This window comes from Flagellimonas flava, assembly GCF_050617915.1.
Lineage (GTDB): Bacteria > Bacteroidota > Bacteroidia > Flavobacteriales > Flavobacteriaceae > Flagellimonas > Flagellimonas flava_A.
In genome coordinates, this window is the sequence record NZ_JBODQE010000004.1 from 172,654 (window position 1) to 230,324 (window position 57,671).

Annotated in this window: 54 protein-coding genes and 1 tRNA gene (2 of these 55 only partly in view); 12 read left to right on the forward strand and 43 right to left on the reverse strand. The window is 42.7% G+C overall.

Annotated features, from left to right (window positions below; genetic code table 11):
* The 3 genes in view from ACRHOZ_RS12080 to nirB are tightly spaced (at most 45 nt apart) and all read right to left on the reverse strand, a layout consistent with a single transcriptional unit that may run on beyond the window.
* Positions 1-90: the 5' end (the start) of a DUF4202 domain-containing protein gene (locus tag ACRHOZ_RS12080; protein WP_431125955.1), read on the reverse strand. 501 nt of this gene lie to the left of the window's left edge; only the first 90 of its 591 coding nucleotides appear in the window; the start codon lies at positions 88-90; the stop codon falls past the left edge of the window.
* 16 nt (positions 91-106) lie between these two features.
* On the reverse strand, positions 107-484 hold the full coding sequence (gene nirD / locus ACRHOZ_RS12085) for a nitrite reductase small subunit NirD (RefSeq protein ID WP_431125957.1): 378 nt from the start codon (positions 482-484) through the stop codon (positions 107-109).
* A 45-nt stretch (positions 485-529) separates the two neighbouring features.
* Positions 530-3,031: a nitrite reductase large subunit NirB gene (gene nirB / locus ACRHOZ_RS12090; protein WP_431125959.1), complete on the reverse strand. Its 2,502-nt coding sequence runs from the start codon at positions 3,029-3,031 to the stop codon at positions 530-532.
* Positions 3,032-3,157: 126 nt separating this feature from the next.
* Between nirB and cobA the strand changes: the two genes are divergently transcribed.
* From cobA to ACRHOZ_RS12135, 9 genes are all read left to right on the forward strand, one after another.
* Positions 3,158-3,934: a uroporphyrinogen-III C-methyltransferase gene (gene cobA, locus ACRHOZ_RS12095; RefSeq protein WP_431125960.1), complete on the forward strand. Its 777-nt coding sequence runs from the start codon at positions 3,158-3,160 to the stop codon at positions 3,932-3,934.
* A 251-nt stretch (positions 3,935-4,185) separates the two neighbouring features.
* Complete coding sequence (locus tag ACRHOZ_RS12100; protein WP_431125962.1) at positions 4,186-5,571, forward strand: CmpA/NrtA family ABC transporter substrate-binding protein; 1,386 nt, start codon at positions 4,186-4,188, stop codon at positions 5,569-5,571.
* A gap of 21 nt (positions 5,572-5,592) precedes the next feature.
* Positions 5,593-6,699, forward strand: a complete 1,107-nt coding sequence (locus tag ACRHOZ_RS12105) for an ABC transporter permease (protein ID WP_431125964.1) — start codon at positions 5,593-5,595, stop codon at positions 6,697-6,699.
* An 11-nt stretch (positions 6,700-6,710) separates the two neighbouring features.
* Positions 6,711-7,550, forward strand: coding sequence for an ABC transporter ATP-binding protein (locus ACRHOZ_RS12110; protein ID WP_431125966.1), 840 nt, complete (start codon positions 6,711-6,713; stop codon positions 7,548-7,550).
* An 11-nt stretch (positions 7,551-7,561) separates the two neighbouring features.
* Positions 7,562-8,389, forward strand: a complete 828-nt coding sequence (locus tag ACRHOZ_RS12115) for an ABC transporter ATP-binding protein (RefSeq protein ID WP_431125968.1) — start codon at positions 7,562-7,564, stop codon at positions 8,387-8,389.
* Between the two features lie 28 nt (positions 8,390-8,417).
* A complete protein-coding gene (locus tag ACRHOZ_RS12120; RefSeq protein ID WP_431125970.1) occupies positions 8,418-9,719 on the forward strand; it encodes an alginate export family protein in 1,302 nt (433 codons plus the stop codon).
* Positions 9,720-9,827: 108 nt separating this feature from the next.
* Positions 9,828-10,526: a response regulator transcription factor gene (locus ACRHOZ_RS12125; protein WP_431125972.1), complete on the forward strand. Its 699-nt coding sequence runs from the start codon at positions 9,828-9,830 to the stop codon at positions 10,524-10,526.
* A gap of 143 nt (positions 10,527-10,669) precedes the next feature.
* Positions 10,670-14,200, forward strand: coding sequence for a molybdopterin-dependent oxidoreductase (locus tag ACRHOZ_RS12130; RefSeq protein ID WP_431125974.1), 3,531 nt, complete (start codon positions 10,670-10,672; stop codon positions 14,198-14,200).
* A 4-nt stretch (positions 14,201-14,204) separates the two neighbouring features.
* Entirely contained in the window at positions 14,205-15,644 is a 1,440-nt protein-coding gene (locus ACRHOZ_RS12135; RefSeq protein WP_431125976.1) for a rubredoxin, read from the forward strand.
* 272 nt (positions 15,645-15,916) lie between these two features.
* On the opposite strand, the gene ACRHOZ_RS12140 is transcribed toward ACRHOZ_RS12135, so the two are convergent.
* Positions 15,917-15,998: transfer RNA gene (locus ACRHOZ_RS12140), tRNA-Leu, on the reverse strand.
* 217 nt (positions 15,999-16,215) lie between these two features.
* On the opposite strand from ACRHOZ_RS12140, the gene ACRHOZ_RS12145 reads away from it, so the two are divergent.
* A complete protein-coding gene (locus ACRHOZ_RS12145; RefSeq protein WP_431125978.1) occupies positions 16,216-17,607 on the forward strand; it encodes a dipeptidase in 1,392 nt (463 codons plus the stop codon).
* A 71-nt stretch (positions 17,608-17,678) separates the two neighbouring features.
* Here the strand turns inward: ACRHOZ_RS12145 and ACRHOZ_RS12150 are convergent, their stop codons facing one another.
* A complete protein-coding gene (locus tag ACRHOZ_RS12150) occupies positions 17,679-18,881 on the reverse strand; it encodes an NAD(P)/FAD-dependent oxidoreductase (protein ID WP_431125980.1) in 1,203 nt (400 codons plus the stop codon).
* Between the two features lie 334 nt (positions 18,882-19,215).
* On the opposite strand from ACRHOZ_RS12150, the gene ACRHOZ_RS12155 reads away from it, so the two are divergent.
* On the forward strand, positions 19,216-20,316 hold the full coding sequence (locus ACRHOZ_RS12155) for a DUF4407 domain-containing protein (protein WP_431125982.1): 1,101 nt from the start codon (positions 19,216-19,218) through the stop codon (positions 20,314-20,316).
* 214 nt (positions 20,317-20,530) lie between these two features.
* Here the strand turns inward: ACRHOZ_RS12155 and rfbD are convergent, their stop codons facing one another.
* From rfbD to rfbB, 4 genes are all read right to left on the reverse strand, one after another.
* Positions 20,531-21,400 carry a dTDP-4-dehydrorhamnose reductase gene (gene rfbD / locus ACRHOZ_RS12160; RefSeq protein WP_431125984.1) on the reverse strand — a complete coding sequence of 290 codons (870 nt, stop codon included), beginning with the start codon at positions 21,398-21,400 and terminating at the stop codon, positions 20,531-20,533.
* Positions 21,401-21,523: 123 nt separating this feature from the next.
* Complete coding sequence (gene rfbC, locus ACRHOZ_RS12165; protein WP_431125986.1) at positions 21,524-22,072, reverse strand: dTDP-4-dehydrorhamnose 3,5-epimerase; 549 nt, start codon at positions 22,070-22,072, stop codon at positions 21,524-21,526.
* 3 nt (positions 22,073-22,075) lie between these two features.
* Positions 22,076-22,936, reverse strand: a complete 861-nt coding sequence (gene rfbA, locus ACRHOZ_RS12170) for a glucose-1-phosphate thymidylyltransferase RfbA (RefSeq protein WP_422350073.1) — start codon at positions 22,934-22,936, stop codon at positions 22,076-22,078.
* A gap of 19 nt (positions 22,937-22,955) precedes the next feature.
* Positions 22,956-23,993, reverse strand: coding sequence for a dTDP-glucose 4,6-dehydratase (rfbB, locus tag ACRHOZ_RS12175; RefSeq protein WP_431125988.1), 1,038 nt, complete (start codon positions 23,991-23,993; stop codon positions 22,956-22,958).
* 216 nt (positions 23,994-24,209) lie between these two features.
* Between rfbB and ACRHOZ_RS12180 the strand changes: the two genes are divergently transcribed.
* Positions 24,210-25,343 (forward strand): hybrid sensor histidine kinase/response regulator, encoded by a 1,134-nt coding sequence (locus ACRHOZ_RS12180; RefSeq protein ID WP_431125990.1) that lies wholly within the window; start codon positions 24,210-24,212, stop codon positions 25,341-25,343.
* On the opposite strand, the gene ACRHOZ_RS12185 is transcribed toward ACRHOZ_RS12180, so the two are convergent.
* The 34 genes from ACRHOZ_RS12185 to ACRHOZ_RS12350 form a co-directional block, all read right to left on the reverse strand.
* Positions 25,340-26,548: a glycosyltransferase family 2 protein gene (locus ACRHOZ_RS12185; protein ID WP_431125992.1), complete on the reverse strand. Its 1,209-nt coding sequence runs from the start codon at positions 26,546-26,548 to the stop codon at positions 25,340-25,342. The genes ACRHOZ_RS12180 and ACRHOZ_RS12185 overlap by 4 nt on opposite strands.
* A 244-nt stretch (positions 26,549-26,792) precedes the next feature.
* Positions 26,793-27,431, reverse strand: coding sequence for an acyltransferase (locus ACRHOZ_RS12190; RefSeq protein WP_431125994.1), 639 nt, complete (start codon positions 27,429-27,431; stop codon positions 26,793-26,795).
* Between the two features lie 10 nt (positions 27,432-27,441).
* Positions 27,442-28,635 carry a glycosyltransferase gene (locus ACRHOZ_RS12195; RefSeq protein ID WP_431125996.1) on the reverse strand — a complete coding sequence of 398 codons (1,194 nt, stop codon included), beginning with the start codon at positions 28,633-28,635 and terminating at the stop codon, positions 27,442-27,444.
* 2 nt (positions 28,636-28,637) lie between these two features.
* The gene (locus tag ACRHOZ_RS12200) at positions 28,638-29,795 is read right to left on the reverse strand and encodes a glycosyltransferase family 4 protein (RefSeq protein WP_431125998.1); all 1,158 of its coding nucleotides are present in this window, start codon (positions 29,793-29,795) and stop codon (positions 28,638-28,640) included.
* 6 nt (positions 29,796-29,801) lie between these two features.
* Complete coding sequence (locus ACRHOZ_RS12205; RefSeq protein WP_431126000.1) at positions 29,802-31,010, reverse strand: glycosyltransferase; 1,209 nt, start codon at positions 31,008-31,010, stop codon at positions 29,802-29,804.
* Positions 31,011-31,019: 9 nt separating this feature from the next.
* Positions 31,020-31,988, reverse strand: a complete 969-nt coding sequence (locus ACRHOZ_RS12210; protein WP_431126002.1) for a UDP-glucuronic acid decarboxylase family protein — start codon at positions 31,986-31,988, stop codon at positions 31,020-31,022.
* 11 nt (positions 31,989-31,999) lie between these two features.
* Positions 32,000-33,352 (reverse strand): UDP-glucose dehydrogenase family protein, encoded by a 1,353-nt coding sequence (locus tag ACRHOZ_RS12215; protein WP_420402010.1) that lies wholly within the window; start codon positions 33,350-33,352, stop codon positions 32,000-32,002.
* A 39-nt stretch (positions 33,353-33,391) separates the two neighbouring features.
* Positions 33,392-35,353 (reverse strand): LruC domain-containing protein, encoded by a 1,962-nt coding sequence (locus ACRHOZ_RS12220; protein WP_431126005.1) that lies wholly within the window; start codon positions 35,351-35,353, stop codon positions 33,392-33,394.
* A gap of 125 nt (positions 35,354-35,478) precedes the next feature.
* A complete protein-coding gene (locus tag ACRHOZ_RS12225) occupies positions 35,479-36,375 on the reverse strand; it encodes a glycosyltransferase family 2 protein (protein ID WP_431126007.1) in 897 nt (298 codons plus the stop codon).
* Positions 36,376-36,385: 10 nt separating this feature from the next.
* Positions 36,386-37,858 (reverse strand): hypothetical protein, encoded by a 1,473-nt coding sequence (locus ACRHOZ_RS12230; protein ID WP_431126009.1) that lies wholly within the window; start codon positions 37,856-37,858, stop codon positions 36,386-36,388.
* Positions 37,858-39,201 carry an oligosaccharide flippase family protein gene (locus tag ACRHOZ_RS12235; protein WP_431126011.1) on the reverse strand — a complete coding sequence of 448 codons (1,344 nt, stop codon included), beginning with the start codon at positions 39,199-39,201 and terminating at the stop codon, positions 37,858-37,860. Before ACRHOZ_RS12235 ends, ACRHOZ_RS12230 begins: the two co-directional genes overlap by 1 nt.
* On the reverse strand, positions 39,202-41,433 hold the full coding sequence (locus tag ACRHOZ_RS12240) for a GumC family protein (protein ID WP_431126013.1): 2,232 nt from the start codon (positions 41,431-41,433) through the stop codon (positions 39,202-39,204).
* 2 nt (positions 41,434-41,435) lie between these two features.
* Positions 41,436-42,176: a TolC family protein gene (locus tag ACRHOZ_RS12245; protein ID WP_431126015.1), complete on the reverse strand. Its 741-nt coding sequence runs from the start codon at positions 42,174-42,176 to the stop codon at positions 41,436-41,438.
* On the reverse strand, positions 42,176-43,369 hold the full coding sequence (locus tag ACRHOZ_RS12250; RefSeq protein WP_431126017.1) for a sugar transferase: 1,194 nt from the start codon (positions 43,367-43,369) through the stop codon (positions 42,176-42,178). Before ACRHOZ_RS12250 ends, ACRHOZ_RS12245 begins: the two co-directional genes overlap by 1 nt.
* Before the next feature lie 2 nt (positions 43,370-43,371).
* Positions 43,372-43,737, reverse strand: coding sequence for a response regulator transcription factor (locus ACRHOZ_RS12255; protein ID WP_422350057.1), 366 nt, complete (start codon positions 43,735-43,737; stop codon positions 43,372-43,374).
* Between the two features lie 243 nt (positions 43,738-43,980).
* Positions 43,981-44,826 (reverse strand): glycosyltransferase family 2 protein, encoded by an 846-nt coding sequence (locus tag ACRHOZ_RS12260; RefSeq protein ID WP_431126019.1) that lies wholly within the window; start codon positions 44,824-44,826, stop codon positions 43,981-43,983.
* A 27-nt stretch (positions 44,827-44,853) separates the two neighbouring features.
* The gene (locus ACRHOZ_RS12265; RefSeq protein ID WP_431126021.1) at positions 44,854-45,156 is read right to left on the reverse strand and encodes an STAS domain-containing protein; all 303 of its coding nucleotides are present in this window, start codon (positions 45,154-45,156) and stop codon (positions 44,854-44,856) included.
* A gap of 107 nt (positions 45,157-45,263) precedes the next feature.
* Positions 45,264-45,971, reverse strand: a complete 708-nt coding sequence (locus tag ACRHOZ_RS12270; protein WP_431126023.1) for a LytR/AlgR family response regulator transcription factor — start codon at positions 45,969-45,971, stop codon at positions 45,264-45,266.
* Position 45,972: 1 nt separating this feature from the next.
* Entirely contained in the window at positions 45,973-46,296 is a 324-nt protein-coding gene (locus ACRHOZ_RS12275; RefSeq protein WP_431126025.1) for an Hpt domain-containing protein, read from the reverse strand.
* Positions 46,289-47,347 (reverse strand): sensor histidine kinase, encoded by a 1,059-nt coding sequence (locus ACRHOZ_RS12280; RefSeq protein WP_431126027.1) that lies wholly within the window; start codon positions 47,345-47,347, stop codon positions 46,289-46,291. The genes ACRHOZ_RS12275 and ACRHOZ_RS12280 overlap by 8 nt, the downstream gene beginning before the upstream one ends.
* Positions 47,348-48,475 (reverse strand): FIST signal transduction protein, encoded by a 1,128-nt coding sequence (locus tag ACRHOZ_RS12285; protein WP_431126029.1) that lies wholly within the window; start codon positions 48,473-48,475, stop codon positions 47,348-47,350.
* Positions 48,476-48,477: 2 nt separating this feature from the next.
* Entirely contained in the window at positions 48,478-50,853 is a 2,376-nt protein-coding gene (locus ACRHOZ_RS12290; RefSeq protein ID WP_431126031.1) for a PAS domain S-box protein, read from the reverse strand.
* The gene (locus ACRHOZ_RS12295; RefSeq protein ID WP_431126033.1) at positions 50,846-51,388 is read right to left on the reverse strand and encodes a heme NO-binding domain-containing protein; all 543 of its coding nucleotides are present in this window, start codon (positions 51,386-51,388) and stop codon (positions 50,846-50,848) included. Before ACRHOZ_RS12295 ends, ACRHOZ_RS12290 begins: the two co-directional genes overlap by 8 nt.
* 78 nt (positions 51,389-51,466) lie before the next feature.
* Positions 51,467-51,865 carry a response regulator gene (locus tag ACRHOZ_RS12300; protein ID WP_431126035.1) on the reverse strand — a complete coding sequence of 133 codons (399 nt, stop codon included), beginning with the start codon at positions 51,863-51,865 and terminating at the stop codon, positions 51,467-51,469.
* A gap of 130 nt (positions 51,866-51,995) precedes the next feature.
* On the reverse strand, positions 51,996-52,355 hold the full coding sequence (locus ACRHOZ_RS12305; protein WP_431126037.1) for an MmcQ/YjbR family DNA-binding protein: 360 nt from the start codon (positions 52,353-52,355) through the stop codon (positions 51,996-51,998).
* A gap of 2 nt (positions 52,356-52,357) precedes the next feature.
* The gene (locus ACRHOZ_RS12310; RefSeq protein ID WP_431126039.1) at positions 52,358-52,681 is read right to left on the reverse strand and encodes a Dabb family protein; all 324 of its coding nucleotides are present in this window, start codon (positions 52,679-52,681) and stop codon (positions 52,358-52,360) included.
* Between the two features lie 78 nt (positions 52,682-52,759).
* Complete coding sequence (locus ACRHOZ_RS12315; protein WP_431126041.1) at positions 52,760-53,383, reverse strand: DUF4230 domain-containing protein; 624 nt, start codon at positions 53,381-53,383, stop codon at positions 52,760-52,762.
* Positions 53,376-53,738, reverse strand: coding sequence for a DUF4260 domain-containing protein (locus ACRHOZ_RS12320; RefSeq protein WP_431126043.1), 363 nt, complete (start codon positions 53,736-53,738; stop codon positions 53,376-53,378). The genes ACRHOZ_RS12315 and ACRHOZ_RS12320 overlap by 8 nt, the downstream gene beginning before the upstream one ends.
* The gene (locus ACRHOZ_RS12325; protein WP_431126045.1) at positions 53,735-54,487 is read right to left on the reverse strand and encodes a cyclase family protein; all 753 of its coding nucleotides are present in this window, start codon (positions 54,485-54,487) and stop codon (positions 53,735-53,737) included. The genes ACRHOZ_RS12320 and ACRHOZ_RS12325 overlap by 4 nt, the downstream gene beginning before the upstream one ends.
* A gap of 23 nt (positions 54,488-54,510) precedes the next feature.
* Entirely contained in the window at positions 54,511-54,804 is a 294-nt protein-coding gene (locus ACRHOZ_RS12330; protein ID WP_431126047.1) for a GIY-YIG nuclease family protein, read from the reverse strand.
* A gap of 21 nt (positions 54,805-54,825) precedes the next feature.
* Positions 54,826-55,953, reverse strand: coding sequence for a radical SAM family heme chaperone HemW (gene hemW / locus ACRHOZ_RS12335; protein ID WP_431126049.1), 1,128 nt, complete (start codon positions 55,951-55,953; stop codon positions 54,826-54,828).
* Positions 55,954-55,997: 44 nt separating this feature from the next.
* Complete coding sequence (ruvC, locus tag ACRHOZ_RS12340; protein WP_422350041.1) at positions 55,998-56,552, reverse strand: crossover junction endodeoxyribonuclease RuvC; 555 nt, start codon at positions 56,550-56,552, stop codon at positions 55,998-56,000.
* A gap of 1 nt (position 56,553) precedes the next feature.
* Positions 56,554-57,030 (reverse strand): hypothetical protein, encoded by a 477-nt coding sequence (locus ACRHOZ_RS12345; RefSeq protein WP_431126052.1) that lies wholly within the window; start codon positions 57,028-57,030, stop codon positions 56,554-56,556.
* A gap of 99 nt (positions 57,031-57,129) precedes the next feature.
* Positions 57,130-57,671: the end of a TonB family protein gene (locus tag ACRHOZ_RS12350; RefSeq protein ID WP_431126054.1), read on the reverse strand. The gene runs 973 nt beyond the window's last position; the window shows 542 of its 1,515 coding nt (coding positions 974-1,515); the start codon falls outside the window, past its right edge; it ends in the stop codon at positions 57,130-57,132.

A 57,671-nucleotide genomic window follows, 5' to 3' on the forward strand; every position in this document is an offset into this window, starting at 1 on the left:
TTCTCCCCCAGCTATTTCAGTGTTGGGATCCTGGCTGTTCGCCTCATCAAAAAGTCGAAAGGCCTCCGCCAATTTCTCTGTATTTCCCATGTATGCCCTTTACAAATCATTCGGAGAAACCAATATACACAAAGTTCTCCTCAATTTTGATGGGATAGGTGGCAATGGCATTCAGATTGCCATTGAGATGCTCTCCGGTTTTCAACGAAAAAGTGTTTTTGTGCAATGGACAGGCTACTTTAGGATGTTCCCCTTCCACGCCCACCATTCCACGGGACAATACCATCTCCATTTTATGGGGACAAAGGTTTTGGCAGGCATACCATTCCCCTTTCCGGGTAAAGTTGAACACCGCTATCTGCTTGTCCTTATATTTTACGCAGGCGCCCCCATTTTTTGGGAATTTCGATGTTTCGGCTGCTTTGAACCAAACGGTTACTTCCTCAAGTTTGGTTGCCTCGTATGTACTCAATTCTGATATCATAATTCAATAATTTGCAGTTGTCCAAAAGGAAATATGCTCCTAAAACTAGGTCCAGGCTTTGGGCATTTTCTGTCCTCGCATGGGTACATATTCAATATTGCTGTCCTCTTCTTCCGAATTCACAAAATGGGTATACCTGGCTCGGATTTCTGGGGTCTCTACCGCTTCTTTCCACTCACATTTGTAGGTGTCGGCATAGTGTTGCATTTCCATATCCAACTCTTCCGCAATACCCAAAGCGTCGTTAATGACCACGTTTTTCAGATAGGTAATTCCACCTTCCAACTTTTCCAACCAGGCAGCGGTTCGAGTCAAAGGTGGAGCAGTTTTGATATAGAACATTAAAAAACGGTCCACATATTTAACGGCAGTTTCCTTGTCCACTTTTTCCGCCAACAATTCAGCATGTTTTGGATTTGCACCTCCATTCCCGCAGACGTAAACATTCCATCCGCCTTCAACTGCGATAAACCCAAAATCCTTACATCTGGCCTCGGCACATTCCCGGATACAACCTGAGACCCCTCCCTTCATTTTATGAGGAGAGCGGATGCCTTTATATCGGTTTTCAATTTCTATGGCGAAGCTGACACTTTCATCCATGCCATATCTGCACCAGGTGGAGCCTACACAACTTTTTACAGTTCGAAGGGCTTTCCCGTAGGCGTGTCCACTTTCAAAACCTTCCTTGATCAGTTCCTCCCATATCAAAGGAAGTTCATGCAACTGGGCACCGAACATATCGATACGTTGTCCCCCTGTAATTTTGGTGTACAGATCATATTTCATTCCGATACGCCCGAGGGCCATAAGCTGTTGTGGGGTAATTTCCCCGCCTGCTACCCGCGGAACAACCGAGTATGTACCATTACGTTGGATATTGGCCAAATACCGATCATTGGAATCTTGAATGGTTTCTTGCCGATTGGCGGTCTCATTATACACACTGGCAAAAATGGCAGCAACAGCAGGTTTGCACACTTCGCAACCATCTCCGTGGCCCACCATATCAAGAAGCTCATCATAATCTTGAATGTTCCGAAGCTTTACGATATCATAGAGCTCTTGTCTGGAATAATCAAAGTGCTCACAAATACGGACTTTTACGGTTTTGCCCAGGGCTTTTAAGCTCTCTGTCACCAAATCCGCCACCATAGGTTTGCAACCTCCACAACCTGTGGTGGCCTTTGTAGCTTTGGCCACACTTTTTACACTTTCGTGTCCTCCTTCGGTAATGGCACAACAAATGCCTCCCTTGGTAACGGACTCACAGGAACAAACCACGGCTTCATCGGGTAAATCCATGACGTTGCCCATCGCGGCTCCTTCTCCGCCCCGGACTCCCAAAATCAAATCCTCTGGGTTTTCGGGTAAGGGCATTTCATTTTGTTGGAGTTGGAGAAGCATATTGTAATCTGCAGCATCGCCTACCAAAATACCCCCCAACAGTTTTTTCCCATCTTTGGAAACATTGATTCGCTTATAAAGTCCTTGAAGTTTGTTTTCAAAGACAATGGCATGTGCCTCCTCTTCGGTTGTAAAAGGATTCCCGAAACTGGCCACATCAACTCCAATCAGTTTCAATTTGGTGGACATATCAATGTGCTCCGCCATAAAGGTTTCACCTCCCACAATCTGGTCCGCAGCCACCTGAGCCATTTCATAACCAGGAGCTACCAACCCATAAATCATCTCTTTATACAACGCCACTTCCCCAATCGCAAAAATATTGGGGTCCGAAGTACGCATGGTATTATCCACCACAATTCCACCACGTACACCAGTTTCCAAATCGCAGGTTTTGGCAAGTTCATCCCGTGGTCTAATTCCAGCGGAAATAATAAGCATGTCGACATTCAACAAGTCTCCTTCGGAGAATTCCATACCCTGGATACTGCCATTACCCAAAATTTGCTGTGTTGCCTTGTTCAAATGCACTTGGATGCCTAATTCGTTCATTTTGGATTCCAGGGCTTTGCTTCCCTCATCATCCAATTGTCTCGGCATTAATCTTGGCGCAAACTCAACCACATGGGGCTCAAGACCCATATCCTTAACCGCTTTTGCCGCCTCCAGCCCTAAAAGACCTCCGCCCAAAACAGCTGCCTTACTTCCTTTGATCCCTGCGGCATAGCTCATAGTCTCTTCCAAATCCTCAATGGTTCGGTATACAAAAACCCCTTTTTTATCCACCCCTTTAATAGGCGGCACAAATGGAACCGACCCAGTGGCCAATACCAGATAGTCATAAGTGAACACATTGTCGCTAAAGGTAGTTACGGTTTTGGTATCTCTATCAATATCCACAACACATTCATTGGTGTAGAGTTCTATGTCATGCTCCTCATACCAAGATCTCGGGGCCAAGGTCAATTGTTCGGCATCCCCATTTTCAAAAAACTCGCTGAGATGGACACGATCATAGGCCACTCTGGGCTCCTCTCCGAAAACAATGAGTTTAAAATCCTTGCTATCCTCATGAGCTACAAACTTCTCACAAAACTTGTATCCCACCATTCCGTTTCCAATGACCAATATGCTTTTCATGTTTGTTTGCTTCAATTAAAATGGAATACAATATTACGTATTATTACGTATTTATTTGATGGGTATTTGAGAATAATTACGTATTCTTGTTGTCAAATTGATAAAAGTACCCACTTCATAATCACAATGACACAATACACAAATACCCCAATAGTTTCCTTAGTCGGCGCAGGACCAGGAGCCAAAGACCTCATAACCATTAGGGGTTTGAGAGCCATACGCAAAGCCGATGCAATTTTGTATGATGCCCTTATCGATAAGAGCTTGTTGGATGAGGCTCCAGCCAACATTCCGAAAATATACGTAGGCAAACGTTGTGGAAAACACTATGCAAAACAGGAAGAAATAAATCGACTGCTGGTCGATTATGCGCTTAATTATGGTCATGTGGTTCGCTTAAAGGGGGGCGACCCCTTTGTTTTCGGAAGGGCTTCTGAAGAAATCGCCCATGTGGAATCCTTTGGCATTCCAGTAACCGTGATTCCAGGAGTTTCCAGTGCCATTGCAGTTCCTGCCAGCCAGGGCATTCCATTAACCCAGAGAGGAACGGCCAGTAGTTTTTGGGTGATGACCGCCACCAAAAGGGATGGTTCTTTTTCCGAGGATTTGGTTTTGGCCGCCAAATCTTCCACCACCATGGTCATCCTTATGGGAGTTCGGAAATTCCTTGCTATTGCCAATGAAATCGGTAAATACAGAGGGGGTCTGACTCCAGTAGCCCTTATTCAAAATGGGACATTGCAACATGAAAGTTGCTCCGTTGGTACCCTTGGCAATGCAGAATCCCTTTTTAAATCCGTAGACATTTCGCAACCTGGCATTATAGTGGTCGGGCATGTGGTTTCTGAGCATCCTTCGTTTTTTGAGGACGAAATTCAGCGCGTCTTGCACTCCGCCATCTAGTATCTATATATTAAGGAATATATATTCACCTTTCCCATCCTTCCATGGATTTGAATACACCTTAAAATTTCAAATTCAATAATTACAGGTCGCTTTTTTTGACAACTTCCAATTTTTGGAATCCAGGAATTTCCATCCACATAAAAATACCTCATCTACGTAATATTTATATTGTAACTACGTATTTATACTTAAATAATACAGTATGTTTGTTTCAAGAATTAAGTAACACAATTTAAAACATATGTATTATGAAGTCAATCACAGTAAAAGCGCTTAGCACATTTTTCTTGCTAGCTGTTCTGGCCTGCGGAGGAAAAGCTGAGAAGAAATCAAAGGAATCAGCCCAAGCCGACATTCCGGCCAGCTCATTGGAGATAGAAAAGCCCCAATTGACTTTTGGGTTTATCAAATTGACGGATATGGCCCCCTTGGCCATTGCCAAAGAAAAAGGATTTTTTGAGGATGAAGGCCTGTTTGTCTCAGTAGAGGCCCAATCAAACTGGAAAAATGTATTGGACCGAGTCATCGATGGCCAATTGGACGGGTCGCATATGTTATCAGGTCAACCTATAGCCGCAGGTGCTGGATTTGGCAGGCAAGCTGAGTTGGTCACTCCCTTTTCCATGGATTTAAATGGAAATGGCATCACGGTTTCCAATGATGTTTGGTCCAAAATGAAACCAAACGTTCCCAAGGGCGCTGATGGAAAACCCGAGCACCCGATTAAGGCAGATGCGCTAAAACCCGTTATTTCCGAATATAAAAACAGTGGGAAGCCCTTCAAAATGGGAATGGTATTTCCCGTTTCCACACACAATTACGAAATCCGTTATTGGTTGGCCGCAGCTGGCATCCACCCAGGCATGTATACCGCCGATAATGTACAAGGACAAATTGATGCGGAAGTTCTACTTTCTGTTACCCCTCCCCCACAAATGCCAGCCACTTTGGAAGCTGGAACCATTTATGGCTATTGCGTTGGGGAACCATGGAACCAACAAGCGGTTTTTAAAGGCATAGGCGTTCCAGTAACCACCAACTACGACATCTGGAAAAACAATCCGGAGAAAGTATTTGTGATGACAAAGAAATTTGTTGAAGAGAACCCAAATACGGCTGTCGCTGTGACAAAAGCTCTAATTCGTGCTGGAAAATGGTTAGATGTGCCAGAAAATCGTGCCGAAGCCGTAAAAATTCTTTCCATGCCGCAATATGTTGGTGCTGACGAAGTGGTTTTGGCCAATTCCATGACTGGGACCTTTGAATTTGAAAAAGGTGACAAACGTTCCATGCCAGACTTCAACGTATTCTATAAGTACAATGCCACCTATCCCTTCTATTCTGACGGTATCTGGTTTTTGACCCAAATGCGAAGATGGGGCCAGATTCCGGAAGCGAAGCCAGCAGCTTGGTATGAGGAAACCATTAAGGACATCTACAGACCCGACATCTGGAAACAAGCGGCCGAGCTCTTGGTTACCGAAGGCCATATTCCAGCTTCTGACATACCAGTCACTGATGGATACAAACCTGCCACTGCCGATTTCATTGATGGCAATACCTATGACGCAAAAGACCCGATAGGTTACATCAACAGTTTTGAGATTGGAAACAAGGACGATTCCTCGCTATAAAAAACGGCAAAATTTACAATTATGAAGCAAAGTGTGACCGTAAGCAAAACCCAGGAAATGAAATTGGCCAACGCTGCAAAAGTGGTGCTGTCCAAATTCAAGATCAAGACCCCCAAGTTTGAGGTAAAGACCATCTTGAAGAAGGTAATCGTGCCCCTTGCCTCCATCCTGCTATTTATAGGGCTGTGGCATATGGGCGCCAAGGCCTTGTTCAATGTGGAGGCCAATTTCAAGATTCAAAAAGCATTGACCGATCAAGGCCAAGAAGCCGCCGATGCTATGGCAGCATGCATCGCCTCTGGGGATATCAGCTGCCAACCCAACACCCTACCATCTCCGGCACAGGTATGGGAATCGTTTAATACGCTAATTGCCGATCACAAAGTGATCAGTGCCGATAAATTGGCATTCAAGGAAAAGACCGCAGCTTTAAATGAAAAGCGTATTGCTGAAGGAAAAGAACCGATTACCTACACCGGCAGACCTTCCTTTGTAGATCAAATCTTTACGAGTCTGAAAACCGTTTTTGCCGGATTTGTGTTGGCCTTCCTGATTGCCGTTCCCATAGGCATCGTAATCGGCTTAAGTGAGACGCTACGCAACTCCTTTAACTGGTTGATTCAGGTATTCAAACCTGTATCCCCCGTGGTGTGGCTGCTTTTGGTATTTATGATCGTAAAAACCATGACGAAGGATTCAAATTCGGACAGTGCCTTTATCATCTCCTTTATTAGTGTTGGACTCTGCGCCATGTGGGCGACTTTGGTAAATACGGCGATGGGAGTTTCATCCGTGGACAAGGATTACATCAACGTAGCCAAGGTGCTAAAATTGGGGCCCTTACAAAAGGTGTTCAAAGTGATTTTGCCTTCTTCCCTGCCGCTGATTTTTACCGGATTGCGCATAACCCTTTCCGTGGCATGGATGGTATTGATAGCCATTGAGCTGTTGGCACAAAGTCCAGGCCTGGGATCCTTTGTTTGGGAAGAATTCCAGAACGGTGCCAACGATTCCAATTCCAAGATCATTGTGGCCATGTTCATCATCGGTATCATTGGCTTCTTATTGGATCGTATCATGTTGACCATTCAGAATATGGTATCCTTCAATAAAAATGCAACCGCTTAACCTTTGAAGTTATGGCCTATTTGGAACTAAAAAATGTGAACAAAACCTACGGGGAAGGAAAAAATGCCACGGAGGTGTTGACCGATATCAACCTAACCATCGAAGAAGGAGAGTTTGTGGCTATCGTAGGGTTTACAGGAAGTGGAAAGACAACTTTGGTGAATCTCATCAACGGCTTGTTGGAGCCCACCAGCGGACAAGTACTTTTTAAAGGGGCTCCTGTGATGGACACCAGCCATGAGCGTGGGGTGATTTTTCAGAACTACTCGCTTCTACCCTGGTTGAGTGTGGGGCAAAATGTGGCCATGGCCGTGAAAGAAGCGTTTCCCAATGAGAAAAAGGAATTCATAAAGGAGCGGGTGGCACAGTATGTGGAAATGGTAAACCTGTCCCCCGCAATCAATAAAAGACCCAAGGAGTTGTCAGGAGGTATGCGGCAACGGGTGGCCGTAGCGCGGGCCTTGGCCATGAATCCGGAGATGATCATTATGGATGAACCACTAGGAGCTCTGGATGCGTTAACCCGTGGCAACCTTCAAGATGAAATCCTAAAAATTTGGAGTAAGGACAAACGTACCGCCTTGCTCATCACCAACGATGTGGATGAGGGCATTTATATGGCGGACCGAATCATTCCCTTGCGCCCCGGACCAAAAGCAACCTTGGGACCCGAATTCAAAATTGACATTGATCGCCCAAGGGACAAAACCGAATTGAACGACAATCCGGTCTACAAAAAAACCCGTAACGCCATTATTGAATATTTAATGGGGATTGGTGAAGAACGAAAAGCAACAGCGAAAGAAATCTATGAATTGCCCGAGCTGGCCCCCAAAAGCTTTGTGGCATAAAAACAATTAGTATGGTAGTTGAAGAAATCAAGGCAAAAGAATCGCACGAGAACGGCATTGCATTTCCCTCGGATAAAATCATGTTGGACTTAAAGGACCTGAAAAAAGTGTATCCCACGCCAAAAGGAGACTATGTGGTATTGGAGCATCTCAATCTCCAGATTCTCAAAGAAGAGTTTGTGACCATTATAGGCCATTCCGGGTGTGGAAAAACCACAATGCTCTCGATGATTGCGGGGCTCAATCCAATATCAGGCGGTAATATTGCGGTTTTGGGAAATCCCATAAAAGGACCAGGTCCTGATAGGGGCGTCATCTTTCAGGCACCTAGTTTGATGCCTTGGATGACCGCATTGCAAAATGTACTGCTCGGAGTTAATCGCGTTTTTCCCCATGCTACCAAAGCGCAGCGCAAGGAAATTGCAAAATTCTATCTGCATAAGGTAGGACTCGATGGAGCTTTTTACAAGAAGGCCAATGAACTTTCCCAGGGAATGCAGCAACGCGTTGGTATCGCACGCGCCTTTGCCATAAAACCCAAAGTGCTGTTGTTGGATGAACCCTTTGGCATGTTGGATTCACTGACCAGGGGTGAGCTCCAGGATATTCTCATCGAAATCTGGAACAAGGAAAAAATTACTGCTGTTATGATTACGCACGATGTTGACGAAGCCATTTTCTTGGCGGATCGCGTGGTAATGATGACCAGTGGCCCTAGAGCCAAAATTGGGGATGTTCTCAACATAGATTTTGAGCGCCCCAGAACTCGAAAAGCGGTATTGGAGCATGAAGATTACTACAAATACCGCAAACACTTAATTGATTTTTTAGAACACTAAATCGAATAACCCGCTAAAACTTAAAACTATGAAAAGAGGTTACATTGCATTTATCCTAGTTATCCTATCGGTTCAATTTGTTACAGCTCAATTCACGCTGGACGGACAATTCAGACCCCGGGCCGAATACAGAAACGGATTCCAGACTTTAATCCCCGATGCCGCTGATGCAGGTTTCGCCATAAACACCCGTTCCCGGTTGAACGCAGGTTATGCCACGGAAACCTTCAAAGTTTTTCTAAGCCTGCAAGATGTGTCTGTATGGGGTGAAAATGCACAGATCATTCCGGTAGATTCCAACGATTCATTTTCCATTTTTGAAGCCTGGGCCTCATTGAAATTGGGTGGCGATTGGTCCACAAAACTGGGTCGGCAGGTTATATCCTATGATGACCAGCGTTTCTTTGGAGGTCTGGATTGGGCGCAGCAAGGTCGTAATCACGATTTGGCCAAATTGAGCTACAAAGGTGAAAAGTTTGTATTTGACCTGGGCTTAGCGTTCAATCAAGATTTGGACGGAAACGGAGGGCCATTGTTCGGTTTCCAAAATCAGGGCACAGCCTATCCCGCCAACAACCCTTTCCAGTACAAAACCATGCAATTCGTTTACCTAAGACAACAGTGGGAGCATTTCTCAGGAAGTTTCTTGGCCGTTAATACGGGCTTCCAAAATTTTGATGATGCGGATGTGGCTGATGGAGTGAACAGCACGTTCACTTTGGGAACCCACCTCAACTATAAAAAAGGAAACTTTGGTGCGGCTGCAAACGCCTTTATACAAGGAGGGAAATTTTTCACAGGACTGGATATCAGTGGTGCATACCTTCTAGGACTTGACCTAAGCTACAAGGCCAGCAGCACCGTTGGTCTGGGATTGGGTGTTGAGCTCATAAGCGGGGACGACACCTCCACCGTGGGCGAAACAGAGGCATTTTTGCCCACTTTCGGAACCAATCACAAGTTCAATGGATTCATGGATTACTTCTACGTTGGAAACCATGTGAATTCTGTAGGACTATTTGATATCCACGCCAGTGCCAACTTCAAGCTGGGCGAAAAATCGAGTTTGTTGGCCAAGATTCTGAATTTTTCTGGGGAACAGGACCTTCCCAGCGGGGAGACTGCCCTCGGTACGGAAATCGACTTGGTATTTTCCCAACAGTTTAAAGGCTACGCACTAAAAATTGGGTATTCCCATTTGTTTCCTGCTGATGGAATGTATGAACTTAAAGGGGTGACTGAAGCGGACGCAGCTGATTCTCAAAATTGGGCATGGGCCATGCTGATCATCAAACCAAAATTCTTTAGCACGGAAAAAAAGGAAAAATAATATAAGTACATTCACTTTGCTTCGAAGGGGTTGTTCCAATGGAATTGGGGCAGCCCTTCGTTTGGTTTAAGAGGTTGACTTTTACAGGTACTTCCTTATGCGGAAATCATGTATTTTTGTGACATGGGGGATACCGTACTTCAAAACATCATTAGCATTGTTTTAGCCGATGACCATTTACTGGTTCGTGATGGGATAAGAGCATTGTTGGAGGAGGAATCCAATCTGGAGGTCATCGGGGAAGTGTCCAATGGATTTGAAGCCCTTGAAATGGTAAAAAGTCATACCCCAGATGTGCTTATTATTGATATCCGTATGCCTCAAATGGGCGGAATCGAAGCGGTGGAGCAGTTAAATGCGACCCTCGGAACAAAAACCAAATGCATTATTTTATCCATGCACGATTCTGAGGAGTACATCCTAAAATCAGTTCAGGCCGGGGCTGCAGGTTACTTGCTAAAGGATACGGATAAAAATGAATTTATCAAGGCCATACATACCGTACATGAAGGGGGCAAGTACTTTAGTGGGGATATCTCAAATGTCCTTGTAAACAACCTACTTCATCCCAATTCCTCAGAAAAAAGTCAACCCAAAAAAAGTAAAGAGACTCCCTTTGATTTAACCAACAAAGAGTTAAAAGTACTGCAGTTGGTCCTCCAAGGATTTACCAATAAAGAGATTTCCGAGAAACTTCAGAACAGCAAACGCACCATTGAGACACATCGGTTTAACCTCATGAAAAAAATGGAGGTCAAGAACTTGATAGACCTGTCCAAAAAGGCCGCAAAATACAACTTGGTTTAGATTCCAATTCCTCAGTTTTCCGCTCCAATTATTATTGAATTCTGGATTAACCAGCCTCACTTTTATCGTTTTGTTACTACGTATTTATACGTAAATATCTAATTTGCTATGGTCAAAAAACAACACAAGATTTTTGGTTTTCCATGCAAACGAAAGAGTCCCATAACACGATATGTTCCTACTGCGGAGTGGGTTGTGGCATTACGGTAACCAAAGATGCAAAGGGGACGTTATCGGTTGAAGGCAATGAGGCCTATCCCGTTAACAAAGGGATGCTTTGTTCCAAAGGAAAGAACCTTAACTACGTTGCACAGGATACCAGCGATCGTATCCTGCATCCTCAAATGCGATGGAGCAGAAACCATCCACTGCAGCAAATTACCTGGGAGACCGCTTTCAAAAGAGCCGTCGCGGTGTTCAAGAGCATCATTGCCAAACATGGCCCCGATAGCGTTGGGTTTTACGTGTCCGGACAGTGCCTTACCGAGGAATACTACTTGGCCAACAAACTGACCAAAGGTTTTATAGGGACCAACAACATAGATACCAATTCACGCCTTTGCATGAGTTCCGCCGTGGTAGGCTACAAAAAAACGGTTGGTGAAGATGCGGTTCCTATTGCTTATGCCGACATAGAGCTTGCAGACTGTTTTTTGATTGCAGGGGCGAACCCTGCATGGTGCCACCCCATATTGTTCAGAAGGTTGGAAAAACACAAGGAGGAAAATCCCAACGTAAAAGTCATTGTGGTAGACCCCCGAAAAACACAGACTTGTGCATTGGCGGACCTCCATCTACAAATCCTTCCAGGCACTGATGTCATTCTTTTTAATGCCATGGCGCGATGGTTGATTGAAAAAAGGAAGATCAATACGGCCTTTATCAAAAAGTACACATCCAATTTTGAGGCCTGCAAGCAAAAGGCTTTTGAACTGAGCCTGAATGAAGCAGCTAAAAAATGTGACATCCCTGTTGATGATATCAAAAAGGCAGCTAAACTTATAGCCAATGCCAAAGGTTTTATCACCATGTGGACGATGGGGCTCAACCAGAGCGTCATAGGAGTGGATAAAAATGTGTCCTTGCTCAACCTTTCATTATTGACCGGACATATTGGAAAACCAGGTTCCGGGCCTTTTTCGCTCACCGGGCAGCCCAATGCCATGGGTGGTCGAGAAGTGGGTGGCATGGCCAGTCTATTGGCAGCGCATCGGGATTTGGGCAATGAAAAGCACCGACAGGAGGTGCAAGAATTTTGGGGTGGGAAGCCCATCAAAAAAGAACCTGGCCTTACGGCCACTGAAATGTTCAATGCGCTTGAAAATGGCTCCTTAAAGGCAATTTGGGTCATCTGCACAAACCCTGTGGTGAGCATGCCCAATGCCCATAAAGTGGAGAAAGCGCTCAAAAAAGCCAACTTCGTTGTGGTTCAGGATATTTCCCATAATTCCGAAACCACAAAATATGCTGATTTGTTATTGCCTGCGGCAGGATGGCTGGAAAAGGAGGGCACCATGACCAATTCGGAACGCCGCATCAGTTATCTACCCCAAGTTATAGACCCCCCAGGTGAAGCGCTACCGGATGCTGAAATTCTATGGCGGTTTGGTCAGGAAATGGGATATCCAGGTTTTGATTACGCTAATACAAGCGAAGTGTATGACGAATACTGCCTAATGACCAAGGGAACCAATATTGATATTTCCGGGCTTTCTTATGAAAGGCTCAAAACAGAAGGTAGTTTTCAATGGCCCGTGCCGCATAAGACCCATAAAGGCACCCCGCGGTTGTTTCGCGATCATGAATACTTCACAGCAAATCAAAAGGCCCATTTTAACGCCCCAAGAAACCTTTTCAATCAGTCCGAACAAACCAACTTTGAATATCCTCTGATCCTGAATACTGGCAGGGTCCGCGACCAATGGCATACCAGAACCAAAACGGGCAAGGTAAAGCGCCTGCTCACCCATATCCCAACACCCTATCTTGAAATGAACAAGGTTGATGCCTATCTCCTTGGATTAAAAGAGGATGATATTGCGGTGGTGAAAAGTCGAAGGGGGAGCGTGCAGGTCAAGGTGAAAATCAATTTCGACATTCGCGAAAAGGTGGTCTTTTTGCCCATGCATTGGGGCAAAATCCTCAACAGCGATTTCAGCAGGGCCAACAACCTCACCAACGACCTTGTTGATCCCATTTCAAAGGAACCTGATTTCAAGTACTGCGCTGTTCGGGTGGAGAAGTATGAAAAACCAAAGCAAAAGATTGTCGTTATCGGGGCGGGAGCGGCAGCCTATCGATTCATACAGTCTTACCGGGAAAAGAACACCGTGGACGAGGTCCATGTTTTCTCCAAGGAAGCCTACCCCTTTTACAATCGGGTTTTGCTGCCTGAGTACGTTAATGAGGAATTGGAATGGGAGGCCTTACAAAAATTAAAACAGGGGGAATTGGATAAACTCCGCGTCCAACTTTATCCCAGCAACGGCATATCCAAGGTTGACACGGAACAAAAACTGGTATGGGATGAACTAGGAAACCAGCACGAATATGATCTGATGGTGATGGCAACGGGCAGTAGGGCCTTTGTACCCAGCGAAGTGCGGATGGACTTGCCGGGTAGATTTACCATGCGGGAACGCAATGATGCGGACAAGCTCAAACGCTATTTAAAGGAAACAGGATTACCTGCTGCCGAACAGCATGTGGTCATTGTTGGCGGTGGACTCCTGGGATTGGAGTTGGCGGCATCCCTAAAAAAAATTGACATCAATATCAGTATCATCCAACGCGCCCCTAGGCTGATGGAGCGTCAATTGGATCCTGTGGCCAGTCGATTATTGGCTGAAGATGTCAACGAACGTGGAATCAATCTCTATTTTGACAATGAGGTCAGTACGGTTTTTGAAGATGCCTCTGGCAAACATGCTTTATTGGTCAATCTCAAAACGGGTCGAACCATTAACTGCAATGCCATCGTATACGCCATAGGAACACGCCCAAACATAGAACTGGCAAAGCAAGCCCAGTTGGAAACCCGTAGGGGTGTTTTGGTGGATCCGTATCTGAAGACAAGCCATCCCGATGTTTTTGCCTTAGGGGAAATTGCCGAATTTGAGAACTCTCTTTTTGGAATTACCTCGGCTGCAGAGCAACAGGCAGATATAGCCGCCAATTATATTTTAGGGGATTTGGGAAGCATCTATACGGGATCTGTGCTGATGAATATCCTAAAGTTTGAAAACCTTGACCTATGTAGTATTGGTATGGTCAACACACCTACCAACGATGACACGTTTGAAGAAATCATCCTAATGGATGTGCGCAAACGCTTCTACAAGAAGTGCATCGTTAAAGATGACACCCTTAAAGGAGCCATTCTAATGGGGGATAAAAATGAATTTGCCGAATTCAAGAGATTGATTGAAGAGGAAATTGAGCTTTCGGAAAAACGGGACGAACTGTTGCGAGGGGCACCGAACACCAAACCTTTAAAGGGAAAACTGGTCTGCTCCTGCAGTCAAGTAGGTGAAGGAAATATTCAAGAAGCGATTCGTAATGGTTGTACCGAATTCACTAAACTCTGCACCGAAACTGGAGCAGGTCTTGGTTGCGGTAGCTGTAAACCGGAAGTAAAAGCTTTAATGGAGGTTGAATTACAAACTGTAAGCTGAGCTTATGAATGATGATTTACACCGCATATTAATCAAAGGTGGCGTTACTTCTCCAGGAGAACTGAAGGATAGCATTGCCATGTTGGAGGCTGCCGGGCTAAGTGAGGTGCATTTTGGTTCACGCCAAGACCTCCTATTTCCATTGGATGCCAGGGATGAGACCACCATAGAAAGTGTCTCCAAGTACAATACAGATGTTATAGGCCATCGAAGCTATCAGAACATTGTTTCCTCCTACGTTTCTGCAGATATTTTTGAAATGACCTATTGGCTCAAGGGTTCCACTTATCTCTATATTTTGGAGGCCTTTGATTATTTGCCCAAGCTCAAAGTCAATATTACCGACCCAAAGCAACGTTTGGTGCCCCTGTTTAGTGGAAATCTCAATTTCATTGCTTCCGAACAGGAAGATTATTGGTATTTGCACCTTAATCTCCCTGGTTGGACCGATGTTGATTTCTATCCCGTTTTGATTTACAGTTGGGATATCGTGACCGTTTCAAAAGCTATAGAAAAGATGTATGTCCAAGCGGAAGATGTCACCTCACTTTTTGACTTGTTGAGCAACAGCCTGGAGACCAACAACAAAACCGTTCAGAAAAAACTGGATGCGCCCTACCTCACCTTTCCCTATTATGAGGGGATGAACCGCATGGGACTGGACCAATATTGGTTAGGCCTGTACTGGCGAAACAACAGATACGATTTGAAGTTTTTAAAGGATTTCTGCGGATTTTGTCTTGATAATAGCATTGGTAAAATCTGTATCACGCCCTGGAAATCCTTTATTGTAAAGGGTATCAAACAAAAACATCGACCAGAACTGGAGCGCTTTATTGGCCAACGGGGAATCAATGTGCGCCATTCCCAATTGGAAATGAACTGGCATTTACCCGTAGATGACCAGGAGGCTTTTGAGCTTAAAAAGTTCTTGGTTCGCAATTTTGACGAGAACGACATCAGCACCTATGGTCTTACCTTCGGTATAAGCAATGATGTGGGTAAGCGATCACACTTTGCCTCAGTTATCATTGAAAAAAACCAATCCCCCTCCATTGTTAAAGATTTCAATGTGAGGCCCACGTACAACGTATTGCATTTCAAAAATTTTGATCCCAATACGTTGACCTATGTCTCTTATGCTCAAGATGTGGACAAGTTGGAACTGCCTGGCCTTTTGATGGAACTCAGCAAAAAATACTTCGGGCAGCTGGGAAGTTCCCGAGAATCTTCACAAGATACTGAAAGACCAACCATTAATGAACTAACCGTTTATCAATGCTCTTCCTGTTTAACTATTTATGATGAAGTTATGGGAGACGAAAAAAATGGAATTGCCGCGGGCACTTCTTTTGAAAAACTTCCAGACTCCTTTGTATGCCCGGTTTGCGAGTCTAGCAAAGTCAACTTTGTACCATCCATTATGAAGGTGGAACAAACTTAAAGGGATAACTATAACCAAAAAAAGTCGATATCAAAACCTTGGCTTAGGCATTGCTGTGCGGGTGAAGGGAGTCCCTTCGACACAGCTCAGTTTAAACTTCTCCTCCACCAAATCTCGCGGTAAGGCATAAAAAAACCCCACTATAAAATAGAGAGGTTGTTTTGTGCGGGTGAAGGGAGTCCCTTCGACACTGCTCAGGGTAAACTTCTCCTCCACAATATCTCGGAATAAGGCATAAAAAAACCCCGCTATAAAATAGAGAGGTTGTTTTGTGCGGGTGAAGGGAGTCGAACCCCCACGCCTCGCGGCACTAGATCCTAAGTCTAGCGTGTCTACCAATTCCACCACACCCGCTAGTATTTCAAAACATCTTTTGCGAATCACGATTTTGAACAGTGCCCTATCGCTAGACTTTCTAGCTTGCCCGCCCGGATGAACTCCGTTCGGACGGGTCTACCAATTCCACCACACCCGCAAAAGGAGTGCAAATATAAATCAATTTTCCGATTAGTAAATGCTCTCTTTTTAAAAACTTGTTTTTTGTACATTTAGTACCCTTATAAAATGCTAAATGGAACAAATAAACAACTACATTGAAGCCCATAAAGATCGCTTCATAAATGAATTGGTCGAACTACTTAAAATTCCCTCCATAAGCGCTGATACCGCTTTTTCCCAAGATGTTTTGGAGACCGCCAGAGCTGTGGAAAAATCGCTATCGGAAGCTGGCTGTGATAACACCGAAATTTGCGAGACCAAAGGATATCCGGTTGTCTATGGTGAGAAAATAATAGACCCAAGTCTGCCAACTGTGTTGGTCTATGGGCATTACGATGTGCAGCCTCCAGATCCACTGGAACTTTGGACCTCTCCCCCGTTTGAACCCGTTATAAAGGAAACCGAATTACACCCTGAGGGGGCAATTTTTGCAAGGGGAGCTTGCGATGATAAAGGTCAGATGTACATGCACGTAAAGGCCGTGGAATTTATGATCAAAAATGACCAATTGCCCTGCAATGTCAAGTTTATGATTGAGGGTGAAGAAGAGGTAGGAAGCGATAGCTTGGCTGACTTTTTGGAATCCAACAGGGAAAAACTGTCCAATGATATCATTCTTATTTCAGATACCGGTATGATGGCCAATGATGTTCCCTCCATCACCACGGGACTACGCGGATTGAGTTATGTAGAGGTAGAGGTCACTGGCCCAAATCGGGATTTGCATTCCGGTATTTATGGAGGTGCGGTGCCCAACCCTATTAATGTGCTGAACAAAATGATAGCATCCCTGCACGATGAAAACAATCATATAACCATTCCTGGATTTTATGACAAAGTGGAAGAAGTATCGGCCGAAGAACGTGCGGAAATGGCCAAAGCTCCTTTTAGTCTGGATGCCTACAAGAAAGCCCTGGACATTGCCGATGTCCATGGAGAGAAGGGCTATACCACTTCAGAACGTTATTCCATCCGTCCCACCTTGGATGTCAACGGTATTTGGGGTGGATATACCGGAGAAGGTGCCAAAACTGTTATTGCCAGTAAGGCCTACGCCAAAATATCCATGCGCTTGGTCCCAGATCAAGATCCAGAGGAAATTACGGAACTGTTCACCAAACACTTTGAGTCTATTGCTCCCAAAAGTGTAAAAGTTAAGGTTACCCCACATCATGGTGGCCTTGCCTATGTGACAAAAACCGATAGTATTGGATATAAGGCCGCGGCCAAAGCATACGAAACCACTTTTGGCAAGACTCCAATACCCGAACGCACGGGTGGAAGCATTCCCATTGTGGCCCTTTTTGAACAGGTTTTGGAGAGTAAGACCATTTTAATGGGCTTTGGATTGGACAGTGATGCCATCCATTCGCCCAACGAGCATTTTGGAGTTTGGAATTACTTAAAAGGGATTGAGACCATCCCCTATTTTTATAAATACTATACAGAACTTATGTCAACCTAAGATTGGGTAACATACTTCATAAGAAGCAAGGGGCAACTTTTTAAGTTGCCCCTTGTTGAACTACAACCAACCTAGGGTAATTGAGAATACCCATTTCGTGTTTTCCAAAGGAAATATTTCTCAAAAAGTACTTTGGAAAAATCATACAGTACATTGGGGATCATTATGGCAAAATTTCTGGGTTTAAAAAGATGATCGCTGATAATAATCACTTCCTTTTTCCCTGCATCCATCACGCAGATTCCTGGAATTTTTCCCCAAGCTTTTTTCTTTAGTTTGGTTTTACCTTGGGTTACCCTTATTATATTTTCAGCCACAATCTTTCCCGTTTCATCTGATGGATACCCTGTTTTAGGTCCAGAGAAAGGAACCTTGCCCGGTTTAAACGGAAGTTTTACATCCACGGCAATCCCAGCGGCCCAGATATTGGAAAATTTAGGGTGACGGTAATCCTCACCAACAGGTAAATACCCTGTTTGGGTAGGTTCAAGCTCTGGTGAGTTTTGGACAAAATCAACCCCTATAAAAGGTGGCATGAGCATGGTAAACCTACTATTGATCGTTTCCCCAGATGTTAAGGTGACCGAATCCTTCGATACCTCCTTAATCCCTACCTCTGTCCTGTAATGAATATTGAACATTTTCATAAAGGTTTTCAGCATGGTTTCTCCCCCCGTCATTCCATCTATTCCAAAATGTCCCAAAAAGGTTTCTGGAGTAACCCAATATAAGTCCACTTTTTTCCTGATTTTCTGCTCTCGTAACCACTTTTCAATATTAAAGAGGAATTCATACGCCGCTCCCATACATCCTGCATTCTGCGTTGCCCCAATAACTACCGGCCCTGGGTTCTTTTTGAATTCCTCAAGTGCCTTTCGGGTTTTCATTGCTCCATTTGGAGTTCCTATATAATGAGCATACTCGCCAACTCCCGGAGCCACATCATACTTGACTTTTGGCCCAGTGGCAATCACCAAATGATCATAGGTAAAATCACCCTTGGTCGTTATCACCGTTTGCAGTTGTGGATCAACTTTCAATGCCTCAGCTTGGATAAACTCTACCCCTTTTTTCCTAAGAATGGTATCCTTCCTAAAGGATATATCCTTTATCTCCCTTCTACCAAAAGGTACCCAAATCAGTGATGGTATAAACAAAAACAGTGGGGATTTGTCAATTACCATTACCCTGTGGTCCTTTTTTCCCTTTCTTTTGATTTCCAAAGCGGCGGTCATACCTGCGAAGTTTCCGCCAATTACTACCGTTGTTTTCATGACCTCTGTTTTAGTACCTTAAAATTACTTTGTTCCCTAATCAAATACAGTAACACAAGTCACATAGCATCAAATTTTAGAGGTAACGGCTAACAGCAAGTCATTCAGGTTCAATAAACAATGAATGGCAAGTGTATTTACCCTTTATTTTCACTTCCAAAAAAGTTTTGAATCCGCTTTCTGTGTGATTTGTGTAACAAATTGTTCAAAACTGCGTTCTAACTACATCGCTTTCAATTTTCTAGAGGCCAAATTCCTTCCAAACCAACCTTCCGTGGGAGTATTTGACTCAAAAGCGGTATGCAGTCAAGTACAAACCTAAACGAGCACTATCATGTTACAACGCTTTTTTATTTTCTGTTCAGGAGCGGACACCCAAATTTTAGAAACTTGTTCCAATGGGGAACGCAATAAGTATGCTGGCATTGGAGCCACAGTATTCTTTACCGCTGTGATGGCCTTTATTGCCAGTGGCTATGCACTTTATACTGTTTTCGACAACATTTACACAGCCATTTTCTTTGGATTTATATGGGGTCTGCTGATTTTCAATTTGGACCGATACATTGTGTCCACCATCAAAAAAAGGGACAGCTTTAGAAGTGAATTGTTCCAAGCCACACCAAGAATCATTTTGGCCATGATCATTGCGGTGGTGATTTCCAAACCACTTGAAATGAAAATTTTTGAAAAGGAAATCAATCAGGTTTTATTGGAGGAGAAAAACGCGATGACTTTGGCCAATCAAGAACAAATTGCTTTGCAATACACCCCAAAAGTGGAGGCGCTCAATCAAGAAATTGGAACCCTAAAAGCGGAGATAACGGCCAAGGAGGCGGAAACCAATGTCCTGTACGACATCTATATTTCCGAAGCCGAAGGTACAGCGGGAACCAAATTGCTGGGCAAAGGTCCAGTATACAAGGAAAAACGGGAAAAACATGATGCCTATTTGGCGGAATTGGCCCAACTTAAAGAAACCAATGGACAAAAAATTCAGGCTTTGGAAAGCCAAATTGCAAGCTTGGGTGTGGACTACAACACTGCAGTAACCGACTCACAACCCATTATTGATGGTTTTGACGGGCTCATGGCGCGAATCAATGCCCTGGGAAAACTTCCATGGTTTCCATCCTTCTTCATCTTTTTATTGTTCCTGGCCATAGAAACCGCACCCATTATTGCCAAACTTTTGGCTCCCAAGGGCGAATATGACTATAAGTTTGAAGAACAGGAAAGTGTAGTGGCCACCTGGGTGACCCAAAAAGTGGCACAGCGTAAGTTGCTCTTTTCCACAGATGGTGAACTTAACCAAAAAATCTATGAGGACATCAAGGGAGAGGAAGAGTTGTATCGTTACAAAAAGGAAAAGGCGGAAGAGTTACTGCGACTCCAAGCAGATTCCTTTCACAAGGTACAGGTAAAAGGACTCTAGCCTTATTTTTCACCTAGCAATGTGCAACCCCTTGTTTCCATTACGACACGAATTCCACCAATTAACACCCATTATAAGCATGTGTATTCGTGCAGATTAGTACGATTCGTGTCAAACTAAATTTTGCACTCATCGGAAAGGGGAAATAAAAAGTCAAAGACCACTTGACTACCCCTTCGAACAGGCTCAGGGAGATAGCTTAGGGTATGACAAACTATATATTAATCTTGGAATATGCCTTTAAGGCCACTGAAAGGCTATCTCTCCAGTGCGGAATTTGCAGGCCAAAGGTTGTTTTGATCTTGGATTTATCCAATACACTGAATTTGGGTCTTTCTGCGGGGGTAGGGTATTCTTCAGAACGAATGGGCTTTAAATCCACATCAATCTTGTACCCGTCAAAAATGGCCTTGGCAAAGTCGTACCAACTGGCCACCCCTTCGTTACTATAATTGTACACGCCATACTCTATACTATGGGCGTTGATGATATGAAGTACAACTTCTGCCAAATCCAAGGCATAGGTGGGTGTGCCCACTTGATCATATACCACAGAAAGTTCGTCCCGTTCTGTTCCCAACTGAATCATGGTCTTCATAAAATTATGACCAAATTCAGAATACAGCCAAGAAGTCCTGAGAATAAAATGCTCATCCAGGTTATTGATAATGGCCCGTTCCCCTTTGTACTTGGTATCGCCATAAAACCCAATTGGGCGGGCAATATCTTCTTCTAGGTACGGGGTTGTCATAAATCCGTCAAACACAAAATCTGTGGAAATATGGATGAGTACTGTATTACTTTCATTGCAATTGAGGGCCAGATTTCTAGCTCCACTGACGTTTACCCGATAGGCCAATTCGTTTTCTGCTTCGGCTTTATCCACATTGGTAAATGCTGCACAGTTGATGCAATACGCATAGTCTGAAGAAATCAGCTCTTCGTTTACCGCATCAAAATCAGTGATGTCCAGCTCGGATGAGGACTTGAACACAAAGTCCAAACCTTGTACTTTGCCTTCATCTACCAATGCCTTAAAAGTGCTTCCTAATTGTCCGGATGCGCCTGTGACCAATATGTTCATATTATGCTTTTTTATCAAATAATCCCTTCCTTCGTCATACTGAACTTGTTTCAGTATCCCATTATTTGCCCTTTGAGACCCTGAAATGAATTCAGGGTGACGTTCGCTGCAACTATTTCTGTTTTAATGTGGAACCGCTTCCTTAAAAACAGGTAAAATCTTGTCTTTATCCGATATGATCAAATCCTCTTTGTTCAAAATCCAGTCAATATTAAAGGTTGGATCGTTATAGATGATACCCCCTTCCGACTCGGCATTATAGAAATTATCGCATTTATAGGAGAATTTGGCCGTATCACTTAAAGTTACAAAACCATGCGCACATCCTCTGGGAATAAACATTTGTTTTTTGTTTTGGGAGGAAAGCAAAGTGGAGACCACCTTGCCAAAAGTTTTGGAGTTGGGTCTTATATCAACCGCTATATCCAGCACCTCACCTTCAAGTACACGGACCAGTTTGGCCTGTGCATGCTCCCCTTTCTGAAAGTGAAGTCCACGCAGCACGCCTTTCACCGAAAAGGACTCATTGTCCTGCACAAAATAGGGTTTGGCGCCTGTCAATAATTCAAACTTCTCCTGATTATAACTTTCCAAAAAGTAGCCTCTCTTGTCTTCAAAGACCTTGGGCTCTATGATAAAACAACCTTCTATTTGGGTTTGCTGTACTTCCATGGGCTAGGCTAAAACTTCCAATAATTTGGCACTGTAACCGCTCTTTAAAAAAGGCTCGGTTAATTTCTTAAACTGACTTTTGGTAATGAAGCCCATTTTATAGGCTGAGGATTCTATGGCACCAATTTTTAGCCCCTGTCTCTCCTCGATGACTTGAACAAACTGCGAGGCCTGCATCAAGGACTTGAAGGTACCCGTGTCCAACCAGGCCGTTCCGCGGTCCATTATGCTTACTTTAAGTTTACCTCTTCTTAGATATTCTTGGTTTATGTCGGTTATTTCCAATTCACCTCGAGCACTGGGTTCAATGTTCTTGGCTATTTCTACCACATCGTTATCGTAAAAATAAATACCGGGCACCGCATAATTGGATTTGGGCTTTTTTGGCTTTTCCTCTATGGAAATCACATTGCCTTCCTCATCAAACTCCACTACCCCATACCTTTCCGGATCGTTCACGTGGTACGCATAAATAATACCTCCATCTGGGTCGTTATTGGATTGCAACAGGGTTTCCAATCCGGTTCCATAGAAGATGTTGTCGCCCAAAATCAGGGCCACTTTGTCGTCCCCTATAAACTTTTCCCCAATGATAAAGGCTTCAGCCAAACCGTTGGGTTCATCCTGAACGGCATACTCAAATTTGCAGCCGTACTTTCTTCCATCGCCCAACAAACGCTGGAACATGGGTAAATCATGTGGTGTGGAAATAATCAATATTTCCCAAATTCCCGACTCGATCAGCGTGGAAAGCGGATAGTAGATCATGGGTTTGTCATAGATGGGCATCAGTTGTTTGCTCACCGCCAAGGTAATGGGGTGCAAACGAGTTCCTGAGCCACCTGCTAATATTATTCCTTTCATGTCTTCGGGGTTAATTGTCCTAAGCCAAACTTTTAGTTTTGTTTTGGATAAACTTGTTTAAATACCAATCTATGGTTTTGTCTATACCACTTTCAAAGTTTTCATCTGCCTTCCATTTTAGGTTGTTTTCTATTTTGGAAGCGTCAATTGCATATCTAAAATCATGACCTGCCCTATCTTTAACATAGGTAATCAATTCCTTGTAAGAAGTTCCATCGGCCTTGGGATGTTTTTGATCCAACAGTTCACAAACGGTCTGGGCAATGTATAAATTGTTCCGCTCATTCCGTCCACCTATGTTGTAAGTTTCCCCAGAAACACCATTTTCATAAGCCAGGGCAATTCCTTTACAATGATCCAGCACGTACAACCAGTCCCGGATGTTGGAGCCATCGCCATAAATGGGAATGGCCTCCCCGGACAATGCTTTTCTTATGATGGTAGGAATTAATTTCTCATCGTGCTGTTTGGGCCCATAATTGTTGGAACAATTGGTGGTCACCACGTTCATACCGTAGGTATGATGGTAGCTTCTGACAATGAAATCGGAAGAAGCCTTTGACGCACTGTATGGACTGTTGGGTGCATACGGAGTAGTCTCCATAAACAAACCTTCCTTGCCCAAAGTACCATATACCTCATCAGTGGATACATGGTGAAATCTTGAATTCTTATAGGCTTCCTTATAAACCCCTGGACTTACCATCCAACTATTTTTGGCTACATCAATCAGATTAAATGTCCCCAAAATATTGGTCTGCATAAAGGCATCCGGATTGGAAATGGAATTGTCCACATGGGATTCCGCAGCAAAATGGATAACCCCTGTTATGTCGTATTTTTCAAAAATCTCCTCAATGAGTTTTCGGTCACAGATGTCCCCTTTAACAAAGGTATATCGGTCATGGCCTTCCACTTCCTTCAGATTGTCCAAGTTTCCCGCATACGTAAGGAGGTCTATATTGACCAAATGGACATCGGCATTCGCTTCTAAAAAATAAGGGACAAAGTTGGAACCGATAAATCCTGCCCCTCCGGTTACCAAAATATGAGTCATGAAGATTTGTTTTTTACTTGTTTTGTAAATATAATCCTACTTTTATTTCACATTCAATTTATGTTGTGAATGGCCGGTTTTTGTTGGTGGAACACTTTAATATAGGTTTAAACGCAATTTGAACCTATTTATGGGTCTTATTCTATGGGCTTTGAAAGGTATTCCTATCAATCCTAAAATCTTTTTCCTACTTTCGTATAGGTCTTTATATCTTAAATGGAAAACCAAGTTACGGAAAAACCCTATATCCTTGCCGTTGACGACGAACAGCTTAATCTGGAACTGCTTCGGTTTATCCTGGAGCGATACAACTTTGAGTTTGAAGGCACCAGTGACGATGACTATTTCTTTGAACTTTTAGCGACCCGAAAACCAGATCTCATTCTTCTGGATGTGATCATGCCACGTATTGAAGGGTTTGAACTCTGCGAAAAAGTAAAGGAGTTTGAAGCTTACAGGGATATTCCCATTATTTTTCTCACGGGCAAGGTCAATGTGAAGGACAAAATCAAAGGTTTTGAAGTTGGAGGGGTGGATTATGTTACCAAACCTTTTAATGAACAGGAGCTTGTTGCTCGGATACAAACCCATGTGGAACTGGTTCGCGCCAAAAACCAAATTGAAAAGCAAGCCAAAAACCTGCAGCAATCAAACGATTTGAAGGATCGTATGTTTTCCATTATAGGTCATGATCTAAGATCTCCCTTGAGTGCAGCAAAATTGAAAATGGATTTTATCATGCGGGGCATTATTGACCCCAAGGCGGATAATTTTCTGGATGATACGGTTTATGATCTTTTAAAAACCATGGACGAGGCGTTGAACTTGCTTCAAAATTTGCTGGGTTGGGCCAAATCCGAAAGTGATCAAATCCAAATGATTCCCGAAAAATTGGATCTTAATGATTTAGGGGAGCAAACCTTTAGGCTTCTCAAATTGGGAAGTGACCATAAGCAAATTGAAATGCAGAACAATATTCCAGCAGAGACTTTTGCCTTCGCCGATAACAACATGATCAAGACCGTATTGCGAAATATTGTCTCCAATGCCATTAAGTTTACCCCTGTGGATGGTCTCATCAAGCTAAACGGTAAAACAAACAAAAACAACATTGTTATTGAGATTGTTGATAATGGAAATGGCATCCCCAAGGAGGATATCAAGAAAATTCTGAATCCCAACGAGCACTTTAGCAAATTAGGAACTGAAAAGGAACCTGGCACCGGACTGGGTCTTATTCTTTGCCAGAACTTTGTTCAAAAGAATGGGGGTGAACTGAAAATCAAGAGTGAGGTAGGTAAGGGAAGTACATTTTATTTTGACCTTCCCTTGCATAATGGACAAGATTAAGTTGCCGGTTCTGTTTGTATACCGCGTTTAGCCCGCTCCCATTTTACAGACTGATTCCCCTTCAAGTACCTTCCAAAGCCCAAAAACACGGAAAGGTTCATGATAAAAAAGTAGTAGGGAATAAAAAGAATCTTCAATCGAATCTGTCTATTCTCCAAAAACCAACCTAACAAGGCGGCAGCGTAAAACAATACTTGTCCCCAGAACAGCAAACTGAACAAACCAAAGTCAAACAAGCCTTCGTTTTGAGCCAGCACAAAGTTCATAGGTATGATCAATAGCAACAATAATGGAGTCAGTGTCCAACGCAAAACACGATGGGAAATGTACTGGAACGACAAGGTTCCATATCTGAAGAAATTCAGCAATTGGCGCAACCTCACCACGGATTGAATTCCGCCTGCTGATATCCGAATTTTTCGTTTTAATTCTTCCTTTACATTGGCCGAAGCGGTTTCAATGGCATAAGCCTCCGGATTGTATTGGATGGTATAACCGGACATGGCCACGCGTAAGGAAATCATAAAATCGTCCAGCAGGGTATCTTTTTCAACTTCCTGCCAAAGGTCTGTGCGAATAGCAAACAATTCCCCTGCCGCACCCACTACGGAGTACAATTCCGCATCCCATTTTTTAAGCTGGGATTCGTATTTCCAATACATTCCCTCTCCAGCACCCGCAGCATTATCCGATTCCTTGGCATAGATTCGTTTTTCTCCTGAAACACAACCTACTTTGGGGTTACGGAACAAACGCACAATCTCCTTGATGGAATTCTTCCCTAAATCCGTATTTGCATCGGAAAAAATAACAATAGGGGTTTTCACAAAGTGCATTCCCCGGTTCATGGCAGCAATTTTTCCGGCTCTTTCATCTTTATGATATACCTCAACTCCATCGTACTTGCGAAGTAATTCTGGCGTACCATCATCTGAACCATCGGTCACCCAGATTTGTGTCACTTTATCCTGTGGATAATCCAAACTCTTTGAGTTTTTCACCTTTTGATCCAAAAAATCCTTTTCATTGAAGGCAGAGACGAATAAAGTGACTTCGGGTTGATAGTCCTCATTTCCAGTAAAAGCTTTGCCCAAACCCAATAAACGTCTAAGTTTTATTATGGCAAATAGCAATATGCCGTATCCCAAATAGGAATAGAAAATTATAAATAATGAAATCCAGAATACTACTTTTAAAACCTCCATTACTTTTCTTTTGTTTCAGGATTTGCTCCTGAAGTTTATTATGTCATTTCCTTAGCCTTTTGTTCATTTTGTCTTGATACAAAACGAACCAAAAAATCAAGTTGATTTCAAGGAAATTTTTGTTCCCTTGTCACAAAACCGTTGATAGATTTTTCGCTACATGCTCTTTTACGCCCAAGCGAAACGCACTTCCGCTCCATCTCCAACTATTTCTGTGAAATCCCCTTGTTGCATTTTCCCATTGTTATACTGCAACCAAACTTTTCTTAGCAACTTTTTCCCATTCCCCTGTGCCTTGATTATAGCTCTTTACCACCCTCGCCGGATTCCCAACTGCTACTGAATAAGGTGGAATATCCTTGGTAACCACGCTCCCGCCTGCTATAATGCAATGCTTCCCTATGGTCACTCCGGCCACTACCACACAATTGGCCCCAATCCAAGTTTCAGCTTCCACAACAATGGTGGCTGTTGACACTCCTTGGGCATGTATGGGTTGGGTGACATCCTCATAATTATGATTCAAACCTGATAAAACAATATTTTGGGCCAATCTCACATCGTCTCCAATGGTAACGGGACCAATAATGGTATTGCCCAAACCAATTCGAGTACGATTGCCAATTTTCACTGCTCCCACGCCATTATTGATAGTAGAAAAATCCTCAATGGTGGAATTGGATCCCAACTCAAAAGTATTCCACGGAAGAACATCCATTCGGGTTCTTCTGCATATTGTGGCGCCCTTCCCCTTTTTATGATAAAAGGGATTGACAAACCATCTTACCCAACCTCTGGGTCTAGCCTGATTTTTGGGAACCAACATCCAGTGCACTAATCCTTTGATCTTTTCACTGTTCTTTATTTTGTCTTTTAATCCCATAACACCTGTTTTATGCTGATTTTTTTATGGCCTCATAAATGGCCCTCACATTGTTTTCCCAAGTATGACTTTGGGCAAAAGCAATTCGTTTGTTCCGCAGTTCTTCGCTGTTTTCTTCCAAAGCCTTTTCAGCCAGTAGGATATATTCTTCTTTTGTGCTTCCCAGGTACACATGCTCCTGGAACATTTCCATAGCCTTGGTCTTGGTAGCCAAAGTGGGCTTCCCCATGGCCAAATACTCATCAATTTTCCTTGGATAGTTTCCAATGGTCCAATCGTTGACCACCTGGGGATTCATGGCAATATCAAAACCCTTTACATAGGCTGGAAGCTCCAAAGCGTCTTTGCTCCCAAGGAAGAACACATTGTCTAGCTGGTGCAAAGCAGAATTTTTAAAATCTTCATCTTCGGGACCTACCAAAACGATGCTCCATTCCTTTTTGGTCTTGGCCATATACTCCAGTAGTTTAATGTCCAAACGCATACTGGTCAAATACCCAACATAACCCAAAACGGGTCCTGGAATATCTTTGAATTCTTCGGGAATTTGTATGGTATTGTCTTCATCATTGAACAAGGAAACATCACAACCCTGCCCCACCATATAGCTGTTCGCGTTATACTTGGCTCCATATTCAGCATACAAGGTAGAGTTGTTTACCACGGTGTCTGCCAGTTCAATAACCTGGGGTTCAATGCGCTCTCCATGCCTTCTCCAATAAGGCACCTTTATCAGGTAATCCCGCATGTAATAGGTATAGCTCTGTGGTTTCAAAAGTTCCTTAAGGTGCAGTCCCAAAAACATGGAACTGTCATTGAATAGCAGCACATTTTGGAATTTTAGTTGCTCCATGGCCTCCAAAATATCATTGGAAAAAAGCTTGGCATTTCTCTTGTTGAGTTTCTTGAACAGGAAGTGGGAGGGTATCCAGTTGATGGATTCGGTCAATGATTTAGGATATAGGTTCCAAAGATTATCCGCAATGGGAACCAAACCCGTGTCTTCACCTTTGGCGATCCGCAATCTTTTTTGGACTTTTTCCGAAGTTCTATCCCTTCTTAGGGTCGCTCGATCCAAGGGTGGATTCACATAGAGTACCCTATTGTGTTTCGCGAATTCGGTAGCAATGTTTTTACAATTGCTTCCAATTTCAATATCCCAGGCCTGAATACCTACGACAATGATGTCCTGTCCTTTGATCATTTTTAATTTTTGTTTAATTCCCCATATACTTCCTCGTACAATTTGAGCACATTCTTGGCCATGGTATCCCAGGAAAACTCTTTAGCTCTTTCAATTCCCTTTTCAGACAGCACTTTGGCCAGCATCTTGTCCTCCACCAAGCGCCTCATGGCTTCGGTGATTTCCAAAGGTCGCGTGGGGTCCACGATAAGCGCAGCATCATCTCCCGCTACTTCAGGCATGGATGATGTATTGGATGTGATTACCGGAACACCACAGGCCATCCCCTCCAAAATGGGAATCCCAAAACTTTCGCGAAGCGAAGGATAAAGGAAAATGGTTGCCTGATTGATTAGTGCTGGCAAATCAGTGTTGGGCACATAACCCGTTAGATGAATAAGCTCCCTTATTTCGGCAGCGTCAATGTTATCCAACAGTTTTTGCAGTTCTTCCTCATCATAATCCAGCATTACCAAACGGTATTTGTTTGGATAGATCTTGTTGAAATCTGAAAAGGCCTTCAGCACCCCTTTTGTATTTTTTTTGGGGTCGGTATTTCCCAAAAAGAAAAAGAAATTATTCGGCAGTTGATATTGTTCTTTTATACGGTTCAACCGTACCGGATTGGCCACTTTTTTAAAGTGCGACCCTACTCCGTTATATATGGCCGTTAATCTATCGTCCTTAAATCCAAAGTGTTTTTTGATCCGCTCTTTCTCGTAATTGGAAACAGTGATGACTTTCTTGCTCCTTCGAATCACAGGAGGCACAAAATATCTACGATACATATTGCCCAATTTTTGGTACCAAGTACCTTCCTTGTTGAACAGGCTTATGCTCTCCAGATAGATAATATCGTGAAGTGTCGTGATCAACGGTACGCTTGAAAAAAGAGGTCCAGTATTACTGGTGCAATGCAGCACGTCACAGCCTTCTTTTTTGGCTGCTCGCGGCAAAACCAACTGCTCCCATCCGGGATACCCCCACCTGGATTCCAATTCCACAATCTTGAAATTATCAGCTTTGGGAATACAACCATCATCAAAATCGGGTCTAACAAAAATCACGTATTCATTGATCGGGTCAATGTCCTGTAAGCTCTTGATCAATTCCAAGGCCACCATGTCCATTCCGTGCTTCTTTTTCCTAAAAAGTCGCTGTCCTTCTATTCCGATTTTCATCTCTGATTATTGGGGGTTAATGGTTCCATGCTGGGTATGGATAAACTTTTTATTGGCCCCTTTGAGTTTGAAAAGCGAAAGGAACATCAAGAAAAATGCTTTGGGCAAGGTGAGCACGGCCCGTAACGTGCTTGTGCTGTAGTATTTTTTAGGGATGGCAAAAACAAATGCCAACATGGTAATTCCAAAACTTATATACCAATATATGGCTGGCACCACCAATAGGTTATTGGGTAATACCAGATTGATCACTAGGTAAAGTCCACTGAACAAGGTCACCAATCCCAACAACAAAACTCTGGGAGGCGATACCATCTGATACACCTTATCAAAGAAATCGATGTTCCCTTTGGTAAAAAGTTCTTTTAAACCAGGAACAAAATATCTGCCGAAGTATACAAACTGGGCAGACAGCCAACGTTTCCTTTGGTTGGCAAACACCTCCGATTTTTGAACTTTTTCGTCCAAAACCAGGGCATCATTCAAATATTCGATCTTGGTTCTGTTCTTCAGCAATTTCAACTCCAATTCTTTGTCAAATCCGCCTACGGCATTTACATGGGCCATGGTATGTTTAAAGAAATAGTAGTCAAACGCCATTCCTGAGCCAATCAAGGCCGATGAAAGACCCAATACCCGATGTCCTTTTCTAAAGATGTGGTTATTGACTTCTTCACTGATGGCGTCCAAAATAGCAAAAGAGGTATTGGTGTTTTTGGCAACTCTGTGCCCTTGAACAACCCTATACCCTTGATTGAATGCCTCATTGATCTTAACTATGAAATCCCGTTCCATAATATTGTCCGCATCCAAGATCAAGGCCACGTGATATTCATCACCAATAACCTCCATGGCTTTGTTCAGCGCCTTGGACTTGGTACTTTTCTCAAAGGAGACCTCAACCAATCTAATGGGAAGCTTTTTTAGTTCTTCCAAGGTTGACACCTGAAAAGAATCGGCAATGACCACCACCTCGTAGAGATGGGAAGGATAGGATTGCTCCAGGACTTTTTGGGCCACTTCCACAATTACGCTATCCTCTTTGTACCCAGGAATCAACACCGCAAACTTCCGCTGTTTTACAGATAAGGTATCACGGGTTTTGGCCTTAAAAAGTCCAGCCACTGAAAAAACAACGACATATATGGATGCAAATCCAAAATATCCGAACAACAGGATTTCCAAACCGTTGATTATGATTTTTAGTACATCCATTGTGTTCTATTATCCGGCTACCAATTCCTTTATCGACTGCTCTTTTAGCAGATTGTCAAAATACTCGATGGTTTTACCAAGACCTTCACGCAGATCAACAGACGGCCTCCAATCAGTAAGCTTTTCTTGAGCCAATGAAATATCTGGCTTGCGTTGCATTGGGTCATCCGAAGGTAACGGCAGATGTACAATCTTGGATTTTGATCCTGTGATATCGATTATATTCTCAGCCAATTCCAACATGGTAAATTCACCTGGATTACCAATATTGATTGGCCCAATAAAATCGTCTTCCGTACCCATCATCTTGATCATCCCGTCAACCAAATCGCTTACATATTGAAAGCTTCGGGTCTGGGTTCCGTCTCCAAAAACCGTGATGTCCTTGCCTTGCAAAGCCTGCATGATAAAATTGGATACCACCCTACCATCATCCGGCTCCATCCTGGGTCCGTAGGTATTAAAAATCCGAACGATCTTCACCAAAACTTCATTGGAATTGTGGTAGTTCACAAATAAGGATTCGGCACATCGTTTCCCTTCGTCATAACAGGAACGGATTCCAATTGGGTTCACATGCCCCCAATACCCTTCGGGTTGGGGATGCAGTTCTGGATCCCCATAAACCTCACTGGTTGATGCCTGCAATATTTTGGCTTTGATCCGTTTGGCCAATCCCAACATATTTATTGCCCCCAAAACAGATGTCTTAATTGTTTTGATGGGATTATGCTGGTAATGCACTGGTGATGCCGGACATGCCAAATTGTAGATTTCATCCACTTCCAAAAAGTAGGGAAGGGTAACATCATGGCGAACCACCTCAAAATAAGGGTTGTCCATTAAATGTACGATCTTGCTTTTTCTGCCTGTGAAATAATTGTCCATGCTAATGACCTCGTTTCCTTCGTTCAAAAGCCTTTCACAGAGATGGGAACCTACAAAACCTGCTCCCCCGGTTACTAATATTCGTTTCATCTTGCCCCTTTTTAAATTTTTACGGTCTCTTCCTTATCGCTTACAACGGCGTCCCTACCAATACTGTAATAGGTAAAGTCCAGTTCTTCCATTTCCTCGGGATCGTAGACATTGCGGCCATCAAAAATGGTCTTGTTGATCATCAATTTTTCCAAGATCCTAAAGTTGGGCATCCGGAATTCTGACCATTCCGTAACCACAATCAATGCATCGGCATCAATAATGGCATCGTACTCGTCTTTGGCATATTCAATCTTGTTGCCCAAAATGCGTTCAGCTTCCTCCATGGCCACAGGGTCATACGCCCTAATGTTGGCGCCCAATGCTTTTAGCTCGTCAATGATTACCAAGGACGGCGCTTCCCTCATGTCATCGGTTTTTGGCTTAAAGGCCAATCCCCAGAGACCGAACTGTTTTCCTTTTAGGTTTTTCCCAAAATGCCGCTTGATTTTCTCTATCAATACAGATTTCTGTCTGTAGTTGACGCTCTCCACAGCTTTTAAAACCTCCAAAGAGTGTCCATATTCATCTGCAGTTCTAACCAAAGCTTGTACATCCTTTGGAAAACAACTACCTCCATATCCTGTTCCAGGGTAGATAAACTTGTTGCCTATTCTGGAATCTGAACCAATTCCTTTTCGAACCAAATCCACATTGGCCCCAACCAATTCACATAGGTTGGCGATATCGTTCATAAAACTGATCTTGGTCGCAAGCATGGAATTGGCCGCGTACTTGGTCATTTCCGAAGAGAAAATATCCATAAACAACAGTGGGTGACCGTTCATCAAAAAGGGTTTGTACAGGCGTTTCATCACCTTTTCTGCCCGCTTGCTTTCCACTCCAACCACGATACGGTCTGGCTTAAGGAAATCATCAACGGCACTTCCCTCCTTTAAGAATTCAGGATTGGATGCCACATCAAAAGGGATGCGTACGTCCCTGTTGACCAATTCTTCTTCAACGGCAGCTTTTACTTTAAATGAGGTTCCAACGGGAACGGTACTTTTGGTAATGATTACTTTGTAATCTTCCATGTGTTGACCTATTTCCCGAGCCACTCCAAGAACATACTTAAGGTCTGCGCTCCCATCTTCATCAGGTGGGGTTCCCACGGCAATAAAAATGGCATCACTATTCTTGATTCCCTTTTGAAGGCTTGTGGTAAAGGAGATTCTTCCCTTATCCATGTTGCGTTCCAAAAGGACATCCAGGCCAGGTTCATAAATGGGGATCTCGCCATTGCGCAATTTTTCCACCTTTTTTTCATCAATGTCCACACAGACCACATTTATACCGGATTCTGCGAAACAAGTACCTGTCACTAATCCTACGTAACCTGTACCAATAACTGTTATGTTCATAATTTGAAGTGTATTTATGGTTTGTTATATCTTTTTTCTCTATCTCACGTACCAATCCAAATCTTGTGTACCCCCTGAGTTCGCCCAATTGACAAACTTGGGATACGCAATGGTTATGGGAATGAACTCTTGCGGAGGAACAAAATCATCCGAAATGTTCAATGCCCAAGGCAGGTTGGTATTTGTTTTATAAAATCGATTTTCATTGGCGTCACTATCATCTGCTGATGTACCCAAAAAGCCAGCTTTGCTGGTAGGGGTGTGATCTGGTAAATGAACCTCTTTTGTCCTATCGGCCCCTGCAATCAAAAAAGGATTGAACGGTACCATCCCGAGGTCTGAATAGCTCACTGGAGTGTTAAAATCTATTCCCAATTCAATGGTTTCACCTTCCATTAATATTAGGTTTCCAGCCACAATGATTACCGTCTCATTTGTCGCTGTGCCGGTTTCAGTTCCGTTGGCATTTAGATCGATGTAATCGGCATTGATCACTTGGCCTTGAACATCTTCTACAAGAGAAGGGTCAATAGGGAAAACCAATCCAAATCCGTTCTGAAGGGATCCTCCAATATTATCAATGGTGTAGTTTGCCTCAATCCGTGTAATCAGGTTGGAAGCATTTGTAATTAAATTGTAGTTATAGGTAACCACCAGGTCATTAAAATCATAGTCCCCTTGGCTTGGCCATAAATCTTCATAGGCCAAGACACCCGTTAAGTTGGCGGTTGTGGAAAAATTATTGAACGCCTTGTTCACGTCAAACGGGAACTCGTCCAACTCATCGTTTACCCCATCCCCGTCCTCATCATTGGCTGGAATCAACGCAACCACGTTGGTCAATTCTATAGATTCCACAGGATTTGCGCGGGCGTAGAAGACCGCATCATTAAAGTCATCATCGGAACCTTGGTCTCTCCTCAAATCCTCAAAGGCCAAGAAATTGATTCCCCTGGCGCTGTCATATAACTGCACCATATGGGTGTTTAGATTGGTATTTTCTGGATTGAAGCTTGGTTCGGAATAATAAATGCCATTCCCGTCACCAACTCCTGATCCTGTCCAGCCATTGGCCACCACAAACCAAGAAATTACCGTATTGGGCTGAAAACGCCCCAGATAAACACGGTCGCCAGGCACCAATCCTCCAGACGACCCAACCATGGATACGTTGGGAAAAATAATATGGTGTGCTGTAATATCATCAACAGTAGCTGGGGCATCCCCTACTGGATAGGAGTAATAACCCAAGGCATTTCTATAGCCTGCTCCTTCGGACACAAAGGTGACCCATACATCCGCCAAATCTGTGAGAACCATACTGGTTTCGCTGGTATTGGCCAGAAATTGTGGGTTGGCAATGGGTACCCTACTGTACTCAGGCAGGGAAGCGTTGATATCATCCAAAAGATTTTGTTGGATCACGTCGGGTAGTTCCATGTCCCCGGGCACCCCCTGGTTGTCAAATTCTCCAAGGAAAGTGTATGGTACTTTACCGGTCAAATTCGAAATCCCTTTGCTGTTTAAGATAGATGGCGTACTCTTATTGCTTGTTGACCTTTCATATAAGGTTCTATAGTCAAAGGCTACAGCTCCATTTTGGATCTTCAGCCTCACGTCCTTGGTCAATCCGATATAGTCCGAGTACAACAAAATGCTATCGGCTTGTGCCTGAACCACAAAGTCTTGCTCATAGTGTCCGTTGGTATCAAAAATGGCCCTACCGAACGGAATGCTGTCCTGAGAACCTATCTTGCTGTACAATGAAAAAACTGCCTTGCCCAAAAAGGAAGGGACATCCAAAGTAATACGAACCTCCTGATTGGTGGAATAGTCAAAATCTGCTGAAACTTGAAAAACAGCTAAAGGATCTTCCTCATCCGGTCCCTCTCCTGTTGTTGGGTTATCCACTGGAGGGTCCAAATCCTTCTCGCTTACGCAGCCCAGATTCAACACAAAAATGAAAAGCAGCATTGCAAGGCCGACATTTCTAAATACCATTGTAAATTTCTTTTTGTAAATATTATCCTACATTTTAATAAAGAAAAGTATTTGTTGCGTACAGCCTGTTTCGTGTTGTAAATAAGAGGCTGGCACACATATATCAGGGTATTGCCTGTTTTACGCTAGACCTGATTTACTGTTTTCCCGTGTGTTAGGTTCCAAGTGACGGCTCGCCAAAATGCTTTTAAATGTTCAAACTCTCTTTTGAACAAAAACTTTAGGCTGTTTTTGGGAATGGAAACCAAACCTTGGAACAATAGGCTGACAAATAAGGGTAATGGTTTGAAGTTTCTTCGGGCAAAGAGGATTCTATTCCTTGAAATGTAGTAGGTTTTGAGGGGACTGAATTTCCCAGTTGAAACGGATTCCTTATGTAAAATATACGATTGGGGTTGGTAGTAGATTTTATAGCCGGCACGTTTCACCATTTCGGCCCAGTCGTGCTCCTCATAGTACAGAAAGTATATTTCTGTCATCATTCCCACCTTTTCCACAACCGTTTTTGGAACCATCATAGCAGCCCCATGAATGGATTGGGTCTCCCCTGGTTGATCAAAAGAACCATCATCTTTTTGATGGTATCCAATACTGTTGTTTCTGATGGTCCAATGACTCATGGGCGTATAGCCCGCATATTGGATCAAAGTGGGATCCCAATGAAATTTGATCTTGGGACTCACCATTCCAATGCCGGTATCCACTTGTAAAGTTTGCACCAGCGGTTCAATAAAATTTGGAGGAACAATAGTATCATTGTTAATGAACAACAGGTAATCACCCTTGGCTTGTTTTACCCCCAAATTGTTGCCTCCCGCAAATCCCAGGTTTTCAGGACTTTTGATTAAAGTAATCTCTGGAAATTTTTCCTTGATCACCTCAGGTGTATCATTTGGGGATGCGTTATCCACCACAATGACCTCAATATTTGGGTAGGTGAGTTTCCTAATGGATTGCAACAAATCCAACGTCACTTCGGATTCATTATAGTTGATGGTTATGATTGAAACAAGTGGTTCCATGATTTGTGTTTTATGCTGCTTGTAGTTGTAATTCGGCTTCTTTCTCTTCCAAAATTTCCTTATCCAATTTGGGCGAAATGAAGATGAAGATCATTCCTGTATACATTAAAATACAGGTTGGAAATTGTCCAAAAACCCCATTTCCATAGGAAGCCAACATGATTCCTGCCATACCGCAAACCAGCGCGGTAATCTGGCCCTTCAACCAGTCGTCCCGTATTTTGAACATGCAGTTATAGGCTCCTGTAATCAGGATAAAAAACAAGATAAAAAGGTGTAGATACAGCCCCACTATTCCCGTATCGGCCCAAACCGCCACAAACCAACTGTCCGTTGCAGTATTGGCCAAAAAAGTGTTGGGCGAAAACCGTTTTCCCCAGTTCCCTGTTGAACCAATTCCTCCGCCCAGAGGTCTGGTGGCCAAATATCCCCTTAATCTTTCCTGGTTAATTTTCCGCATTTGAAGAGAGGCGTCATTCGGGTCAAACGCTGTACGCATGCGCCTGATCTGATCATTATCATTCCCGATGGTGGTGTACTTGAAAAAGATGAAGACCCCAATCCCCATGATCACTCCCAAAACAATACTTGGAATGTGTTTACGAATCAAGATGAACATGACCCCGCCCATGGCCGGTACCGCAATCGCCCCACGTGTTCCAGAAATCATCATCCCCAAAAGACCCGCCATGGCCACGATACCACAGAAAATTTGAAATTTTCGGTTTTTGGCGAACAAAGCCAATACCCCGAACACCACTCCGGTGTGCCCTTGTGAAGCTCCAAATTGACCGGCATCGGAATAGAAAGAGAAAATTCGAAGTTTGCCAAATAAGATATGCGTTACATCCCCCCCGGCATCCAGCCAGGCTTGCTCGTAGGAATCAACTCCAAAAATCAATTGCTGCATGCCCTTCATGGTGGCCAAAACGGACAGGGTTCCCCAAATCAAAAAGAAGAGATGGAGATCGGTTCGCTTGTTGAACAGAATAAAGACCAATGGAACAAATAGCCATTGATATAAAGCCAAGCCCCTCATGGCATAAAACCATGCGGCCACACTTACCGCCTCAGGGTTGGCAATTTGCAAAACTGCATAGCCAAACCATATCGTAACCAGGAGGGTCAATTGTGAGTTTGCCCTCTCCCAAGGTATTTTTATCCGGAAAGCTTTAAAGAACAAAGCCAGGTACATCAGGACCATTAAACCATCCATGAGCAATCCCCAGGTCATGGGAATATATCTTCCAATCCCTAGCACAAAAAAGTTAAAAATGAGAATGGTGATAATTCCTATCCGTGGATTAATGAACAAAGCGCCCATATAGGTTATGGCAAAAGGAAGTACCATGATTCCGATGCCCGCCACCAAACCTTTGGTTGCTGTTAAATGGGCCGTGGTAACTACAACGGACAACAGCAGCAATATGGGAAGTGGTTTCCTTAGATAATCTGAGCCCTGTGTTGTTTCAAAAGGATTCATTACCCCAAATGTGTTTTTAGGTTTTTGATGAAATCCACACTTTCGGAAACAATCTGGCGACTTTGAATTTGAATTTCCTTTTTGAGGTAGTGGAATCCGAGGAAAATCCCCATTAAAGTGAATAATACGGTACCAACCGCCACTGCCACCAAACTTTTGAAGACAAATACGGCCAGTACATTCAGGACAATATTGGCAATAGTCATGACCAAAACCTTATACAAATTGAGCTTTGGTTTGTTGATACTATCCAGAAGTACTCCTGTAAATCGGTCAATGGGCAACAACATAATGTAAACGGTGAAGACCCTAAAAATCAAGGTCAGCAAGGGCAGGGCATCTTTATACTCATTGCCCCCCAAAAAGAGGACCAAATGCTCGGCAAAGACAAAACTCACCAGCGCTACGGGAAAGAACAAAAGGGTAATGATTCCAACGTAGGAATAGAAAATACTTTTGGTGCCGTTTAAATCCCCATCAATAGCCTTTTTGGACATTCTGGGATAGGCGGTCATGGCAAAGCTATGCAACGGGATTCCGAGTAAATCAGTCAGTTTTAGTGGAATAGCATACATGGCTATCCCTGCCGAACCCAAAAAAGGGCTCATCCCTATGATAAAAGTATCGGAACTTTTGAGCAAACTGGAACTGATCAGCGTTCCCATGGAATACTTCCCAAAGTTCACCAGCTCCTTTTCTGTTTTTTTTCGGGCAAATCTTAGGTAGAACAGTCCATCCCAATTTTTGAGCATGCACCAAATTCCCGAAATCGCATTTACGGCAATGTTCACCCAGATTATTTCGACAAGACCCCATTGGAGCCACCATTGGTTCAATAATAAAAACAGACAAAAAAGACCCACATTGGAAATCCGTACCACCATCATTCGCCTAAAATTCTGTTCTGCTTGAAACAGGGACATGGCGTTGTTCCAACTTAAGTTGGAAAGTGCCAAAAACGGATAGTAAAACAAGAACAATCGATATCCATTATTGATTTCAAAACTGGAAAAGAGCAGTATTACATGGCTAGCCCAACAAAATAAAGTTAAAACACCCAAGAGGGTCAGATTTATTCGAAATGCTGTCCCAAGGATGGTCTTATGACCTTGTTCATCTGCTCCGGACAACAATCGAACGGAAGAGGTGCGCGTTAAGCCAAACCGTAAAAGATCTACAAAAGTGGCCAGGGTGATAAACAAAACCCACTCCCCAAAAAGTTCCTTGTCCAATTGTCTGGTCAATAGCATAAAGCTCACCAATCCCATAAAAGCCACACTAACATTGGCCATTAGGGAGGATAAGTTCTTTTCCTTACCGATATTTTTGAGTTTCCCCAACATTTAGGCGACTGTTTTCTTAGTAAAAAAATTGAATTGGACAATCTGCTTGATCCACTTACGGATCAATGATCGTTTCTTGGGAAGATCACCCACTACCGTCTCCATTTCCAAGACCTTGACACCATTCAAAATAATGGTAGGCTCGGGTCCGGTTGTAGCTTCGTTAAAGAGGGACAAGGCATTTTTATCCGCGTCTCCCCAGGCCCTGTTGGCACGGGTAACCAAAAAGGTATAGTCCATAGTGGACGCCAACTTCACCGGGAACGGGTTTTTGATAATGCTAGGGATTTCCAGAATTACAAAATGGAACACATTGAAATCTTCAATGGTATTATTGCGATCAAATTCCTTGATATGGGAAATCGTGTACAGCTGATCGCTTATGTCATAGATCAACTTGCTGTAATGTTCACCTGCCAATCCCAAATCTTCTTCGTCGTAGGTGATATGAAGCACATTGTAGTCCAACTCACAAAGTTTGGCGATCAAATGCTTGCATATAAATGTTTTCCCTTCACTTTCCTGGGTGGAAAAGAGCATGTTCACCACGGGTTCCTGTTCCTTTTCCTTTTTATACTGATTAAGGATGATATTACGGGATATGGCATTAACCGCCTTGTTCTGCAGGTAGCTATAATCTATTTTTCCTTGTTTGGCACTGATCACAGGAAATATGGAAGACACTTTCAAATCAATTTTATCTTCCGCCCTTTTTGCCGTATTCAGATTTCCATCCAAAAATTCCAGGATCAAAATGGTTGCTGCCACTAAAATAAATCCAACCATTCCGGCCACTATGACCAGAAGCATGCGCTTGCTAGGTTTTGGGTTGATTGGAAAGAAAGGAACCTCAGTAAGTTTAATATTGGACTTTAACTCCACATTCTGCTGTCTTAATTTGGCAAGACCCAAACTATGCAGCAAGCTCAGATATTCCCTTTCCGCGATGTCAATTTTCCTTTCCAGGCGCTTCATGGTCGCTCCCAAAGGAGAAAACTTTTGATATAATTTTTCAAACTCCAGCCTTTTATTCTCCATCACCTTCAACTGGGCGCCATATCCTTCATATTCAATAGTGTTTTGTAACCAGTCGGCCAAAACACTGGTGGAAGCCACACTTTTGGTGCTATAATCCGTGGTATAAAGCGTATCGATATGTGAAGCAAGCCGGTTTTCCAAAGCTTTTATACGTTCCATTTTCCGGGCCACTTCCTTGGCATCCTGTTGTCTTTGTACTGAATCCTTTTCCAGGCCCAAAGTTTTCATGGACACCTCAAAGTTCAAGGTGGAAAGCTCTTTCCGAATTTCCATGATACTTTGACTGGATATTCGTTTTCTTTCATGGGTTTCAAGCTTGGATTCCAAAGCCGTTAAAACCGCCTTGGAAGCATGAAATTTTCGTTGCACCTCGAAAAATTTGATTTCAAACTCTTCTTTCTCCCCTGCTATGTGTTTGGTCTGTTCGTAGTAATTGATGATGTTATGGGTCCGATTAAAATTGAGCAATTCGTCCTCCGCATCGTGAAGATCATTTGTGGATTTGTTCAACTGGCCCTGAAAGTACTTTACCACCGCATCAGACTGATTTACTTTAATGTCCGCATTCAATTGAACAAACACCTCACAGAGAATCAGCAAGGTATTCTGGCATATGGCAGGGTCCTCGGATTCAAAATCTATATCCACAAAATCACTATTGGAAATTCTTCTCAAACCTATACGACCCGAAATCTTTTCAATACTGTAATCTGGATGATCAAGATTGATGAGCTGGTATAGATAGTTTGTATGGTTGGATTCTTTCAGTTTTAAAAAGTTCTCATAGGTTTTTTGCATATCCCCTTTAACAACCAACTTTTTCACCTCATCCGGTACTTCCTTCATCAGGTTTTGGTACTTTTCACGGGATATGATCTTGATGTCCGCACTGTCCAGAACCATGTGCTGGGTAAATAGTTTCAGCCCAACAATCTCAATGGTAGTTCGGGCCTTAATAAGATTGAGCAAGTTATCATAGGCCGTATTGGTGGCCCTAAAGTCTATTTTGGTATTTTCCAGTTCAATATTGGATCCAGTGGCAATACCGGTATATACCCTGGCCTTGGAATTATAGATTTTGGGTTCGTCCCTTGTCATAAAAAACACCAAAGCGGCCAGAATAATGGGCATGGCCACTAGAAGACTTATATGTCTTACTAAAAGACGGACAAAAAATAAAAGATTAAACTTCATTCCTATATATTCAATTCTGCTCCAATAATGCCCTCCAAGGCCATTACGGAGGAAATAAATTCCGACCGCTGTAATTCAAATCCCATGGTCGCTTGGTTCATCATCTGTTGCAAGCGGGTGTATTCAGCAATATTGATTACCCCGTTGGCAAAGTCCTTTTCAGCCCTGATGGACTGCACCCTAAAATTGTCCACTATGGACCCAGAGATAAAGAAGAGTCTATGAGACTTTAGGAGGTTATTGTAAAGCTCAACCACTTTCTGCTCCAGCTCCAATTCCGCCACCCGGGTTTCAAAACGTGCTTTTTCAGCCTCCCCCTTGGCACTTTTTATTTTGGCCCTTCTATTTATGATTGCTGAAATCGGTAATCGCAAGGAAACCCCAACATTGTACCTGCTTTGTTCGCTGGAAAACAAGGCCTGGCTTTGGGGATCACCCGCAATCTGTGCATTGCTCAGGTTATCAAAAATGCCATAGTTATAGCCAGCCTCTAAGTTGATATACTCCAACCAAGCGCGCTGTTCTGCAGACACCACCCCATCCCTATATTGCTGTTCGGAGACCGTTACCTTTACAAAGGGCGAAAACTCCTTGGCCATGGCCACTAGGGAATCAATGGGCGGTAGCTTTTTGGCAAGGTCATTCTCTTCTAGACTTTTTTCAATAAAATCATTGATGGATTGACCCCATGCGAGATTGCACAACAGCAACAGAAGTAGCACACAAAGCTGGTTTTTCTTCATTATACATTCTCTTTTTGAAAAACGGCTTTGAAAGTTCTTAGCACAATCCACATATCAATTAAAAAGGCATACTTGCTATTGGCGTATTCCACATATTTTATATCCAAGGATTTACGCTCTTCGGGAGACATTTTTGAGCTTCTCCCCCGGGCTTCAACCTGCCACAATCCCGTAATCCCGGCAGGTCCGTTAAAGCGGTCCGTCCATTCATCTGTGGTAAGCACTTCGGCTTCATACAAAGGAAGGGGGCGGTTGCCCACAATAGACATATCGCCTTTAAGCACATTGATCAGTTGTGGAAGTTCATCTATGCTCAATTTCCTGATGATCTTGCCCACTTTAGTGATTCGGGGATCATTATCAAATTTTACAAAAGCGCTTTTGGCGCTTTCTTTTTTCTGGCTATTATGCTGAAGCTCATCCACTTCCGTATCGTCACCGATAAGCACGGTTCCCGTTGTTTTAATGGCTTGTTCCTCCTGTTGTTCCTCTACCGGATTTTCATCATCATGCACATACTGGTTCAGATGCTGAAACTCCTTTAGGCGCTTGTCCGCATCCGGATACATGGATCGGAGTTTGTAGAAATCAAAAATTTTGTAACTGGTCCCTACCCTTTTGGAGATGTAATAGACCTTGCCCTTGGATTCCAATCGGATGGCAATGATGAACAGAAGCAACAACGGAGAAGCACACAAGAGTGCCAAGCCCGCAACCGTGATATCAAATGTACGTTTCCAAAACCCGATTTTGTATTCCTTTTGCACTTCCGAGGGAGCGCCTATCCGTTCTCTTTTGAGATTGGCCTTAAGTTCTTTTAAAAACTGCACCCTTTCCAATATCCGATCGGTGGACAAGGGCTGTACATAGAAGTCATCAATACCGTTCTTCACGGCCTCGGACAAATCGTTTTTATCTCGGCTTTTGGCCACCAAAATGAAAGGGATGTCATCTTTATTCGTGAACCGTTCCCTAACAACATTATGAAACTCAATACCTGTTTGTCCTGGAATCTGTTTCTCACAGATAATGGCATCCACATGTTGGTTTTCTTCCAACCATTTTATGGCCAAAACCGAATTTTTTGCCATATGGAAATCCACTTTTTCAGGCAGGGCCACAAATTGATTTACCACAACTTGATCTACCCCTACATACAGGAGACATACTTTTTGGTCCGATAATACTTCCATGGTTATGCTCGTATAAGTAATTTTTCAACCCGAATGAGCAGCTCTTCCGGATTAAACGGTTTTACCAGGTAATCATCGGCTCCCAATTTCAGGCATTCAATCCTATCGGAACTGCTATCCCTGCAACTAAGTACAATAATGGGTATATTGGCAAAGTATCCGCTTTCCTTTATTTTTCGGATCAATTCAAAACCATCCATGTTGGGCATTTCCAAATCTGTTATGACCAAATCCGGAATATTTCCTTCCTGCATCCATGTTAGGGCAGCCAATCCATCTTCCATGGTGGTTACCTGGTAGGACTGCCCCAAAAACTGGGATACCAGCTCACTCAGGGATTGCTTGTCGTCAACAACTAAAATTTTCATAATATCGATTTTAAGATTTGTAGTACTAAACACAATGGAAAAGTAGGATTTATATTACGTTTTAATAATTCTATGTTGTAAAACCAAGGGATGCTGTTGTAAGCGATGAATTATCGGAGGTTAGGCCATTAGCCAGCTTATCGGCGAATGGTCCAAGGCCAAATACCAGATATGGAAACTAAGGGGGCTCTACTAATTTGTAAGCGTCCTTCCTATGCAAGCAGATGATGAAAAGTAAATGCTTTAGTTGGATGCCTCGGTGATGTCAAGGGCTTCAAAAGTGGCTTCCAAGGAATTTTTTGAGGTTCGGAACCGCTCGTTACAGAAGGGAAATGGCTTTCCAGGCTCCCGTTCCGGCGGAAGTGCCGTAAATACCTCAACATTTACATATCTGAAGGTTCCCAAATTATGCAAGTGGATGGCCAGCATACCGTCATCGCAGCCCGACACTACCCTTAGGTCCGTGTCATAGCCTATAGGAAGAAGCGTCTCCCTGCGCATGGCCATGGAAACCGCCCGTATATGCTTGATTTTGGTGGTAAACTTTTGGGAGAGTTTCCATCTAAAATAGGCCAACTTAAGCTTGTTTCTAAGTCGCATTTTAGGCGAGAGCTGGAAGTCATTTTCATAGCTCTGCGAGACAGAATAACAGAGAACCAAATCCTTATCGACAAAAAAAGGAAGAGCCATTTTATCAATGTAATAGGGATCGTAGATGGAATCTGGATCCATGGTACATATAATTTGCCCCTTGGCTTCTTCCAGTCCTTTTTGTCGTGCATAGGTAATGCCCTGTTGTGGTTCGCTGACCACTTTGGCCCCAAGCTGTTTCAATATGGACAAGGTCTCTTCGTCCGCATTGTTTTCCACAAAAATGACTTCATAGGGTATGATCGTCTTTAAATTGGAAAGCGAAAGTATATGGGCCACCAAGGTATCCATGGCCCTGTACACAGGGGTAACCAAGCTTACCACTGGTTTCTGGACATCGTCCAATAGTTCAAAATAGGTAATCAAACGGTTTAAATCCTCATTACCCAGGTTTTGTGGTGTTGCTTTGTAATAGGGCTGGTAGTCGGTGACTTTCATATCTGACCTTTTTAAAATGTTCCTCTGCTAAATACGATCAGGACTTAGGATATAATTGGTCTTGGTAGAATTAAAGACTTCCATAAGCGTACTGTTCTGTCTTCCAATCAAGGAAACCACTTTGTTCTGTCGAGCAGAATTTTGATACAGTTTCTCAAAAAAGCGGGCCGCTGTTGAATCAAAATGGGTTACTTTTTCCAGGCTGACCACTATACTGTCTTCCTGCTCCAAAACGGCATTGAAGTAAGAGTTCAAAGCCCCTATTTGCTGGGTTGAAACCCGGCCTAAAATTTCAAAAATTCCTCGATTTTCACGTATTTCCAAAGACATATTCCAAAAGATTTAATTAAGTGATTTCAATCTCTTTAACATTTTCAAAAAGTGCCTAACTATACTAACGCAAAAGAAACTAAATATTGTAGTTTTTTTCCTACTTTTTATAATAAATTCAATCGTTGCATGAGCTCGGGACGGTTAGATCTGCTGATAGGAATAACATTGCGTTCTATGAGCACGCTATTGTCTTGAATGTCCACAATCTGCGAAAAGTTGATAATGTATGATCGATGAATTTGCAAAAACTTTGAATCCGGGAGCTTCTCCTTGATTTTCTTAAGTGTTGAATGTACCCTGTATCTCTTGTCGCGGGTCTGAATCTCAATATAATCTCCCTGCGCCTCTATCAATTGTATATCATGGAACTTCAATTTGATCAACCGCCTGTCTATATTGATATACAGGTGGTCTTCTTCATTTAAAGCTCCCTCCTTTTCCAGGTTGATGTCCGCTTTTTGAAATTCATTGTGTATTTTTTTTGCGCATTTTTGAAATCTTTCTGCAGATATAGGTTTTACCAAATAATCTAAAATAAAGTCATAGCCGTAGGCTTCAATGGCAAAATCCTTATCGGAGGTGGTAAATACAATTTTGGGCGGATTGGCCACGGTTTCCACAAAATCCACCCCGGTAAGTTTGGGCATGTGGATATCCAAAAAAATAAGGTCCACTTGGTTATTTTTAAGGAATTTGAGCGCTTCCAAGGCATTGGGGAATTCCGCAACCACCTCCATTTCCGGAATGGTGTTGCAGAGCTCCTTTATGATGGCCCTGGCGCTCCCTTCGTCATCTACTATGATACATTTCATTTTATGCAATTTTTAAAATGAAGCCTTCCACCGATTCCAAAATCTCATGAAATTGATTCTTGAGCTTGGTATTTCGATCTTTAAGATCCTCTTCATACTGAATGGCCAATTTATACCCCTCTGTAAGTCCAAGAATCCCCAATTTATGCTTGATCTTATGCACAACTTTTGCCGATTCTTCCAAATCACCACTTTCCAAAAAGGAGAAGTAATCCTGCTTTTCCTTCGGAAATTCAGTCTGGATAATGTTCAGGAATTTCTTCTCAAAATCCTCATTGCCTCCTGATATTTCCTTTATATAGTCCAGATTTGGTATTTCAGACATTGTGCTTGTTTTTAATTGTGAAAAAGAAGGTGGTTCCCTTGCCCTCTTCTGAGGACAACCAAATATCTCCTTTATAGAAATTGATTATTTTCTTTACCAAAGCGAGTCCAATTCCCGTTGCACCCGAATTGTTCTCCAACTTTTTGAACATGCCAAAAATGCCATCCTGAAGATGTTTTGGAATTCCCTTTCCATTATCGGAAACACTGAACATCCACCCATCTACCTCTTCCATTACATCAATCATGATCATCCCCTGTGGATTATGCTCCGTTGCCGTAATGGCATTGGTCATCAAATTTTTGAACAACTGCTCCAATCGGTATTTTCCTGTATAGAGTTGGGGCAGGTTCTTGCTCTTTTTAATGGTTATGTTGTCCGGAACATATATGGTCCTTTCAATTTCCTCAATGAGCAGACCCAGATCCAAGACCCCTGCACTTTCCTGGATGGAGTCTATGGTGGAATGGCGTAAAATACCATCTATAAGACTGTCCATTTTGGCAAGATTCTGAAAAATGAGTTGGACATTTTCCCTGCTTTGTTCCTTGAACCCTTCCTGTCCGTCCTCAAAAACCCAACTCACTAGGGAATGAACGTTTCGTATAGGGGATTTCAAATCATGTGAAACCATATGGGCATAGTTGTTCAATGACTCGTTTTGCTGTTCCAAATTCTTGAGGAGCATATCTTTTTCAGCGGTCATCTGCACCAGTTTTAGTGCCTGCTTTTCAATATCCTCCACCAATTGTTGGGGATTAAAGTCCAACGAGCCATTGATCCTATCATTGGTTTTGTCCTGCATGGAAACCACGGCCTTTCTTAGAGACTCCAGCACTTTACGCTGGCTTTCAGCCTCCTTGTTCAGCCGTAGATTCGCTGCATATAGTTCTTCCGAGCTTAAAGACGTGGCCCTTTGGATCATCTTCAGCTTTTGGTCAAAATCTGAATACGACTTATCCACAGAATCGAGGAAGGTCTCCATTTCTGGATGCTCCGCCAATTCCTGGGGCAAAAATTTCTTTAGTTGTCTTTTAAGCAGGGAGTGCATTTATTCGCTCAATAGAGTTAAGGTCATGGTTTGATTGTGCAATTGGCACTCATTTTTCCCAGCAAATGGGGCCATTTCCCCATAAGAATAAAATCCAGTGATACTGGCTTGTTCACCAATCACATCGGCTACCTCCTCAATTTCATCCTCGGTACGTTGGTCCAGCACCAATTTGCGACCCACACAGCTGACCAAAATGGCCAACTCCGGTTTGCTCTTTCTATCCCGCATGGCCAATTCCGCGGCATTACATGCACCTTCTGCAATATCGTCCATAGTGGACATCATTAATTGTACCTTGGAGTTCAAGGGCACATCTCCTGCCAAAATCATTGAATTTGCCTCCTCATCAATATTGAGAATGGTACGAACCAAAGGTTCAGAATCCTCATTTTGTTGTACCGTAAGTGGATACAGCAATGCGGCTTGGGGAAGCTCCGCTGCCTTTTCTCCCAAGTATTTTTTATACAAATCTAAAGCGGGCTTACCATCAATCTCATACAGCACATTGCCTACAGATTTGGTAATGGTTCGCTCCGGACCAAAAGGGGTCCAACCTCCAAAATTGGCATAGCTTACTTCCAGGGCTTCACCATAAAGGCCGATGGCCACCACTTCACCTTGTTTAGGGTCTTCATTATACGAAGTCAATGTCTTTTCAAATCGGGCACCGTCACCGCAAAGTCCACCAGTAATAGAAGCCTTAAATCCTTCAACAGACTCCAAGCCTTCAATAAGACCACTTCCGTTTACAAAACTGCCATCGGACACAATAAACAAATGATTTAACTCATCCATATTGAACTGCTCCGAAATACTGGCTCCCATTTTTTCAATGTCCACAAAATCCTTGATGTTTTTGCTTACAATTTCAAATCGGGTTTTTTCAAACTCAATGGCGGTTATGGTAATGCTTTCCTCGTATACACTGGTTTCCATGATCTCTCCTGAGGTAGATCCAAAAACCAGATGTCCATCTGGATATAAATCCCTTATCTCTTGATATACATCTTTGGATTCCAATAAAAATCGATCTCCAAAAACCAGAACCAATGGTTCCTTTAAAAGTTGGTTTTGTGTAAACTCCCAAGTTCCTCCTTTTAACTTTTTAGCTTGATTTACTTTCATGATTACTTGTTTTTAATTTCTTTTTTTAGCGTGAAGAAAAAGGTGGTTCCTTTGCCTATTTCACTTTGCAACCATACCTTTCCCTTATATCGGTCAATAATTTTTTTCACTATGGATAGTCCTATTCCAGTGGATCGTTCCTTGTTTCCTATGGACTGAAAAATCTGGAATATTTTTTCGTGATACTCTTCCGGAATGCCCACCCCATTGTCCTTGATACTAAATTCCCAATGCGTGGAATGCTCCTTATAATCTATTTCCACCAATCCGTCCTCTTTGTCAATGTTCACCACTGCGTTGCTCAAGAAATTCTGGAACAATTGATGGATTTTGGTTTTATCGGCCTTAATGGTGGGTAAAGTTTGCTTGGCCTTGATGCTTACATGCTCTGGGATATATATAATCTCCTTTATTTCTTGAATTACCTCGTTCACATCTACAGTGGTACTGTCCAGAACATCATTGTTGACCGTTGAATATTTTAAGATTCCACTGATCAACTTATCCATTCCCTCAATTTTTTCCTGCATCATTTTAAGGTTGTACCTCCCGTTTTCATCCAGAGTATCCTTATAGTCATCATAAAGCCAAGTGGCCAAGGCGCTGACGCTCCGCAAAGGGGACTTAAGGTCATGAGAAACAATATGGGCGTATTCCTGGAGGCCCTTGTTGCTTGCCTCCAGTTCATGCAAGAGATTTTCCTTTTGAAGTTCCAGGTTCTTTTGGTCCGTAATATCCAAATGGATTCCAATGGATCCCACAACATTTCCGGCATCATCATATCTTGGGGCTCCGCTAAGCAGCCAGAAACGTTTTTCTCCGTTGGCAACCCTCACGGCAACCTCATAGGAATCCGATATTCCTTTTTTTCTTTTCTTATTATGCTGTTTCAGTTTTTCACGATCTTCTTCGTACAAATGAATGACGTCTTCGGTGTTTTTCCCGATCAGTTCATCTGTGGGCAGCCCGATCATATCACTAAAACTGTGGTTTACCATGAGAATGTTCTCATCGTTGTCCACTTCTACCAATCCTAAGTTCATATTTGCAATGATGCTTCCGTATTTTTCTTTTTGTATTTCTAGGTTTTTCCTATAGTTCTTGCGTAGGGTGATGTCATTATAACTCCACAAATGACCTTTGTACTCCCCATTGTTAAAAAGTGGGATATAGTCCCGTTCAAAGGTTCGCCCATCCAACAATTCCATTTCATCTGCCGTCGCAACCTCTTTCCTGCGGACCACCTGATCAATTTGTTTTAAAACCACGTCCGGATCCAAGAACATGTTCTTGTATTTATGGATGGACTTTTCCCCATTTACTCCTTTTATGGAATCAGGAGAAACAGGAATGCCAAAAAGATCACAGAATTTTTGATTGGCCAGCACCACTTTGCGGTCCTGATCCTCCAACAAAATCCCAGTTTGCAGGTTTTTGATCAAGGTGGTCATTCGCTCTTCAGAAGCCCTAATTTTTTCCTCAGCTTCTTTTTCCCGAGTGATGTCCTCGATCATTGCCACGCTGTACTCTATATTTCCTTTGGAATCCAATACGGTACTCATGGAAGTTTTGCCGTATAGGGTCTCCCCGTTCTTTTTGTAAAACTTTCGAACAATGGAGAACTTTTTGGTGTCGTTCTCCAAGCTCTTCTTTAATAGGTCATCATAGAGATTACTGTCTTCCAGGGAAGAAATATCATCTATGGACCGTTTTTTCAAAGCCGCCTCTGAATATCCCAAAAGTTCAACAAAGGATTTATTGGCTTTTATGATCTTGTCGTCCACAATCAACAAAATGCCCAAAGAGGAGTTTTCCACTATAATGTCCTGTTGCTTTTTTTGATCCTCCAAAAGCTTCCGTATCTCTACTTCCTTTGTGATGTCGCGAATTACCCCCTGAGCCGCAATGGGTTGACCATTTTCATTATAGATTAGGCTCGCATTGATGTTCACAAATTTTTCCTCGGAGTTTTTGGTGATGATCTTGGCGGAGTAATTCTTTAGGATTCCTACCTGCAACAAAGTTTGGAACGACTCTGCGGTGTATTCAATATAATCCGGGTGGACAATGGATGACAGTTGAATTTCTTCTTTGGTATGATCAAACCCCAAAAATTCTTTTGCGGAAGTATTCATATTGATCACGTTGGTCATCATATCCATGACCACATAAGGGTCAATAATATTGACAAAAGCACTATCTATACGATCTCCCTTTTTGTTGATCAAGGCCTCCAATTTTCCATTGGCCTCCTTAAGGTGCAAGGAAGCATCATAAAGCTCTTTGGCCTTTGTTTCCAAAAGGCTTTCGGCAGTCTTTCGGGCTTTCTTCTCCCGTTCCAGTGCCCGCTTTAGTATGGAAATTTCGGAATTAGCCATTTTGGACAATCGTAAACTTTACTTCCGTGCCGTTTTCATTTAAAAGTTTATAATCTACCTGTACGTTTTTTCCAAAATGTTCAAAGGTCTTTTCAATCAATCCATGCGCCAGCGCATACAAGCCTCTTGAAGAAATGTAGATCATTTCCAAGCTATTTTCCGTCTTGGACAGCATCTTAAAACGAGGAAGTTCTGCGTCTGGATACAGTTTTAGTACATGCACATGAATATGGTCTTCTATACCATATAAAAGACCCATAGGGTTTCTATAACTGGCTACTACCTCAGGGTGGGCAGCGGTCAATCCGCCAAACAAATAATGCCCAAAGGAATACAGTAATTTTTCCTGGGCAACTTCTGTTTGTTTACTTAGTTCTGCAATGAGACTTACCATCTCATTGAAATCATATGTACCTACGGATGTATACGCCCCTCCAGAAGGGAGGTCGCAATTTTCTATTATGGAATCAACAATCTCAAGTCCATAGTTGGACTCGACCATTTCCAAAAACTCAGTGAATACAATTCCTTTCACAATAAAGAATATTATGAATTAAATGTAGGAATAGTACTACCGAATTATAAAAATAATGTTGTGAAAACGGGTTTTTTGTTAGCCTTTGATCAATTCACTGATTTCCCAGTAGTCAAAAACCTTCTTTAATTTGGATTCGTAATCCTCATATTTTAAAGGCTTTATGATGTAACCGGCAATTCCAATCTCGAAACATTTTAATAGATCTACTCGATTTTCGGATGTGGTCAAAATGATGACGGGCAGGTATTTAAGTTTTTCATCCGACTTTATTTTGGTCAGAAACTCGATGCCACTCATTCGAGGCATGTTCAAATCCAAAAGGATGATATCGGGCAAGCTCTCACCTTTTAAAATATCGAAAGCTTCCTCTCCATTTTTGGCCTCGATAATCTTATGCTTGGATTGAAACTTAGAAATTGCCCGTTGCAATTTCATGGTCTCTATCATATCGTCTTCTATGAACAGCACATTCATGATCTTATTCGATTTAGTACACAAATTTGGGGAATCGCAATCAGAAAAAGACTACAAAATGGTTAAATACAAAAAAACTATCGATGAACTGTAGTTTTGTTTCGATGAACCAAACACCTATTCCACCAACCTATCCCAAGGAAGTCAGCTCGTCTCTAAGCTTTTTCGTCAGTCCGGAAACCACTAAATCATAGGAATGGTCAACCAACTCTCCAATAAGATTTGGAGGAAGTTGTTCCAACATTAGCGTATTCCAGTGCTTCTTACTCATATGATAACCAGGGATAATATCCCCATCGTACTCCTCCCGTAACTCTTCCGCCCATTCTGGATTACACTTGAGGTTACATTGCGGGGGTAAACGCTCCAAGGCAATAAGGGCAAACATTTTACCCATGACCTTGAAAACCAAAGTTTGTTCATCAAAAGGAAATTCCTCCGTTACCCCTTTTTTACGTATGCACAGCTCCCTGAGTTGTTCAACATTCATGCTTATAAGCCTAAGGAATCATACACAATGACCTTTTTCCACAAATGTTTGCATTCATCAATGAACGTCAAGTGCGGCTGCTCCTTTTGGTATCCTTCCTGCGCCTCTGCAGATTCAAAAGTAACGATCAAGGAATAGGTGAACGTTCCGTCCACCACCTCTCTGGTTGCCTTGGGAGGTGTGCCAATAAAGTTGGTCTTGGCAAACTTGGAATTGTCCAGGAACTTCTTTAGCGAAGCTTCAAACAGGTCACGATCGGCCTGATTGTCCGGATTATTGAACCAAAAGTACACCGTGTGGGCAAAAGCGGAATCAAAAGTATTCATATTGTCTTGGGTTTGTGCAAGGGACATATTAACAATGCCCAATAAAAATAAAGTTATAAATGTAGTTCTCATAGGTTTCTATTCTTCTAAAAAGTGTTTATCGCGATTTGTTATTTCAAGAGCGGAGTAGTCCAAGGTCCATCCAATGGTCTCCACAATCTTTTCCACCAAAAATACGGCTTGCAGTGCTTCTTTGCGTGCAGTATCCATAAGCCCGCTTTCTGGGATTTTATGTTTGATATGGTCTTTGGCTTCTTGGTTAACATTGGTAAGGTCGTCAGGGGAAAAGCTATTGAACAATCCATTTTTAATATCATAGAACTGAAGCTCAGGTTCTATGGAAAGTACTTCAGGTTGTGGAAAATTATCCAGGATTATCCTTTTGCGTTTATCGTCGGCCCTTAGATTCAATTTGGTAAGGTCATACCCTATTTGCGCCTTGGCCTTAACGATGATCAAGGCCTTTTTTTTGCTGCTCAATAGACTGAACAGTCCTTCTTTGGTGTTTTCATAATTGTAGATCTCCGCAAAATCCCCTTCAACCGAAACCAGTTTGCACACACTCCTGATCTTATCGAGCAAAACAGTGGACTGTTGTTTGGTCAAATCCTTGTTCTTCTTTTTTCGAAACAAAGAGAACAGCCAGTACATGAGTATGGCACCCAGTATCAGACCCAGTATAACTTCTAGAATATCATCCATTTCCTTTCCCCACTTCTCCCAAATGGGTAAACTTAAATCCTTTATTGTATTTTAAACCATAGCCCAAAGCCCTATCCATCGCTATATGGGAGAACATTATGATTCCGATCAGTTCTAAGATGGGGAGGTCCACAAAACTGTTCCCTAGCAAGAACAAAAAAATTGCCAACCCTCTATGATGAAATAAATTATAGGTAAAAGCACCCACCTTATTTCCAGCCAAATATCCAATCATCCCAATATCTGGAGTTAAAAGTAATGCAAAAAACCACCACCAAGGTAAATCCATCCACATGAACAGATAGAACCCAAGGAGCAAAAGTGTAACCTCTTCTAACTTTAAAAGTACTTTCATTGGTTTTCAATTTGATATAAAACTGGCCTACTAGGGCTGGCGTCGTTTTCAAACGGGGCCACTTGTAGATTTAAGAAATATGGGCCGTCCTTGATCTCATTGTCCACATAGATCAACTCGGTAATGGTAGCGTCCACTCTAGGAGCCTCCGCAGTGTTCCAGAACGTGTGGTGACCTGCAAGTGCGCCTCCATCCTTTTCCTTATCCACGGATGGAAGATCCACCAACAAATGCAAGATTCCTTTACCCACCAAAAACTCCAAGGCTTCTTTTAGCAAATAAGGCGGATTGGTGTTGGAATAGTTTTGTGCACATTTGCTTTTTAGGTTTGGAATCGTTCGGATTATTACAGCTTCCCTTTTTTTGGTGCCAAGAGCATAGCGAAGCTGCTTTTCCGAAATCACAAAATCCTTGCCTTGTCTTTCAGGAGCCACAGTAATCACTTCGGCCCAAAAGAAATAACGTTTTAATTTTTGATTGACCGAATGAAATGCTTTGGTAATATGACCCAGACATTCCGTATGGGTCACATGGGAATGCGGGTTAAACCAGATATCGTTAAAGTTAGTGGAAGCACCCTCGGATACCTTCCCAATGAACTTCCCCTCTTGATGCGGTTCTATTCGCGGCGGATCCAAATACCAGGCGTTGACATTGTCTTTATCTCCCCGTAAAGGGATAGAAATGTCCAAGGGTTTGGACAAATCTATTTTATAGTTCTTGGAATTGTACTTAATGGTGGTGATCATTAATGCTGAACTTGTTTCAGTATTTAGTAAAAATTGTCTAGTAAATCTAATAATTCTGGATTTTTAGATTTTACAAGATTCCATTTCCAATCTTTCTTCCAGTTTTCAAGTTGCTTTTCTCTTTTAAAAGCTAGTCCAATATCATCAAATATTTCATAATAAATCAGGATCCGTAAGTGATATTTCTTTGTGAATACGGCACCAGTGCCAGCTATATGTTTTCTTATCCTTTTCTTTATGTTTTTTGTTGCTCCAATATAAAGTATAGATCTTGGGACATTGGTCAACATATAAACATATCCTTTTTGTAATTCCATATAAGTTAACAAATCCTGAATCTAGTTCAGGATAAATAAATCGGACGCCATCCCATCCACCAAAAATTTTCCCTTTTGCGTAGCTGTCAGCTTGCCATCGTTTAGCATAAGTAATCCTGAATCAAGGAATTTTTTGCCGTGATTGTTTAGATGCACCAGATAGTCTGCGCCATATTCTGCCTCCACTTTTTCCAGGGAAACACCCCAAATGGTACGTAAGCCAGTCATGACATATTCATTATATCTATCCGTCAAAGTCAGTTTTTCTTTCTCGGATGGCAACTCTCCAGCTTGAATGGCTTTTATATACTTATTGTTGTTCCGTACATTCCAACTGCGGTTTATTCCATCAAATGAGTGCGCTGATGGCCCTATACCAATATATTTCTTGCCTTGCCAGTAGGAAGTGTTGTTCTTGGAAAAGAAACCCGGTTTTCCAAAATTGGAAATCTCATAGTTTACAAAACCATTTGCCTCCAGAATTTCAACCAGCAGAAGGAACTGCTCTTGAGCACGTGCATCGTCAACTTCCGCCACCTTGCCTTGCTCAATAAATTTCTTTAACGCTGTTCGGGGTTCTACGGTAAGGGCATAACTGGAGATATGGGGTAGGCCAAAAGCAAGGGCTTTATCAATATTGGATTTCCAACGATCGTGATCCATCCCTGGAATACCATAAATCAAATCGATGGAAATATCTTCAAAGTACTTCGTGGCCTCGGAGATGCAATTTGCGGCCTCATCCGCATTGTGTGCACGGTTCATCAACTCCAAGTCCTCATCATAAAAGGATTGGATTCCTATGCTCAATCGGTTTACTGGACTTTTGGATAATTGGACGATTCGATTTTTGGATAAGTCATCGGGGTTGGCTTCTAAGGTAATTTCCGGTTTTGGAACGACCTTGAAATTTTTATAGACTTGATCTATCAGTAGTTCAATTTCAGCATTTTCCAAAATCGATGGTGTTCCGCCCCCAAAGTAAATAGTTTCCACCTCCGCATCTCCCAATTCATCATTGCGTAGCCTAATTTCTTCGCAAAGCGCCTGCAGCATCAGCTCCTTTTTTCCCAATTGTGTAGAAAAATGAAAATCGCAATAGTGACAAGCTTGTTTGCAAAACGGGATGTGGATGTAAATACCGGACATGCTAATAATGAGCCTCTAATTTGCACATTAATAATTAAAAATTTTTAATTATTAATTTTCTTGGGATTCTGCTTCACAAAAGCCTCCCATCCCGTATAGCTTTTTCCTATATCTACCCTACCTTCATTGTAAAAATGGCAAACTGCGGCGGCCAGTCCATCCGTGCTATCCAAATTTTTGGGGAGGGATTTTAATTGAAGTACGCTCTGGAGCATTTTAGCCACTTGTTCCTTGCTGGCATTCCCGTTTCCGGTAATGGCCATCTTTATTTTTTTGGGCATGTACTCCGTAATGGGAATTTGTCTAGAAAGTCCGGCAGCCATGGCCACTCCTTGCGCTCGGCCCAATTTCAACATAGACTGGACATTTTTTCCATAGAATGGGGCTTCAATGGCAATTTCATCTGGATGATAGGAATCTATCAGTTCCAAGGTACGGTCAAAGATGAGCTTTAGCTTGGTATAGGGATCGTCGTATTTTCTGAGGAGCAATTCATTCATCTGGACAAATTGCATTTGTTTCCTTACCACCTTAATGATTCCAAACCCCATTACGGTAGTCCCTGGATCTATTCCTAAAATAATCTTTTCTGTTGCCAAACTATGGTTGTGTATTGAGAACTATCGGAAGACGAAAACGCATGCTCACTTTTTTTGCTCTTTTTACAGCCGGAGCCACTGTTAAATCCTTCAATTGGTTTCTAATCTGCTCATTAAAATCCTGGATTTCTGCCAAAATACTCTGGCTTACCTCCATTTCCATAATAGAGATAAAGCCATCCTCGTCCACCTTAAAATCAATAAGGACGGTATCGTTCAAATCGTTTTTGACCTCCCACTGCAAGCTGTCCAAAGCTTCGGATACCAATCTTGTCATTTCCGTTCTAAAGCACTCTCGTTGCGTTGCTTTGGGTGCCATTTCATCACAATTGTCAAACAAAGGGTATTGATCCACCTCGTTCCAATCAATTTCCTGCAGCTTGTCATGTACCATTTTATCCGTCTTTTCTTCCCTGGACATGAACAGCTGGCAAGAGGATAAAACAAACAAAAACAACACTGCTAAACACTTGCGCATACCTCCCCATGAATTTGGCTGAAATTACGATTTTTTGACCATACCCTTAAACCAAAAAAGGCCCGAAAAACTTCGGGCCTCTATTTTGGATTGTCAACATCATTGCAGTTTAAAGGATATGGGTATGCTAAACGGGACACTTACCGGTTTTCCCTTTTGTTTTCCGGGACCCATTTTGGGAAGCTTGGAAATGATGCGCACCGCTTCGTCTTCCAACAACTTATGTGGGCCCCGTTGTCGAATCCCAACAACTTCTCCCTCGGTGTTTATCCGGAAAATAATACTCACCCTACCTTGAATCCCTTTTTCCTGGGCTTCCTCGGGATATTTGAAATGCTTTCGGATATGTTCCGTAATGTTTTCCATAAAACAAGCCCTTTTATCCAAGCTATTTTCACAGCCGGGGTAAATCGGAACCTCCTCAATAACCGCAAAAGGCACTTGAACCCCATTGGCATCCTGACCATAAACGGTTCCGGCATTTATATCTGACGAAAACATACCAGCATTAATTTCTGATGAAACTATGGTCATAGTCGCTTTGATGGCCTTCTCTCTATTTTTAAACCGGATAATTGATCCGTTGGTCGCGCTCTGATAAAGTATAAATGAATCCTCATCCTTTAATTTAAATTGCCAGT

Coding starts and splice junctions, on each gene's coding strand:
- nirD (WP_431125957.1), bottom strand. CDS start 484: ATGATATCAGAATTGAGTACATACGAGGCAACCAAACTTGAGGAAGTA.
- nirB (WP_431125959.1), bottom strand. CDS start 3,031: ATGAAAAGCATATTGGTCATTGGAAACGGAATGGTGGGATACAAGTTT.
- cobA (WP_431125960.1), top strand. CDS start 3,158: ATGACACAATACACAAATACCCCAATAGTTTCCTTAGTCGGCGCAGGA.
- ACRHOZ_RS12100 (WP_431125962.1), top strand. CDS start 4,186: ATGAAGTCAATCACAGTAAAAGCGCTTAGCACATTTTTCTTGCTAGCT.
- ACRHOZ_RS12105 (WP_431125964.1), top strand. CDS start 5,593: ATGAAGCAAAGTGTGACCGTAAGCAAAACCCAGGAAATGAAATTGGCC.
- ACRHOZ_RS12110 (WP_431125966.1), top strand. CDS start 6,711: ATGGCCTATTTGGAACTAAAAAATGTGAACAAAACCTACGGGGAAGGA.
- ACRHOZ_RS12115 (WP_431125968.1), top strand. CDS start 7,562: ATGGTAGTTGAAGAAATCAAGGCAAAAGAATCGCACGAGAACGGCATT.
- ACRHOZ_RS12120 (WP_431125970.1), top strand. CDS start 8,418: ATGAAAAGAGGTTACATTGCATTTATCCTAGTTATCCTATCGGTTCAA.
- ACRHOZ_RS12125 (WP_431125972.1), top strand. CDS start 9,828: ATGTATTTTTGTGACATGGGGGATACCGTACTTCAAAACATCATTAGC.
- ACRHOZ_RS12130 (WP_431125974.1), top strand. CDS start 10,670: ATGCAAACGAAAGAGTCCCATAACACGATATGTTCCTACTGCGGAGTG.
- ACRHOZ_RS12135 (WP_431125976.1), top strand. CDS start 14,205: ATGAATGATGATTTACACCGCATATTAATCAAAGGTGGCGTTACTTCT.
- ACRHOZ_RS12145 (WP_431125978.1), top strand. CDS start 16,216: ATGGAACAAATAAACAACTACATTGAAGCCCATAAAGATCGCTTCATA.
- ACRHOZ_RS12150 (WP_431125980.1), bottom strand. CDS start 18,881: ATGAAAACAACGGTAGTAATTGGCGGAAACTTCGCAGGTATGACCGCC.
- ACRHOZ_RS12155 (WP_431125982.1), top strand. CDS start 19,216: ATGTTACAACGCTTTTTTATTTTCTGTTCAGGAGCGGACACCCAAATT.
- rfbD (WP_431125984.1), bottom strand. CDS start 21,400: ATGAACATATTGGTCACAGGCGCATCCGGACAATTAGGAAGCACTTTT.
- rfbC (WP_431125986.1), bottom strand. CDS start 22,072: ATGGAAGTACAGCAAACCCAAATAGAAGGTTGTTTTATCATAGAGCCC.
- rfbA (WP_422350073.1), bottom strand. CDS start 22,936: ATGAAAGGAATAATATTAGCAGGTGGCTCAGGAACTCGTTTGCACCCC.
- rfbB (WP_431125988.1), bottom strand. CDS start 23,993: ATGACTCATATTTTGGTAACCGGAGGGGCAGGATTTATCGGTTCCAAC.
- ACRHOZ_RS12180 (WP_431125990.1), top strand. CDS start 24,210: ATGGAAAACCAAGTTACGGAAAAACCCTATATCCTTGCCGTTGACGAC.
- ACRHOZ_RS12185 (WP_431125992.1), bottom strand. CDS start 26,548: ATGGAGGTTTTAAAAGTAGTATTCTGGATTTCATTATTTATAATTTTC.
- ACRHOZ_RS12190 (WP_431125994.1), bottom strand. CDS start 27,431: ATGGGATTAAAAGACAAAATAAAGAACAGTGAAAAGATCAAAGGATTA.
- ACRHOZ_RS12195 (WP_431125996.1), bottom strand. CDS start 28,635: ATGATCAAAGGACAGGACATCATTGTCGTAGGTATTCAGGCCTGGGAT.
- ACRHOZ_RS12200 (WP_431125998.1), bottom strand. CDS start 29,795: ATGAAAATCGGAATAGAAGGACAGCGACTTTTTAGGAAAAAGAAGCAC.
- ACRHOZ_RS12205 (WP_431126000.1), bottom strand. CDS start 31,010: ATGGATGTACTAAAAATCATAATCAACGGTTTGGAAATCCTGTTGTTC.
- ACRHOZ_RS12210 (WP_431126002.1), bottom strand. CDS start 31,988: ATGAAACGAATATTAGTAACCGGGGGAGCAGGTTTTGTAGGTTCCCAT.
- ACRHOZ_RS12215 (WP_420402010.1), bottom strand. CDS start 33,352: ATGAACATAACAGTTATTGGTACAGGTTACGTAGGATTAGTGACAGGT.
- ACRHOZ_RS12220 (WP_431126005.1), bottom strand. CDS start 35,353: ATGGTATTTAGAAATGTCGGCCTTGCAATGCTGCTTTTCATTTTTGTG.
- ACRHOZ_RS12225 (WP_431126007.1), bottom strand. CDS start 36,375: ATGGAACCACTTGTTTCAATCATAACCATCAACTATAATGAATCCGAA.
- ACRHOZ_RS12230 (WP_431126009.1), bottom strand. CDS start 37,858: ATGAATCCTTTTGAAACAACACAGGGCTCAGATTATCTAAGGAAACCA.
- ACRHOZ_RS12235 (WP_431126011.1), bottom strand. CDS start 39,201: ATGTTGGGGAAACTCAAAAATATCGGTAAGGAAAAGAACTTATCCTCC.
- ACRHOZ_RS12240 (WP_431126013.1), bottom strand. CDS start 41,433: ATGAAGTTTAATCTTTTATTTTTTGTCCGTCTTTTAGTAAGACATATA.
- ACRHOZ_RS12245 (WP_431126015.1), bottom strand. CDS start 42,176: ATGAAGAAAAACCAGCTTTGTGTGCTACTTCTGTTGCTGTTGTGCAAT.
- ACRHOZ_RS12250 (WP_431126017.1), bottom strand. CDS start 43,369: ATGGAAGTATTATCGGACCAAAAAGTATGTCTCCTGTATGTAGGGGTA.
- ACRHOZ_RS12255 (WP_422350057.1), bottom strand. CDS start 43,737: ATGAAAATTTTAGTTGTTGACGACAAGCAATCCCTGAGTGAGCTGGTA.
- ACRHOZ_RS12260 (WP_431126019.1), bottom strand. CDS start 44,826: ATGAAAGTCACCGACTACCAGCCCTATTACAAAGCAACACCACAAAAC.
- ACRHOZ_RS12265 (WP_431126021.1), bottom strand. CDS start 45,156: ATGTCTTTGGAAATACGTGAAAATCGAGGAATTTTTGAAATTTTAGGC.
- ACRHOZ_RS12270 (WP_431126023.1), bottom strand. CDS start 45,971: ATGAAATGTATCATAGTAGATGACGAAGGGAGCGCCAGGGCCATCATA.
- ACRHOZ_RS12275 (WP_431126025.1), bottom strand. CDS start 46,296: ATGTCTGAAATACCAAATCTGGACTATATAAAGGAAATATCAGGAGGC.
- ACRHOZ_RS12280 (WP_431126027.1), bottom strand. CDS start 47,347: ATGCACTCCCTGCTTAAAAGACAACTAAAGAAATTTTTGCCCCAGGAA.
- ACRHOZ_RS12285 (WP_431126029.1), bottom strand. CDS start 48,475: ATGAAAGTAAATCAAGCTAAAAAGTTAAAAGGAGGAACTTGGGAGTTT.
- ACRHOZ_RS12290 (WP_431126031.1), bottom strand. CDS start 50,853: ATGGCTAATTCCGAAATTTCCATACTAAAGCGGGCACTGGAACGGGAG.
- ACRHOZ_RS12300 (WP_431126035.1), bottom strand. CDS start 51,865: ATGAATGTGCTGTTCATAGAAGACGATATGATAGAGACCATGAAATTG.
- ACRHOZ_RS12305 (WP_431126037.1), bottom strand. CDS start 52,355: ATGAATGTTGAACAACTCAGGGAGCTGTGCATACGTAAAAAAGGGGTA.
- ACRHOZ_RS12310 (WP_431126039.1), bottom strand. CDS start 52,681: ATGAATACTTTTGATTCCGCTTTTGCCCACACGGTGTACTTTTGGTTC.
- ACRHOZ_RS12315 (WP_431126041.1), bottom strand. CDS start 53,383: ATGGATGATATTCTAGAAGTTATACTGGGTCTGATACTGGGTGCCATA.
- ACRHOZ_RS12320 (WP_431126043.1), bottom strand. CDS start 53,738: ATGAAAGTACTTTTAAAGTTAGAAGAGGTTACACTTTTGCTCCTTGGG.
- ACRHOZ_RS12325 (WP_431126045.1), bottom strand. CDS start 54,487: ATGATCACCACCATTAAGTACAATTCCAAGAACTATAAAATAGATTTG.
- ACRHOZ_RS12330 (WP_431126047.1), bottom strand. CDS start 54,804: ATGGAATTACAAAAAGGATATGTTTATATGTTGACCAATGTCCCAAGA.
- hemW (WP_431126049.1), bottom strand. CDS start 55,953: ATGTCCGGTATTTACATCCACATCCCGTTTTGCAAACAAGCTTGTCAC.
- ACRHOZ_RS12345 (WP_431126052.1), bottom strand. CDS start 57,030: ATGCGCAAGTGTTTAGCAGTGTTGTTTTTGTTTGTTTTATCCTCTTGC.